51 protein-coding genes and 1 pseudogene (1 of these 52 running past the window's edge) are annotated in these 57671 nt (G+C 66.7%); 20 read left to right on the top strand and 32 right to left on the bottom strand.

The features are described 5' to 3' along the window. On the bottom strand, positions 1–100 hold the 5' end (the start) of the coding sequence (gene xerD / locus IAE56_RS05610) for a site-specific tyrosine recombinase XerD (RefSeq protein WP_200751796.1). Its footprint begins 878 nt before the window's first position; only the first 100 of its 978 coding nucleotides appear in the window; its start codon is at positions 98–100; its stop codon lies off the left edge, out of view. A 56-nt stretch (positions 101–156) separates the two neighbouring features. Here xerD and IAE56_RS05605 point away from each other — a divergent pair, with 56 nt between their 5' ends. Next, complete coding sequence (locus tag IAE56_RS05605; RefSeq protein WP_200751795.1) at positions 157–648, top strand: RDD family protein; 492 nt, start codon at positions 157–159, stop codon at positions 646–648. 93 nt (positions 649–741) lie between these two features. Here IAE56_RS05605 and IAE56_RS05600 read toward each other — a convergent pair whose 3' ends face one another. The 3 genes from IAE56_RS05600 to lptF all read right to left on the bottom strand — a co-directional run bounded on the left by IAE56_RS05600 (position 742) and on the right by lptF (position 3857). Continuing rightward, a complete protein-coding gene (locus tag IAE56_RS05600) occupies positions 742–1599 on the bottom strand; it encodes a hypothetical protein (protein ID WP_108770600.1) in 858 nt (285 codons plus the stop codon). Between the two features lie 78 nt (positions 1600–1677). After that, entirely contained in the window at positions 1678–2778 is a 1101-nt protein-coding gene (lptG, locus tag IAE56_RS05595; RefSeq protein WP_108767671.1) for an LPS export ABC transporter permease LptG, read from the bottom strand. Then, the gene (gene lptF / locus IAE56_RS05590) at positions 2775–3857 is read right to left on the bottom strand and encodes an LPS export ABC transporter permease LptF (RefSeq protein ID WP_108767670.1); all 1083 of its coding nucleotides are present in this window, start codon (positions 3855–3857) and stop codon (positions 2775–2777) included. Before lptF ends, lptG begins: the two co-directional genes overlap by 4 nt. A 104-nt stretch (positions 3858–3961) precedes the next feature. Here lptF and IAE56_RS05585 point away from each other — a divergent pair, with 104 nt between their 5' ends. From IAE56_RS05585 to IAE56_RS05570, 4 genes are all read left to right on the top strand, one after another. Then, a complete protein-coding gene (locus tag IAE56_RS05585; protein WP_200751794.1) occupies positions 3962–5440 on the top strand; it encodes a leucyl aminopeptidase in 1479 nt (492 codons plus the stop codon). 96 nt (positions 5441–5536) lie between these two features. Beyond that, positions 5537–5962: a DNA polymerase III subunit chi gene (locus IAE56_RS05580; RefSeq protein ID WP_108745936.1), complete on the top strand. Its 426-nt coding sequence runs from the start codon at positions 5537–5539 to the stop codon at positions 5960–5962. A gap of 72 nt (positions 5963–6034) precedes the next feature. Then, positions 6035–8863: a valine--tRNA ligase gene (locus tag IAE56_RS05575; protein WP_200751793.1), complete on the top strand. Its 2829-nt coding sequence runs from the start codon at positions 6035–6037 to the stop codon at positions 8861–8863. Positions 8864–8959: 96 nt separating this feature from the next. Beyond that, positions 8960–9781, top strand: coding sequence for an EamA family transporter (locus IAE56_RS05570; RefSeq protein ID WP_200751792.1), 822 nt, complete (start codon positions 8960–8962; stop codon positions 9779–9781). 57 nt (positions 9782–9838) lie between these two features. On the opposite strand, the gene rimI is transcribed toward IAE56_RS05570, so the two are convergent. From rimI to pssA, 3 genes are read right to left on the bottom strand one after another with little or no spacing between them, the layout of a single operon-like run. Then, positions 9839–10336 (bottom strand): ribosomal protein S18-alanine N-acetyltransferase, encoded by a 498-nt coding sequence (rimI, locus tag IAE56_RS05565; protein ID WP_108770599.1) that lies wholly within the window; start codon positions 10334–10336, stop codon positions 9839–9841. Further along, positions 10333–10782 (bottom strand): hypothetical protein, encoded by a 450-nt coding sequence (locus IAE56_RS05560; RefSeq protein ID WP_200751799.1) that lies wholly within the window; start codon positions 10780–10782, stop codon positions 10333–10335. The genes rimI and IAE56_RS05560 overlap by 4 nt, the downstream gene beginning before the upstream one ends. A gap of 53 nt (positions 10783–10835) precedes the next feature. Further along, positions 10836–11612, bottom strand: coding sequence for a CDP-diacylglycerol--serine O-phosphatidyltransferase (gene pssA, locus IAE56_RS05555; protein ID WP_079220566.1), 777 nt, complete (start codon positions 11610–11612; stop codon positions 10836–10838). Positions 11613–11692: 80 nt separating this feature from the next. Between pssA and IAE56_RS05550 the strand changes: the two genes are divergently transcribed. From IAE56_RS05550 to IAE56_RS05540, 3 genes and pseudogenes are all read left to right on the top strand, one after another. After that, positions 11693–12070 carry a DUF4124 domain-containing protein gene (locus IAE56_RS05550; protein WP_200751791.1) on the top strand — a complete coding sequence of 126 codons (378 nt, stop codon included), beginning with the start codon at positions 11693–11695 and terminating at the stop codon, positions 12068–12070. Positions 12071–12736: 666 nt separating this feature from the next. Then, complete coding sequence (locus IAE56_RS05545; protein ID WP_200751790.1) at positions 12737–14428, top strand: proline--tRNA ligase; 1692 nt, start codon at positions 12737–12739, stop codon at positions 14426–14428. Between the two features lie 221 nt (positions 14429–14649). After that, positions 14650–15030, top strand: a pseudogene (locus IAE56_RS05540) (H-NS histone family protein); the annotation flags it as partial. 126 nt (positions 15031–15156) lie between these two features. On the opposite strand, the gene IAE56_RS05535 reads toward IAE56_RS05540, so the two are convergent. Continuing rightward, positions 15157–16416 carry a threonine/serine exporter family protein gene (locus tag IAE56_RS05535; RefSeq protein ID WP_200751789.1) on the bottom strand — a complete coding sequence of 420 codons (1260 nt, stop codon included), beginning with the start codon at positions 16414–16416 and terminating at the stop codon, positions 15157–15159. A 92-nt stretch (positions 16417–16508) separates the two neighbouring features. Between IAE56_RS05535 and IAE56_RS05530 the strand changes: the two genes are divergently transcribed. The 4 genes from IAE56_RS05530 to IAE56_RS05515 are packed head-to-tail and all read left to right on the top strand — an operon-like array spanning position 16509 to position 20027. Further along, complete coding sequence (locus IAE56_RS05530) at positions 16509–17630, top strand: ABC transporter permease (protein ID WP_200751788.1); 1122 nt, start codon at positions 16509–16511, stop codon at positions 17628–17630. A gap of 1 nt (position 17631) precedes the next feature. Continuing rightward, positions 17632–18459 carry an ABC transporter ATP-binding protein gene (locus IAE56_RS05525; protein ID WP_200751787.1) on the top strand — a complete coding sequence of 276 codons (828 nt, stop codon included), beginning with the start codon at positions 17632–17634 and terminating at the stop codon, positions 18457–18459. A 3-nt stretch (positions 18460–18462) separates the two neighbouring features. Beyond that, positions 18463–19389, top strand: a complete 927-nt coding sequence (locus IAE56_RS05520) for an MlaD family protein (RefSeq protein WP_079220561.1) — start codon at positions 18463–18465, stop codon at positions 19387–19389. Next, positions 19386–20027 carry an ABC-type transport auxiliary lipoprotein family protein gene (locus IAE56_RS05515; protein ID WP_200751786.1) on the top strand — a complete coding sequence of 214 codons (642 nt, stop codon included), beginning with the start codon at positions 19386–19388 and terminating at the stop codon, positions 20025–20027. Before IAE56_RS05520 ends, IAE56_RS05515 begins: the two co-directional genes overlap by 4 nt. An 87-nt stretch (positions 20028–20114) precedes the next feature. On the opposite strand, the gene IAE56_RS05510 is transcribed toward IAE56_RS05515, so the two are convergent. The 7 genes from IAE56_RS05510 to rfbB all read right to left on the bottom strand — a co-directional run bounded on the left by IAE56_RS05510 (position 20115) and on the right by rfbB (position 25614). Next, positions 20115–20702 (bottom strand): alpha-ketoglutarate-dependent dioxygenase AlkB, encoded by a 588-nt coding sequence (locus IAE56_RS05510; RefSeq protein WP_200751785.1) that lies wholly within the window; start codon positions 20700–20702, stop codon positions 20115–20117. Between the two features lie 50 nt (positions 20703–20752). Beyond that, positions 20753–21385, bottom strand: a complete 633-nt coding sequence (locus IAE56_RS05505) for a CoA transferase subunit B (protein ID WP_200733323.1) — start codon at positions 21383–21385, stop codon at positions 20753–20755. Between the two features lies 1 nt (position 21386). Further along, positions 21387–22118: a CoA transferase subunit A gene (locus IAE56_RS05500; protein ID WP_200751784.1), complete on the bottom strand. Its 732-nt coding sequence runs from the start codon at positions 22116–22118 to the stop codon at positions 21387–21389. Between the two features lie 88 nt (positions 22119–22206). After that, entirely contained in the window at positions 22207–23106 is a 900-nt protein-coding gene (rfbD, locus tag IAE56_RS05495) for a dTDP-4-dehydrorhamnose reductase (RefSeq protein ID WP_200751783.1), read from the bottom strand. Then, a complete protein-coding gene (gene rfbC / locus IAE56_RS05490) occupies positions 23103–23660 on the bottom strand; it encodes a dTDP-4-dehydrorhamnose 3,5-epimerase (protein WP_200751782.1) in 558 nt (185 codons plus the stop codon). The genes rfbD and rfbC overlap by 4 nt, the downstream gene beginning before the upstream one ends. Beyond that, positions 23657–24544, bottom strand: a complete 888-nt coding sequence (gene rfbA, locus IAE56_RS05485) for a glucose-1-phosphate thymidylyltransferase RfbA (RefSeq protein WP_200751781.1) — start codon at positions 24542–24544, stop codon at positions 23657–23659. The genes rfbC and rfbA overlap by 4 nt, the downstream gene beginning before the upstream one ends. A gap of 14 nt (positions 24545–24558) precedes the next feature. Continuing rightward, positions 24559–25614, bottom strand: a complete 1056-nt coding sequence (rfbB, locus tag IAE56_RS05480; protein WP_200751780.1) for a dTDP-glucose 4,6-dehydratase — start codon at positions 25612–25614, stop codon at positions 24559–24561. 276 nt (positions 25615–25890) lie between these two features. Between rfbB and IAE56_RS05475 the strand changes: the two genes are divergently transcribed. The 5 genes from IAE56_RS05475 to IAE56_RS05455 all read left to right on the top strand — a co-directional run bounded on the left by IAE56_RS05475 (position 25891) and on the right by IAE56_RS05455 (position 31955). Next, positions 25891–26652 carry an electron transfer flavoprotein subunit beta/FixA family protein gene (locus tag IAE56_RS05475; protein WP_200751779.1) on the top strand — a complete coding sequence of 254 codons (762 nt, stop codon included), beginning with the start codon at positions 25891–25893 and terminating at the stop codon, positions 26650–26652. Beyond that, a complete protein-coding gene (locus IAE56_RS05470) occupies positions 26652–27593 on the top strand; it encodes an electron transfer flavoprotein subunit alpha/FixB family protein (RefSeq protein WP_200751778.1) in 942 nt (313 codons plus the stop codon). The genes IAE56_RS05475 and IAE56_RS05470 overlap by 1 nt, the downstream gene beginning before the upstream one ends. Positions 27594–27737: 144 nt before the next feature. Continuing rightward, on the top strand, positions 27738–29096 hold the full coding sequence (locus IAE56_RS05465) for a phosphomannomutase (RefSeq protein WP_325167167.1): 1359 nt from the start codon (positions 27738–27740) through the stop codon (positions 29094–29096). Positions 29097–29111: 15 nt separating this feature from the next. Further along, positions 29112–30521 carry a mannose-1-phosphate guanylyltransferase/mannose-6-phosphate isomerase gene (locus IAE56_RS05460; RefSeq protein WP_200751776.1) on the top strand — a complete coding sequence of 470 codons (1410 nt, stop codon included), beginning with the start codon at positions 29112–29114 and terminating at the stop codon, positions 30519–30521. A 3-nt stretch (positions 30522–30524) separates the two neighbouring features. Beyond that, on the top strand, positions 30525–31955 hold the full coding sequence (locus tag IAE56_RS05455) for a UbiA family prenyltransferase (protein ID WP_200751775.1): 1431 nt from the start codon (positions 30525–30527) through the stop codon (positions 31953–31955). Positions 31956–32064: 109 nt separating this feature from the next. Here IAE56_RS05455 and IAE56_RS05450 read toward each other — a convergent pair whose 3' ends face one another. The 15 genes from IAE56_RS05450 to IAE56_RS05380 all read right to left on the bottom strand — a co-directional run bounded on the left by IAE56_RS05450 (position 32065) and on the right by IAE56_RS05380 (position 51507). Further along, the gene (locus IAE56_RS05450) at positions 32065–33201 is read right to left on the bottom strand and encodes a glycosyltransferase family 4 protein (RefSeq protein WP_200751774.1); all 1137 of its coding nucleotides are present in this window, start codon (positions 33199–33201) and stop codon (positions 32065–32067) included. Between the two features lie 2 nt (positions 33202–33203). Then, positions 33204–33551 (bottom strand): EamA family transporter, encoded by a 348-nt coding sequence (locus IAE56_RS05445; protein WP_200751773.1) that lies wholly within the window; start codon positions 33549–33551, stop codon positions 33204–33206. A 61-nt stretch (positions 33552–33612) separates the two neighbouring features. Continuing rightward, entirely contained in the window at positions 33613–35850 is a 2238-nt protein-coding gene (locus tag IAE56_RS05440) for a hypothetical protein (RefSeq protein WP_200751772.1), read from the bottom strand. 55 nt (positions 35851–35905) lie between these two features. Further along, positions 35906–36808: a GDP-mannose 4,6-dehydratase gene (locus IAE56_RS05435; protein WP_200751771.1), complete on the bottom strand. Its 903-nt coding sequence runs from the start codon at positions 36806–36808 to the stop codon at positions 35906–35908. Further along, positions 36792–37829, bottom strand: coding sequence for a GDP-mannose 4,6-dehydratase (gene gmd / locus IAE56_RS05430; protein ID WP_200751770.1), 1038 nt, complete (start codon positions 37827–37829; stop codon positions 36792–36794). The genes IAE56_RS05435 and gmd overlap by 17 nt, the downstream gene beginning before the upstream one ends. 19 nt (positions 37830–37848) lie before the next feature. Beyond that, on the bottom strand, positions 37849–41502 hold the full coding sequence (locus IAE56_RS05425) for a glycosyltransferase (RefSeq protein ID WP_200751769.1): 3654 nt from the start codon (positions 41500–41502) through the stop codon (positions 37849–37851). Then, positions 41499–42908, bottom strand: a complete 1410-nt coding sequence (locus tag IAE56_RS05420; RefSeq protein WP_200751768.1) for an FkbM family methyltransferase — start codon at positions 42906–42908, stop codon at positions 41499–41501. Before IAE56_RS05420 ends, IAE56_RS05425 begins: the two co-directional genes overlap by 4 nt. A gap of 9 nt (positions 42909–42917) precedes the next feature. After that, a complete protein-coding gene (locus IAE56_RS05415) occupies positions 42918–44180 on the bottom strand; it encodes an ABC transporter ATP-binding protein (protein ID WP_200751767.1) in 1263 nt (420 codons plus the stop codon). After that, positions 44177–44971 carry an ABC transporter permease gene (locus IAE56_RS05410; RefSeq protein ID WP_200751766.1) on the bottom strand — a complete coding sequence of 265 codons (795 nt, stop codon included), beginning with the start codon at positions 44969–44971 and terminating at the stop codon, positions 44177–44179. The genes IAE56_RS05415 and IAE56_RS05410 overlap by 4 nt, the downstream gene beginning before the upstream one ends. 192 nt (positions 44972–45163) lie before the next feature. Continuing rightward, positions 45164–46522: a glycosyltransferase family 4 protein gene (locus tag IAE56_RS05405; RefSeq protein ID WP_234455905.1), complete on the bottom strand. Its 1359-nt coding sequence runs from the start codon at positions 46520–46522 to the stop codon at positions 45164–45166. Positions 46523–46568: 46 nt separating this feature from the next. Beyond that, positions 46569–47750 carry a cystathionine gamma-synthase gene (locus IAE56_RS05400; protein ID WP_200751764.1) on the bottom strand — a complete coding sequence of 394 codons (1182 nt, stop codon included), beginning with the start codon at positions 47748–47750 and terminating at the stop codon, positions 46569–46571. Positions 47751–47873: 123 nt separating this feature from the next. Then, positions 47874–49244 carry a pyridoxal-phosphate dependent enzyme gene (locus IAE56_RS05395; protein WP_108767639.1) on the bottom strand — a complete coding sequence of 457 codons (1371 nt, stop codon included), beginning with the start codon at positions 49242–49244 and terminating at the stop codon, positions 47874–47876. A 455-nt stretch (positions 49245–49699) separates the two neighbouring features. Then, a complete protein-coding gene (locus tag IAE56_RS05390; RefSeq protein ID WP_079220527.1) occupies positions 49700–49936 on the bottom strand; it encodes a YdcH family protein in 237 nt (78 codons plus the stop codon). Positions 49937–50260: 324 nt separating this feature from the next. Then, positions 50261–51145 carry a hypothetical protein gene (locus IAE56_RS05385; RefSeq protein ID WP_200751763.1) on the bottom strand — a complete coding sequence of 295 codons (885 nt, stop codon included), beginning with the start codon at positions 51143–51145 and terminating at the stop codon, positions 50261–50263. Further along, positions 51142–51507: a DUF4398 domain-containing protein gene (locus IAE56_RS05380; RefSeq protein WP_108767637.1), complete on the bottom strand. Its 366-nt coding sequence runs from the start codon at positions 51505–51507 to the stop codon at positions 51142–51144. Before IAE56_RS05380 ends, IAE56_RS05385 begins: the two co-directional genes overlap by 4 nt. Positions 51508–51628: 121 nt before the next feature. Here IAE56_RS05380 and IAE56_RS05375 point away from each other — a divergent pair, with 121 nt between their 5' ends. From IAE56_RS05375 to IAE56_RS05365, 3 genes are all read left to right on the top strand, one after another. Further along, entirely contained in the window at positions 51629–52759 is a 1131-nt protein-coding gene (locus IAE56_RS05375) for a PilT/PilU family type 4a pilus ATPase (protein WP_200751762.1), read from the top strand. Positions 52760–52956: 197 nt separating this feature from the next. Then, entirely contained in the window at positions 52957–54240 is a 1284-nt protein-coding gene (locus IAE56_RS05370) for a putative DNA modification/repair radical SAM protein (RefSeq protein ID WP_200751761.1), read from the top strand. Continuing rightward, on the top strand, positions 54221–55720 hold the full coding sequence (locus IAE56_RS05365; RefSeq protein ID WP_200751760.1) for a UdgX family uracil-DNA binding protein: 1500 nt from the start codon (positions 54221–54223) through the stop codon (positions 55718–55720). Before IAE56_RS05370 ends, IAE56_RS05365 begins: the two co-directional genes overlap by 20 nt. A 33-nt stretch (positions 55721–55753) precedes the next feature. On the opposite strand, the gene maiA is transcribed toward IAE56_RS05365, so the two are convergent. Continuing rightward, entirely contained in the window at positions 55754–56437 is a 684-nt protein-coding gene (gene maiA, locus IAE56_RS05360; RefSeq protein ID WP_200751759.1) for a maleylacetoacetate isomerase, read from the bottom strand. Positions 56438–56451: 14 nt separating this feature from the next. Further along, complete coding sequence (locus IAE56_RS05355; RefSeq protein ID WP_200751758.1) at positions 56452–57441, bottom strand: fumarylacetoacetate hydrolase family protein; 990 nt, start codon at positions 57439–57441, stop codon at positions 56452–56454. Between the last annotated feature and the right edge of the window lie 230 nt (positions 57442–57671).

Here is a 57671-nt window from a genome sequence, read left to right as displayed (position 1 = left end):
CATCGAGGAAGCGCTGGATGCGCACGCTGTCGTCGGCGCGCAGTTCCGGCAGCTGGGTGACCAGCTGGCGGCGTTCGGCAGGGGTGGAAATGACGGCCATGCGTGCAGGATACGAGGGCCACTGCGGGCGCGGCCAGCTTTGCGTATGCTCGGCGCATGTCCCGCCCTGCCCCCGACGCGGCCACTGCGGCCGCCACCGAAACGCCCCGCCCGCGTGCGCTGCTGCCGTGGCGCGTGCTGGCGATGGTCTATGACGCATTGCCGGTATTGGCGCTGTGGATGCTGGCCGGCACGCTGTTCACCCTGGCCTATACCTTCAGCGGCCATGCGCAGCGCGAGAACATCGCGCCCTTCAGCGCCTGGCAGTGGCTGCTGTGGGCGGTGTGCTGGGCAGTGACCGGGTGGTACGCCACGGCCAGCTGGCGCCGCGGCGGGCAGACCCTGGGCATGCGGCCGTGGCGACTGAAGCTGGAATCGCGTGATGGCACGCCGCTGCGCCGCCGCCAGCTGTGGCTGCGCTTCGCGGTGGCCACGCTGTCGCTGCTGCTGGGTGGGCTGGGCTTCTGGTGGGCGTGGCTGGACCGGCAGCGCCTGACCTGGCACGACCGCGCCAGCGGTACCCGCGTGGTGCGGATGCCCAAGCGCTGAGAGAACCCGCCGGGCATGGCCCGGCGCTAGCCACGTAGAGTCGAGCTTGCTCGACTGCGGTGCACGGCCGTCGAGCAAGCTCGACGCTACGGGTCAGCCTTCCGGCAGGATCACCGCCGGCTGTGTCCAAAGCTCGAAGAACTGCGACGAGAACGCCGTCGCCTTGACGTCGTCGGCGACCGGGATCTTTCCATTCAAGGCCGCGCGGGTCGCGCCGAAGTCCTGCCACAGCTTCAGGCTGGCCTTCTTCAGGCGCTTCTGCTCACCGGCATCGCTGGCCGCCAGGTACTGCGCATACAGTTCGCGCATCGGCTTGCCCTTGTCCTCGAAGGCGGCCGGCAGTTCCGGCAGGGTGGCCGCGGTGTACTCGACCGTCGCGTCCGGCGTCCGGTAGCCATCCGGGCCAAACGCTTCCTTCAGTTCGTCCTCCGCTTCCAGATACTCGAAGAAGCCGGGCACGTTGAAGAGCTTGGTCCGGTAATCAGACGAGGTATCCGGGCTGTTGGACACCACCGTGGTCGGCAGCTCGCCCAGCAGGCCAACATCCCAGCGGCGCGGAATGAAGAAGCCGGTCACCTTCACGTACGGGCCGTCGATCACCACGTCATTCAACTCGACCTTGGACACCAGGCCACCGGAATTGGTTTTGCTGGTGACGTACTGCTCGGTCACGATCACGTACTCGCTCAGCGTCGGGTTGATCAGGCCACCGATGCCGCCGGCGTACACCACCATGCGCACGCTGCCGATCTTGCTGCTCTGCAGGCGGTACTGGCCCGGCTCCAGGCTGATGGGCACCGCGGTGTGCGGCGGAATCAGATGCGGCTGCGCGTCGATCGACAGGGTCACCGGCTCATCGGTGGGGTTGTCGATCTCGAAGTCGACCGAGCGGCTGCAGCCGGCCAGCAGGAACAGGGCGGCAACAGCAGGAAGCAGGCGTTTGAAGAGCATGTTCATCCTTGAAAGTGTTCATCCTTGGGGTGGAGCGTGCGGGCGCCGCATGCGCCCGCGCGGTGAAGACCGGCGCTGCTACCTGCGCCGGAACAGCCAGCCGGACACCGCCAGCATGACGATGGGCGGCAACGCGTAGGCAATGCGGTAATCGAATTTCAGCGCACCGGCCATACGCCCGAAGAACAGCTGCAGCAGCCAGAAGCCCAGCGCGAACAGGATGCCCAGGAACAGGCGCTTGCCCATGCCGCCGCTGCGCAGCGAACCGAACGCGAACGGCACGGCGGCCAGGCACAGCGCCAGCACATTCAGCGGGTAGAACCAGCGGCTCCAGTAGATATCCTCGAAATCGCGGGCATCCAGGCCGTTGCGCTCGCGGTATTCGATGCTGGTGCTCAACTCGCTCAACTTCAGGTTGCGCGGCTTGGCGATGCCGGTCGCCAGCGCGCCGGCATCCAGCTTGGAATCCCAGGGCTCGCGTGCGGCTTCCTCGCGGGTCGCGCCACGCTCGGCGAAGGTGTCACGCTTGACCCCCGTCAGCACCCAGCCGTCCCTGTCATGCTCGGCAGTGGCGGCGTGGGTCAGCGAGGCGATGTTGCCGTCCTCGGCGATGCGGTACAGGCGCACGTCACGCAGGATCAGCCGCGTGCCCTTGTCACCGACCAGCTGCTCTTCGCCGCTGGCAGCGTTGAGGAAGGTGTCACCCTCGCGTGCCCACAGGCCCGAATAACGGGCCGTGGTCACATCGGTGCCCCACTTGGCGCTCATCTTCAGCGCATCGGCGCGGTTCTGGCCCCACGGCCCAAGGGTCTCGGCACTGATCACCATCACGCCGGTCAGCAGCGACAGGGCGATCGCCACCGACACACTGAGGCGCTTGCGCGACAGGCCCAGCGCGCGCAGCGCGGTCAGCTCGGAGGTGGCGGCCAGCTGGCCCAGGCCCATCAGCGCGCCGATCACCGCGGCGGTCGGGAAGAAGGTGTAGGCCCGGCGCGGCACGGTGTACAGCACCCAGGCCGCGGCATGCCCCAGCGAATAGCCGTTCTTGCCGATGTCCTTGAACTCACCGGAGAAGGCCATCACCACGTCCAGGCCGGTCAACACCGCCCAGGTGAGCAGCACGGTGGTGAACACCGCACGGCCCAGGTAGAAATCGAAACGCATCGGTCGCAGCTTCATGCGCGGGCTCCCTTCGGGCGCGCCAGGCGGCCATCGCGGAAATACATCCACAGCGCGAAGCCGAGCAGCGGCAGGGTCAGCCACCACAGGCCGACGGCAGGCGGAATCCTGCCGTTGGCGATCCAGCCACTGCCGATGAACATCAGGTTGGTGCCGACCATGTAGGCCAGCAGGGCCAGCATCATCCGGCCATAGCGCTGCTGGCGCGGCGAGCTGCGGCCCAGCGGCACGGTCAGCAGGGCGAAGGCCAGGGCGATCAGCGGCGGGGCGACGCGGCGGTGCAGCTGGGCCTTGGCCTCGGCGCGGTCGTCACCCAGCAGCTGCAGGGTCGGCATCAGCTCGGGGTCATCCTCCTCCTTGGCCTGGGCGCCGTCGGGCAGAGCCACATCATTGCGGGCGAAGGTCGCCAGGCGGTAATCCAGCGCGCCGGCCAGCGGGCCCTCCACCTGGTGGCCGTCATCCAGCTCCAGGAAGCGCTGCTGCTTGCCCTCGAAGAACATGCGGCCGCCGGCGGCGGACACCACCTCCAGGCGGTCATCCTTCTGCCGCTGCAGGAACACGCGGCCCAGCTTCGTGCCATCGGGCGAAATCGAGGACAGGTAGACCACCCCGCCATTGGGCAGCGGGGTGAAGCGGCCCGGCTCCAGCCCGGCCATCAGCACGCTGCGGTTGGCGTCCTGGATCATCTGCTCGGCGGTGCGGCCGGCCCAGGGGCCCAGCCACAGCGAGCAGGCGCCGACCAGCAGCACCACCGGCACCACCAGCATCAGCAGCGGCCGCAGCAGACGCTTGGGCCCCACGCCAATGGCCGTGATGACCGCCATTTCCGAATCGCGGTACAGGCGGGCGATGGACAGCAGCAGGCCCAGCATCAGTGCCAGTGGCAGGATCAGCGGCATGTAGGCGATGAACTGCAGGCCCAGCTGCGAGAACAGCAGCTTGGCCGGCAGCCGTCCGTCGGCGATGTTGCCGAGGATGTCCACCAGCACGCCGCCCACGCTGACCACCAGCAGGACGATCAGGGTAGCCAGGAAACTCTGGACGAAATCGCCCAGCAGGTATCGGTCGAGCTTCAGCATGGGGCGGTGGTTTAAACTCTGGGGTTCGTTCGCGGTGCCGCCCAGTCTACTGTCTGGGCGTAAACGGCCTGCGATTGTACGGACTCGCCAATGGAATCTGCTCAATGGCCCTCGAATTCACCCTGAACCACCTCGCGCCGGCCGCCGCCGGCGTCGACTGCCTGGTCGTCGGCGCCTATGCCGACCACTCCCTGACCCCGGCCGCCCAGGCCCTGGACGCCGCCAGCGGTGGCCGCCTGGCCGCCCTGGCCCAGCGCGGCGACCTGTCCGGCAAGACCGGCGCCACCACCCTGCTGCATGACCTGCCGGGCGTCAGCGCCCCGCGCGTGCTGGTGGTCGGCCTCGGCGAAGCCGCCCGTTTCGGCGTGCCGCAGTACCTGAAGGCCGTCGGCGACGCCGTGCGCGCGCTCAAGGCCGGCGCCGCCCGCAGCGCGCTGTTCACCCTGTCCGAAGTGGCCGTGAAGGACCGCGACGCGGCCTGGGCGATCCGCCAGGCGGTGATCGCCGCCGACCACGCCGCCTACCGCTACACCGCCACCCTGGGCAAGAAGAAGGCCGATGACGCCGGCCTGGCCCAGCTGGCCATTGCTGGTGACGACGCCCAGGCCCTGGCCCAGGGCCAGGCCATCGCCGCCGGTGTCGAGTTCGCCCGCGAGCTGGGCAACCTGCCCCCGAACTACTGCACCCCGGCCTACCTGGCTGAAGTGGGCGTGAAGTTTGCCGGCGAGCACGACGGCGCCGAAGCCGAGATCCTCGACGAGCACCAGATGGAAGCGCTGGGCATGGGCTCGCTGCTGGCCGTGGCTCGTGGTTCGGCCAACCGCCCGCGCCTGGTCGTGCTGAAGTGGTCCGGTGGCGGCGACGCCAAGCCGTACGTGCTGGTCGGCAAGGGCATCACCTTCGATACCGGTGGCGTGAACCTGAAGACCCAGGGCGGCATCGAGGAGATGAAGTACGACATGTGCGGTGGCGCCAACGTCATCGGCACCTTCGTCGCCGCCGTGAAGGCCAAGCTGCCGCTGAACCTGGTGGTGGTCGTGCCGGCGGTGGAAAACGCCATCGACGGCAATGCCTACCGCCCGTCCGACGTGATCACCTCGATGTCGGGCAAGACCATCGAAGTCGGCAACACCGACGCCGAAGGCCGCCTGATCCTGTGCGACGCCCTGACCTACGCGCAGCGCTTCGAGCCGGCCGCGCTGGTCGACGTGGCCACCCTGACCGGCGCCTGCCTGGTCGCCCTGGGCCACCAGACCGCCGGCCTGATGAGCAAGCACGACGACCTGGCCAACGAGCTGCTGGCCGCCGGCGAGCACGTGTTCGACCGCGCCTGGCGCCTGCCGCTGTGGGATGAGTACCAGCCGATGCTGGATTCGAGCTTCGCCGACGTCTACAACATCGGCGGCCGCTGGGCCGGCGCCATCACCGCCGGCTGCTTCCTGTCGCGCTTCGCCGAAGGCCAGCGCTGGGCTCACCTGGACATCGCCGGCGTGGCCAGCGACGAAGGCAAGCGTGGCATGGCCACCGGCCGCCCGGTCGGCCTGCTGAGCCAGTGGCTGCTGGACCAGGTCGCCCGCGCCTGATGCCGTACCTGCCCCTGGCCGGCGCCCGCCGGCCGGGGCATCCTCCGGCCTGCCCCTGCCCGGCACGCCGGGCCCCTGCCCGACCCGGACCCTGCCATGCCCCGCGCTGATTTCTACCTGATCGCCAAGCCCCGCTTCCTGACCGAGCCGCTGCGCCTGGTCTGCGAACTGGCGCGCAAGGCCAACGATGCCGGGCTGCCCGCCTTGGTGCTGGCCCGCGACCAGGCCCAGGCCGAAGAGCTGGACGAACTGCTCTGGTCGTTCGACGAGGATGCCTACATCCCGCACCAGATCGTCGGCGAGGACGTGGACGAGGAAGAGGCCGTGGTGCTGATTTCCATCCCCGGGGACGAGGCGCCGATGCGCCCGCTGGTGATCAACCTGCGCGACGAACCCTGGCTGGGCCAGTGCGAGCGCGTGCTGGAAGTGGTGCCGGCCGACCCGGAAGCGCGCGAACCGCTGCGCGAACGCTGGCGCCAGTACAAGACCGCCGGCTACGACCTGAACAAGCACGACATGTGAGCGCGGCGTGGCCCCCTTGATGGGCCGCCCCGCTGCCCTGATCCTTCAACGATTACCTCCTGGTTCCCCCGCATGACCCAACTCGCCTCCAGCTACGACCCGAAGTCCTTCGAGACCGACCTCTACGAGGCCTGGGAGAAGGCCGGCCACTTCAAGCCGTCCGGCAAGGGCGAGCCCTACACCATCCTGCTGCCGCCGCCGAACGTGACCGGCACCCTGCACATGGGCCATGCCTTCCAGCAGACCCTGATGGACGCGCTGGTGCGCTACCACCGCATGCGCGGCTACGACACGCTGTGGCAGGTCGGTACCGACCATGCCGGCATCGCCACCGAAATGGTGGTCAGCCGCAACCTGGCGCTGGAAGGCAAGGGCGAGACCCGCGATTCGCTGGGCCGCGAAGGCTTCATCGGCAAGGTCTGGGAGTGGAAGCAGCAGTCCGGTGACATCATCGAGCGGCAGATGCGCCGCCTGGGCACCTCGGCCGACTGGTCGCGCAGCACCTTCACCATGGACCCGCAGCCGTCCGAAGCGGTGATCGAGGCCTTCGTGCGCTGGCACGAACAGGGCCTGATCTACCGCGGCCAGCGCCTGGTCAACTGGGATCCGGTGCTGAAGACGGCGATCTCGGACCTGGAAGTGGAGAGCGCCGAGGAAGACGGTTTCCTGTGGTCGATCGCCTACACGCTGGACGAAGGCCTGAGCTACGAGCACGTCGAGCGCGATGCCGACGGCGTGGAAACCCTGCGCGAAACCCGCGATTACCTGGTCGTGGCCACCACCCGCCCGGAAACCCTGCTGGGCGATACCGCGGTGATGGTGCACCCCGAAGACGAGCGCTATGCCCACCTGATCGGCAAGAGCGTGGTGCTGCCGCTGACCGGCCGCCGCGTGCCGGTGATCGCCGACGACTATGTCGACCGCGCGTTCGGTACCGGCGTGGTCAAGGTCACCCCGGCGCACGATTTCAACGATTACCAGGTGGGCGTGCGCCACAGCCTGCCGATGATCAACCTGTTCACCCCGGTGGCGGCGCTGAATGAAAACGCACCCGAACGCTTCCAGGGCATGGACCGCTACGAAGCGCGCAAGGCCGTGCTGGGCGAACTGGAAGACCTGGGCATCCTGGTCGAGACCAAGGCGCACAAGCTGCAGGTGCCGCGCGGCGACCGCACCGGGCAGGTGATCGAGCCCTACCTGACCGACCAGTGGTTCGTGAAGATGGACGAGCTGGCGCGCCGTGGCCTGGAGCTGGTCGAGAACGGCAGCATCGCCTTCGTGCCGCCGAACTGGATCAACACCTACCGCCACTGGATGAACAACATCCAGGACTGGTGCATCAGCCGCCAGCTGTGGTGGGGCCACCGCATTCCGGCCTGGTTCGATGCCGCCACCGGCAGCTGCTACGTGGGCCGCAGCGAAGACGAAGTGCGCGCGAAGAACAATCTGGGCAGCGACGTGGTGCTGAGCCAGGAAAGCGACGTGCTGGAGACCTGGTTCTCCTCGCAGATCTGGCCGTTCTCCACCCTGGGCTGGCCGAACGCGCAGGCCATGGCCGAGCGTGGCTTCGACCGCTACCTGCCGTCGTCGGTGCTGGTCACCGGCTTCGACATCATCTTCTTCTGGGTGGCGCGCATGATCATGGCCACCGACAACCTGACCGGGAAGATCCCGTTCAAGGACGTCTACTTCACCGGCCTGATCCGCGACGGCCAGGGCCAGAAGATGTCCAAGAGCAAGGGCAACGTGCTCGACCCGCTGGACATCATCGACGGCATCGCCATCGACGACCTGGTGGCCAAGCGCACCGGCGGCCTGATGCAGCCGAAGATGGTGGAGAAGATCGAGAAGGCCACCCGCAAGGAGTTCCCGGACGGCATCGCCGCCCACGGTGCCGATGCGCTGCGCTTCACCATCGCCGCGCTGGCCACCCACGGCCGCGACATCAAGTTCGACATGAACCGCGCCGAGGGCTACAAGAACTTCTGCAACAAGCTGTGGAACGCCAGCCGCTTCACCCTGATGAACACCGAGGGTGCCGCGTTCAACGGCGTGCCGCAGCCGCGCACCGATGCCGAGCGCTGGATCCTGGCGCGCCTGGCCGCGGTCTCCGCCGAGGCGCAGGGTCACTACGCCAACTACCGCTTCGACCTGCTGGCGCAGTGCCTGTATGAGTTCGCCTGGAACGAGTTCTGCGACTGGTTCCTGGAACTGAGCAAGCCGGCACTGAACGGTGGCGACGCCGCCGACGCCGACAGCACCCGCCACACCCTGCTGTACGTGCTGGAAGCGCTGCTGCGCCTGCTGCACCCGCTCACCCCGTTCATCACCGAACAGCTGTGGCAGCAGCTGGCCCCCCGCCTGGGCCTGGCCGAAACCACGCTGTCGCTGCGCCCGTACCCGACCGCCGACGAATTCGCCGGTGATTTCGCCCAGGCCGAGGCCGACGTGGAATGGCTGAAGGCCGTGATCAGTGCCGTGCGCCGCGTGCGCAGTGAACTGAACGTGGCCCCGTCCAAGCTGGTGCCGCTGCGCCTGCAGGCTGGTCTGGAGCTGGACCGTGTGCGCATCGAACGCTTCAGCGCCTCGCTGTCGTTCCTGCTGAAGCTGGACAGCATCCAGTGGCTGGGCGAAGGCGAAAGCGCGCCGCCGGCCGCCGCCGCGATCGTGGGCGAGCTGAAGCTGCTGGTGCCGCTGGAAGGCCTGGTTGATCTTGATGCCGAGCGCGCGCGCCTGGACAAGGAAATCAAGCGCGTGGAAAGCGAGAAGGAAAAGAGCGAGGCCAAGCTGGCCAAGTTCACCGACAAGGTGCCGCCGGCCGTGGTCGAGCAGGAGCGCGTGCGTCTGGTTGACTGGAACACCCAGCTGGCCGGCCTGCAGGAACAGCGCGCGAAGCTGTAACGGCTGAGTAGCTGCCAACCTTGGTTGGCACATCGTTTCAAGAAACGCCGGGCATTGCCCGGCGTTTCCCTTTCTGCCACATGGCATCATCGGGTGATGCCGCTTTCCCTCTTCCTGCTGGTCCTGGCCGCTGCTGCCCTGCATGCCAGCTGGAACGCGATCGTCAAACGCGGGCCGGACAAATTTCTCGGCACGGTGCTGGTGACCGGCAGCGCTGCGCTGCTCTCAGCTGCCGCCCTGCCCTTGCTGCCCATGCCCGCGGCGGACAGCTGGCCGTGGCTGGCGGCGTCGGTGCTGCTGCAGGTGACCTATTACGGCCTGGTCGCACGCTGCTACCAGCAGGTGGACATGAGCCTGGCCTACCCGCTGATGCGCGGTTGCGCGCCGATCCTGGTCGCATTGGCCGGCAGCCTGTTCGGCCAGTCGTTGCCGCCAGCGGCGTGGCTGGGCGTGGTCCTGGTCAGCACCGGCATCCTGTGCATGGCGCTGGGCGCACGTCGCGGCCAGCTCGGCCTGCCACTGCTGACGGCGTTGATGATCGCCACCTACACGCTGGTCGATGCACAGGGCGCACGCCAGTCCGGCAGCGCGCTGGCCTACACGCTGTGGCTGTTCCTGCTGTCAGGCCTGCCGCTGCCGGCATGGGCGCTGTACACCCGACGTGGCGCAGTGCTGGCCTACGCGCGCCAGCATTGGCCGCTGGGCCTGGCCGGTGGTGTCGGCACCACCGCGTCCTATGCGATGGCGCTGTGGGCGATGACCCAGGTGCCGGTGGCGATGGTGTCGGCACTACGCGAATCGTCGATCCTGTTCGCGCTGATGATCTCGGTGTTCGTGCTGCGCGAGCGCGTGCCACGGGTGCGCTGGCTGGCGGCGGGCTTGATCGTGGCTGGCGTGCTGGCGCTGCGGATGGCGTAAGCAATGCATCGGTAGCGCCGGGCCATGCCCGGCGAGCGCAGCGGCAATCCTTCCCCGTTACAGCGGCGGCATCGTCTGCAGGTCGTCGTTGACCAGCTCGATCGCCATCACCAGCGCATCCTCACGACCGTTGGCGGCCGGGTAATAGCGCGGGCGGCGGCCGATCTCGTTGAACCCTTCGCTGTGGTACAGCGCCAGCGCCGGGGTATTGGACGGCCGCACTTCCAGGAAAACGCGCTGCGCGCCACGGTCACCGGCCAGGCGCACCAGTGCGCGCATCAGCTGCCGGCCGAGGCCATGCGACTGCTCCAGCGGATCGATGCAGATGTTGAGCACGTGGGCTTCATCGGCGGCCAGGCTCAGCACGCCGTAGCCGATCAGCAGGCCGTCGCGTTCCATGGCCAGGCCGGGGTAGCCGGCGCGCAGGCAGTCCAGGAAGATGCCGCGGGTCCAAGGGTACGGATAGCCACGCACTTCGATGGCCATCACCGCATTGAGGTCGCTTTCGCGCAGGGCGCGCATCGACACCGGGCCCGGCCGGGCGACCGCACTCACGGCGCGCCCCGCTTGCGCAGCGCGCGCAGCTGCGGCCACAGCGCGCGCTTTGCCTTCGGATCGCGGCGCAGCTGTTCCAGCGGCCAGCTGTCCATCAGGGCCTGCGTGGCCGGGTCATTCGGGTTGCAGCCCGATGCGCGCAGCAGCGCGATCTGCAGGCGGTCAGGCAGGCGTACCGACGGCTGCCGGGCGTTGCCGCCGGGCAGCGGCCGCGATGCGGCCGGCGCCATATCCGGCGCCGCCACCGGGGTGGTGCGAACGGGCGGTGCCGGGCGTTCGTAAGGGGCCGGTGCGCGTTCGGTCGGCGCATCGGCCTGGCGTTGCGGCTGCCGTGGCGCTTCACTGCGCACCGGTGCGGCCGCGGCTTCGGCCTCGGCCACGCTCAGCTGCAGGGCCGCGTCCAGCTCGGCGGCCAGCTGGCCATCGTGGAAGACGGTGTAGCCCATGGCCTGCAGCCAGGCCTGCTGGGCCGGGGACCACAACACGGGCAGGTCCTTGCTCACGCCGCCTCGGGCTTCTTGCGCAGGCGCTGCAGGGCCCACATCACCGGGCCGGACAGCGCGTAGAGGATGCCCACCACGAACAGCACGCGCGGCAGGTCGATGACCGCGATGGCGATGGCGATCGGCACCAGCGCCAGCACCAGGAACGGCACACGGTCGGACCGGGTGCCCTTGGCAGCACCGCCCTTGAAGCTCCAGAAGCGGATGCGGCTGACCATCAGCAGGGCCGCGACCACGGTGACGGCCAGCGCGACGAAGCGCAGCTCGTTGCCATTCCAGCCCAGGCTGCCATCGGCGAAGGCCCAGACGAAGGACATCATCAGGCCGGCCGCGGCCGGGCTGGCCAGGCCGACGAACCAGCGCTTGTCGACCACTGCCACCTGGGTGTTGAAGCGGGCCAGGCGCAGTGCCGCGCAGGCGGCATACAGGAAGGCCACCGCCCAGCCGAGACGGCCGAGCAGTTCGCCGTCGTACTTCAGCTCCGACAGCGACCAGTGGTACATCACCAGCGCCGGGGCCATGCCGAAGCTGACCAGGTCGGCCAACGAGTCGTACTGCACGCCGAACTCGCTGCTGGTGCCGGTCAGGCGCGCGACGCGACCGTCCAGGCCATCCATCACCGCTGCCACGAACACGGCGATGCTGGCATTGACGAAATCGCCATTGGCCGCCGCGATGATCGCGTAGAAGCCGGAAAACAGGCCGGCGGTGGTGAACAGGTTGGGCAGCAGGTAAATCGTGCGCGAGCGCGGCGGCGGTGTGATCGGGTCCATGGAATCCAGTTTAATCGACTTGCCAGCCGTCGGCGGCAATGCTGCAATCGGCGTTCTACGCCCATTCCGCGGAGTTTGCCATGCGTGCCTTGTCCTGCCTGGGATGCCTGCTGCTGTTGGCCAGTGCCAACGCGGTGGCCGGACCCGTCTACAAATGGAAGGATGCCAAGGGCGTGACCCAGTATTCGGAGACGCCGCCGGCCGGGGGCAAATACGAAACCCGGGAGCAGGCCCGCGGCGGCCAGGCGCCCGCGGCAGAGGCCAGCGAGGCCAAGCCGGTGCCGGAGCAGTGCAGCACCGCCCGCGCCAACGTGGCCCTGCTGGACGGCAACGGGGAGGTCATGCAGGACACCGACGGGGACGGCAAGGCCGATACCGCGTTGACGCCGGAGCAGCGCAGCGCGCAGAAGGGCTTGGCCGAAGCGGCGATCAAGGCGTACTGCCCGCCGGCGGGTTAAGGGGTTTTTCGGCAGGGCTTGCAGCCCTGCACCTGCCGAAGCAGCAGCCGAAGCAAGATCAAGAGCAGCATTCCGTGGGATGGCGGGGCGGTGTGGGCTTGCAGGACACGCCGTAAACCCATCCCTGGGGGCTCGTAGGCGCCATCCATGGCGCCTGCGGTCCTGCAAGCCCACACCGCCCCACCTCTGACAGATTCCTGCGGCTGTTGGAACCTGCTGCTGGTAGGTGTCGACCTTGGTCGACACGATTTTTCTCTCAGATATCGATATTCAAATGGGGTCAGAGCCCGTTGCGCAGCAACGGGATCCGACCCCGTGCTCCGACAGATCGCGGGAAACTGTCGAAGGCGGGGTGGGTCCGGTGGCAGGGGTGTGAGCGCCATGGATGGCGCGACCAAGCCCCCATGGGTGAGGGCGCTTTGCTTGCGAAGCACTGCTTCGCAAGCGCCCGAACGCACAGCCGCCAGCGGCTGGGCCGGACCCCGGAGGGGGGTTCACGGCGTCCCCTGCCACTGGACCCACCCCGCCTCCCCTCAGGAAACCAGCCTCTGCTGTTGCTTCGGCTGTAGCCGTGGCCTCTGCGGGTGCAGGGCTGCAAGCCCTGCCGGTACAAACCCCCGGCCGGGCTGGCAGAATAGGCGTCTCTGCCGTTATCCGAAGCCGCCGATGCGCCTCTCCCAGTTCCACCTGCACACCACCAAGGAAACCCCCAGCGACGCCGAGCTGACCAGCCACCGGTTGATGCTGCGGGCGGGCATGATCCGCAAGCTGGCATCGGGCCTGTACACCTGGTCGCCGCTGGGCCTGCGCGTGCTGCGCAAGGTCGAGCGCATCGTGCGCGAGGAAATGGACCGCGCCGGCGCCGTCGAATTCCAGATCCCGACCATCCAGCCGAAGGAACTGTGGGAGCAGACCGGACGCTGGGAAAAGTTCGGCCCGCAGCTGCTGAAGATCAAGGACCGCAAGGAACAGACCTTCTGCTACAGCCCCACCGCTGAAGAAGCGGCCTGCGATTTCGCGCGCAGCGAGCTGTCCAGCTACAAGCAGCTGCCGGTCAACTTCTACCAGATCCAGACCAAGTTCCGCGACGAGATCCGCCCGCGTTTCGGCGTGATGCGCGCGCGCGAATTCCTGATGAAGGACGCCTATTCGTTCCACCTGCACGATGACTGCCTGGTGCGCGAATACGAAAACATGAAGGCGGCCTACAGCCGCATCTTCACCCGCCTCGGCCTCGATTTCCGCATGGTCCAGGCCGATTCCGGCGCCATCGGTGGTGATGCCTCGCAGGAATTCCACGTGATCGCCGATTCGGGCGAAGACGCGCTGGTGTTCTCCACCGGCTCGGATTATGCCGCCAACATGGAAGCGGCCGTGGCCGCCGACCCGGCACCGCGCGCGGCTGCCGCCGAAACCATGCGCAAGGTGGACACCCCCACGCAGAAGACCTGCGAGGACGTCGCCGCCCTGCTCGGCCTCGACCTGACCCGCACCGTGAAGTCGGTGGCGCTGATGACCGAAGCCGGCTTCGTGCTGGCCCTGGTCCGTGGCGACCATGACGTCAACGAGATCAAGCTGGCCAAGGTCGCCGGCCTGGAAGACCAGCGCTTCGCCAGTGAGGCGGAGATCGCCGAGTTCCTGGGCAGCGTGCCGGGCTTCCTCGGCCCGGTCGCCCCGGCCAAGGCCATCCGCGTGGTGGCCGACCGTGAAGTGGCAGCCATGGCCGACTTCGTGGTCGGCGCCAACGAGGCCGGTTTCCACCTGGCCGGCGTCAACTGGGGTCGCGACCTGGCCGAGCCGGAAGTGGCCGACATCCGCAACGTGCAGGCCGGTGACCGCGCAGTCGACGGCGGCGAGCTGAAGATCGCCCGCGGCATCGAGGTCGGCCACGTCTTCCAGCTGGGCCGCAAGTACGCCGCCGCGCTCGACGCCACCGTGCTGGACGAGAACGGCAAGGCCGCGGTGATGGCGATGGGCTGCTACGGCATCGGTATTTCCCGCGTGGTCGCTGCGGCGATCGAACAGAACCACGATGACGCCGGCATCATCTGGCCCGAGGCGATGGCGCCGTGGCAGGTGGTGGTGTGCGTGATCAACCCGAAGGGCGACGCCGGCGTGGCCGAAGCGGCGGCTGGCCTGCTGCAGGAACTGCGCGATGCGGGCCTGGATGCGGCGCTGGACGACCGCGGCCTGCGCCCGGGCGCCATGTTCGCCGACATGGAACTGATCGGCGTCCCGCACCGGGTCGTGGTCAGCGAACGCGGCCTGGCCGCCGGCACCTTCGAATACCGTTCGCGCCGTGCCAGCGAGGCGGAAAGCCTGGACAAGACCACCCTGCTGCAGCGACTGCAGGGCTGATCAGAGAGACCGGGGCCTGCCCCGGTCTTTTTTTTGCCTGTTTTGTGCGCACCAGCAACTGCGCCGGACATAATCAGGTCAAAATAGACGCATTGGGGCCATCCGGCCACCATGTCGCGACTGCCGATGTTTGTGCTGGGATTAATTCGTCATTATTCTGTCCCGCGACGCCAAGGACCGGCTCGTCCCTGTCCCTAATTCAGTTTCCGGAGTAATCGTAGATGAGCATCGACCTGAGCGGCCTGTCGGCACGCGAGCTGGGCGCCCTGATCCGTACCGCCAAGAAGCAGCAGACCATCGTGGCCAAGCGTCGCCCGATCACCAAGGTGCGTGCCCAGCTGAGCAAGCTGGCCAAGGCCGAGGGTTACACCATCGAGGAACTGTTCGGTGATGCCCCGGCCGCCCCGCGCGCCCGCAAGGCGACGAAGGCCACCAAGGCCCCGGCGAAGACCGCAGGCCGCAAGCTGGGCAAGGTTGCCCCGAAGTACCGTAATCCGGCCAACCCGAAGGAAACCTGGACCGGCCGTGGCAAGCAGCCGCGCTGGATGGCCGAACTGACCGCCAAGGGCGGCAAGAAGCCGGAAGATTTCCTGATCAAGAAGGCGTAAGGCCGAATATCAGGCTGGAATGAAAGACGCCGGCGAAAGCCGGCGTTTTTTTATCTGGCGTGTGGACCAACGGTCCACACCCACCAAGGGCATCAAGGTGTGTGGACCAACGGTCCACACCTACAAGGTTTTGCGGGCCGGCATCAGCAGGTTGCCGAACAGCAGGCCAGCCACCAGTGCCATCACCACGTTGAGCACGGTGAGGAATACGCTCTGCCCGGCGCCCACGTCCTGCTGCTGCACCAGGGTCAGCACGCCGCGCAGGCTGGTGCTGCCCGGCACCATCATGATGATGCCCGGCAGGCGGATGATCGCGCCCGGGCGCCCGACCAGGCGGCCAAACAGATTACCGCCGGCGGTCAGCAGCATCGCGGACAGGAAAATACCGGCCGGTGCGCCCCAGGCGTGGCCACCGAATTTGGAAATGGCATAACCGGCCACCGAGGCCGCCATCACCCACGGATAATCGCGGCGGTTGGCCTTGAACAGCATGGCAAAGGCGAATGCCGCGGTCAGCAGCGAGCCCCATTCCACCCATGGCCCCTGCGGCCGCGTGGCACGGATCACCGGCTCCAGGCCCAGCACATCGGCCAGGGTCACCGCGATCATCGCGCCGACGCTGAGTTTCATGATGGTGGTCAGCGCACCGGCGAAACGTGCGGTGCCCGATACCCAGTGCTGGCTGGCCAGTTCATTGACCGCATTGGTCAGCGACATGCCAGGCAGCAGCACCACCAGCGAAGCAATGATGACGGTATTGAGATTGAGCGCGCCGATGAAGGCAGCCACCAGCGTGGCGACCATGCCCGCCAGCAGCGCAGCCAGCGCTTCGGCGGCCTCGCGGGTGGCCGGGCGGCGGTCGGTGACCATGCCCAGCAGGCCGATCATCAGACCGATGACACCGGCGGTGGCGATATCCAGCCACGGCAGTTTCCACATGCCGGCCACGCCGGCCGCGCCCAGGCTGAAGGACAGGATGGTGCGCAGCTTGCCGCGCCGGCCGGGATCCTTGTCCAGCTGGCGCAGCGCGGTATGGCCCTGGGCGATGCTCATGCGGCCGTTGGACACTTCCTCGGCGATGCGGTCGGCCACGCTCAGCTTGTGCAGATCGTTCTCGCCCGGCGCCAGGCGGATCACCCGGGTGATGTCACTGGAACCGATGGCCTGTGCCGGATCGCTGAAGCTGAGGATGATGCCGGTGGGGTTGGACCACGGCTCACAATCGAGATCGAGCTGGCGCGCCAGGGCCACCACGGCCGTTTCCAGGCGCTGTGCGGTGGTGCCATAGCTGTGCAGGCGCCCGGCGATCTCGGATACGAATGCCACGCGCTGTGCGTAGGTGGCCGGGGGCGTGGGGATCGTGTGAGCGTCTGCAGACATGCGCCGTAGTATTACCCACGCGGGGCCCGGCAGGAGAAATTCATCCCGGTTCGACGCGGCGCGCAGGACGAAACGGTTATGCTGCGAACCGAATGGCCCCCATGACCCCGAACCACGCCCCCCGGCTTGAACAGGACGCCCACGATCCCGGGCTGATCCGCCTGTCCGGGCACTGGACCCTGAAGACCGCGCTGGACGCGGCCGAGGTGCTGCGTGGCATTCCCGACACGTTGACCGGCATCGATGCCACCGGCATCGAACAGCTGGACTCGGCCGGCGTGCTGCAGGTGCTGCGCGTGGCCCATCGTGCCGACCTCGGCGAACAGGCACTGCAGTTCCGCCCGGACCACCAGGCGCTGGTGTGCACCATCGAGGAAGTGGCCGACGACCGTCCCAAGCCCAAGCGCGATTTCGGTGTGCTGGCCGCGCTCGAGCGCCTGGGCGTCAGCGTCCATGCCACCGGCCACAACATCAAGGCGCTGTGCAGCTTCCTCGGCGAGAACCTGGTGAAGGCCGCGAGGCTGGTGAAGGAACCGCGGCGCTTCCGCCTGACCGCCACCGTGCACCAGATGGAACAGGTGGGGCTGGATGCGGTGCCGCTGGTCGCGCTGCTGTCCTACCTGGTCGGCGCGGTCATCGCCTTCCTCGGCTCGACCATCCTGCGCGACTTCGGCGCGGAGATCTACGTGGTCGAACTGGTCAACATCGCCTTCCTGCGCGAGTTCGCCGTGCTGCTCACCGCCATCGTGCTGGCCGGCCGCACCGCCAGTGCGTTCACCGCGCAGATCGGCGCGATGAAGGCACGCGAGGAAATCGATGCGATGCGCACGCTCGGCCTGGACCCGGTCGACCTGCTGGTACTGCCGCGCCTGCTCGCCCTGCTGGTGACCCTGCCGCTGCTGACCTTCATCGCGATGATCGCCGGCCTGGCCGGCGGCATCACCGTCGGCGCGTTCGACCTGGACATCCCGCCGCAGATGTACATCGCGCGCATGCACGAAACGATGGAAGTGCGGCACATGCTGGTGGGCCTGTCCAAGGCGCCGGTGTTCGCGCTGATCATCGGCCTGATCGGCTGCCTGGAGGGCCTGAAGGTGGAAGGCACGGCGCAGTCGGTGGGCGAACGCACCACCTCCAGCGTTGTGCAGACCATTTCGCTGGTCATCATCATCGACGCCTTCGCGGCGTTGTGGTTCATGCACATGGACTGGTGACATGAACGCACACGACACTTCAACCGACACCGCCATGCAGGACGACCAGGGCCACGACCTGGCCATCCGAGTGCGCGGGCTGGTCAACCGCTTCGGCAGCCAGACCGTGCACGAAGGCCTGGACCTGGACGTGCGCCGCGGCGAGATCCTCGGCGTGGTCGGCGGTTCGGGCACCGGCAAATCAGTGCTGATGCGTTCGATCCTCGGCCTGCGCGTGCCCGACGAAGGGCAGATCGAGGTGCTCGGCCGCGACGCGCGCGCCGACGATGCCGAAAGCCGCCTGCACATCGAGCGCAACACCGGCGTGCTGTTCCAGGATGGCGCGCTGTTCTCCTCGCTGACCGTGGGCGAGAACGTGCAGGTGCCGCTGAAGGAACACCACCGTGAGCTGCCCGAGCGCTGGCACTACGAACTGGCGCTGCTGAAGGTGAAGCTGGCCGGCCTGCCGGCCGATGCGATCAACAAGCTGCCCTCGCAGCTGTCCGGCGGCATGCGCAAGCGCGCCGGCCTTGCACGGGCACTGGCGCTGGACCCGCCGCTGCTGTTCCTGGACGAACCCACCGCCGGCCTGGACCCGATCGGCGCGGCCGCCTTCGACCGCCTGATCAAGACCCTGCAGGAAGCGCTGGGCCTGACCGTGTTCCTGATCACCCACGACCTGGACACGCTGTATGCGATCTGCGACCGGGTGGCGGTGATCGCCGATCGCAAGGTGGTGGCCAATGCGCCGCTGCCGGAGATCGAGACACTGGACCATCCGTGGATCCAGGAATATTTCCACGGACCCCGCGCGCGTGCTGCACGCGGCGAACAGATCAAGAGTGCCTGAGCCATGGAAACCAAAGCCAACTACGTGCTGATCGGCGCGTTCACCCTGATCACCGGCCTGGCCCTGCTGGCCTTCGGCCTGTGGGCGGCCAAGTACTCCTCCGACCGCACCTGGCAGGAATACCGCGTGGTGTTCCGCGAGGCGGTGACCGGCCTGTCGGTCGGCAGCCCGGTGCAGTACAACGGCATCGCGGTGGGCTCGATCACCGAACTGAACCTGGTGCCGGACGACCCGCGCCAGGTCGTCGCACGCATCCGCCTGAACTCCAACACGCCGGTCAAGACCGATACCCGCGCCAAGCTGGCCATCACCAGCCTGACCGGTCCGTCGATCATCCAGCTCAGTGGCGGCACGCCGCAGGCGCCGACGCTGACCACGGTCAACAAGGATCCGGCGCCGATCATCCCGACCACGCCGTCGGCGCTGCAGAACATCACCGACGTGGCCAACCGCATCGTCGAGCGCATGGACCAGATCCTCAGCGACCGCAACGTGGCCTCGATCAACGCCACCCTGGCCAACCTGGAAACCATCAGCGGCGGCCTGGCTGACCGTGACCAGGGCACCCAGGCGCTGCTGCTCAGCGCGCGCGATGCCGCACGCAGCCTGGACACCACGCTGAAGACCACCAACGGCACCATCGAGCGCCTGGACAAGAACCTGGTGCAGCAGCTGCCGGGCATCATCGACAAGCTCGACGCCACCCTGGGCAAGCTCGATTCGGCGGCCGGCAATGCCGATTCGATCCTCGGCGAGAACCGGGCGGCCATCAACAGCTTCGCCAACGATGGCCTCGGCCAGCTGGGCCCGACGCTGAATGAACTGCGTGGCCTGATCCGCGACCTGCGCCGGGTCAGCGACCGCCTCGAGAACAACCCCGCGCGCTACCTGCTGGGCCGCGACGCACCGAAGGAGTTCGAACCCAAATGAGCCCGATGACCCTTCCGCGCCTGCTGCTGGCCGCCTCGGCCGTCGCCCTGCTGGGTGGCTGCTCGATCCTCGGCAGCGGCGACAAGAGCCCGGTCACCCTGTATTCGCCCGCCGTGCAGGTGAAGGTGGACCCGAGCTGGCCGCAGGCCGACTGGCAGCTGGTGGTGTCCAAGCCCAGCGCCGCGCGCATGGTCGACAGCCCGCGCATCAACGTGCGGCCAACGCCGTCCGAGCTGGAGATCTACAAGGGCGCCAGCTGGGCACAGCCGGCCACCGACATCATCGAAGACACCCTGCTGCGCGGCTTCGAGGATTCCGGCCGCCTGCGCGGCGTGGCCCGCACCGCCGCCGGCATCCGCGCCGACTACAAGCTGGCCACTGATATCCGCCGCTTCGAATCGGACTACCAGGGCCAGGCCACGCCAACCGTGGTGATCGAAGTGAACGCCAAGCTGATCCACACCACCGACCAGCGCGTGGTGGCCGACCGCACGTTCCGCCAGGCGCAGCCGGTGGGCAGCACCGACGTACCGGCCGTGGCCGCCGCCTTCGAGCGTGGCCTGCAGCAGCTGGCGCAGAACGTGGTGGGCTGGACGCTGGTGAACGGACAGAGCGACGCGGCTGCGCTGAAGCGTTGAGCCGCATCCGCTGCGCTCGCCGGGCATGGCCCGGCGCTACCCCTTGTGCAATCCTGGTAGCGCAGGGCCATGCCCGGCGGAACGCCCTCAGCGCGGCTGGATCCAACGGAACGTCAGGTTGATCCGCTCGCCCTGCACCCGCGCCATCTTCGGCAGCGCGTGCTGGTAGAAGCGCTGGGTGCTGCCGCCCATCAGCAGCAGGTCGCCGTGGCCGAGCAGGAATTCCGCCTTGCGCGCATGGTCCTCGCGCCGCCGCAGCAGAAAGCGGCGCGCCGAGCCCAGGCTGAGCGAGGCGATGAGCGGCGACGGCCCCAGCTCCGGTTCGTCGTCGCTGTGCCAGCCCATGTAATCGCCGCCGTTGCGGTAGCGGTTGACCAGCACGCTGTTGAACGCACCGATGCCCTGCGCCTGCAGGCGCTCGCGCAGGACCTGCAGCCGCGGGGACCAAGGCTGCGGCACGAATTCGGCACCGGAATAGCGATAGCGCGCCTGCGGATCACCGATCCAGCAGCTCAATCGTGGCGAGTCGACCCAGTTGCCGAACATGCGGATGCGATGCACCTCCCATGGCAGTTCCGCCTGCAGCGCCGGCAGCAGCGCGTCGGCGGCGTCGGCGGGCAGCCAGCCCGGCAGGTGCTGGACGTCGGCATCAGGCAGGTCGTGGGGGAACAGCATCGCGGTCGTCCTCATGCGCGGGGCGGCAGAAGCGCCCCGCGCACGTTCACTCAGGCGCGCCGGAACGGCACGCCGGTCTTTTCCTTCAGTTCGTCATCGGCCACGCCCGGCGCCGCTTCCACCAGCACCAGGCCGTCGTCGGTCACATCGAACACGGCCAGGTCGGTGATGATGCGGTCGACCACGCCGACGCCGGTCAGCGGCAGCGAGCATTCGGCCAGGATCTTGTGCTCGCCGTTCTTCGCGGTGTGCTCCATCAGCACCACCACGCGCTGCACGCCGGCCACCAGGTCCATCGCGCCGCCCATGCCCTTGACCATCTTGCCGGGCACCATCCAGTTGGCCAGGTCGCCCTTGTCGGTCACCTGCATGGCGCCGAGGATGGCCAGGTTGACGTGGCCGCCGCGGATCATCGCGAAGCTGTCATGGCTGCCGAAATAGCTGGCACCCGCACGCGCGGTGACGGTCTGCTTGCCGGCATTGATCAGGTCGGCGTCCACTTCGGCGTCGGTCGGGAACGGGCCGATGCCGAGCAGGCCGTTCTCGGACTGCAGCCACACGTCCACGCCTTCGGGAATGTGGTTGGCCACCAGGGTCGGCAGGCCGATGCCGAGGTTCACGTAGGCGCCATCGGTCAGTTCGCGGGCGGCACGTGCCGCCATCTCGTCACGGGTCCACGCCATGTCAGTTGCCCTCCGCGCGGATGGTGCGCTGTTCGATGCGTTTCTCGGGGTGCGCGTTGTGCACGATGCGGTGCACGTAGATGCCCGGCAGGTGCACCTGGTCCGGATCGATGGTGCCCACCGGCACCACTTCTTCCACTTCCACGATGCAGACCTTGCCGGCCATCGCGCAGGCCGGGTTGAAGTTGCGCGCGGTCTTGCGGAACACCAGGTTGCCGGCTTCGTCGGCCTTCCAGGCCTTGACCAGGGCGACGTCGGCACGCAGCGCGGTTTCCATCACATAGTGCTTGCCGTCGAACTCGCGGGTTTCCTTGCCTTCGGCCACCACCGTGCCGTAGCCGGTGGCAGTGAAGAAGGCCGGGATGCCCGCACCACCGGCACGCAGGCGCTCGGCCAGGGTGCCCTGCGGGTTGAACTCCAGTTCCAGCTCACCGGCCAGGAACTGCCGTTCGAATTCCTTGTTTTCGCCCACGTAGGACGAAATCATCTTCTTGATCTGCCGCGTTTCCAGCAGCTGGCCGAGGCCGAAGCCATCGACGCCGGCATTGTTGGAGATCACGGTCAGGCCCTTGGCACCACTGTCGCGCAGCGCGGCGATCAGCGCCTCGGGAATGCCGCACAGGCCGAAGCCGCCCACGGCCAGGGTCTGGCCATCGGCAATGACGCCCTGCAGGGCCTCCGCCGCCGAAGCAAAGCGCTTGCTGCGCTTGCCGCTGGAAGTTGCGTGTTCCATTTCTACAGCCCTACGGGGGAAGAATCAGCGCATTCTAGCCGGACCCTGCCGATGGGCTGGGATGCGCCGCAGCAATTGCGGCGGGCAATCAACCGCGTGCGATCGCTGCCATAACCTGCTTGAGGCCGTCCTGCCAGGCCGGCAGCACGATGCCGAAATCCTGCTGCAGCCTGCGGTTGTCCAGCACCGACCACGCCGGACGCTTGGCCGGGGTCGGGTACTCGGAACTCGGAATCGCTTCGACAGCCGGCACCTTGGCCAGCACGCCAGTGGCCAACGCCTCGGCGAAAATCGCTTCGGCAAAGCCATGCCAGCTGGTCTGGCCGCTGGCGGTCAGGTGCCAGGTGCCCGACAGCTGCCCCGGGTGCTCCAGCGCCTGTGCGGTGGCATCGGCGATCAGCGCGGCCGAAGTCGGCGTGCCGATCTGGTCGGCCACCACGCGCAGCTGGTCGCGCTCGGCGCCCACCCGCAGCATCGTTCGCAGGAAATTGGCGCCGTGCGAAGCGTACACCCACGCCGTGCGGAAGATCAGGTGGCGTCCACCGGCGGCGCGAACGGCCTCTTCGCCATCCCGCTTGCTGGTGCCGTAGACGCCCAGCGGCGCGGTCGCATCGTCTTCGCGGTAGGGCGCGCTGCCCTGGCCATCGAACACGTAGTCGGTGGAGTAATGCACGAACGGCACGCCATGCGCTGCACACCAGCGCGCGATCACGCCCGGCGCCTGCGCGTTGGCCGCAAATGCGGCCTCCACGTCCTGCTCGGCACGGTCGACCGCCGTGTAGGCGGCAGCATTGACCACCACCGACGGCTGCAGGCGGTCCAGCAGTGCCGGCAGGCTGTCGGGCTGGCCGAAATCGGCCACCTCGCACGCACTGCCGTCGGGCAGCTGGCCACTGCGCGTGGTCGCCACCACCGGCCCCAGCGGGGCCAGTGCGCGCAGCAGTTCCTGCCCGACCTGCCCGTTGCCGCCAAATACCAGCACGGTCATGCGGTGTAGACCGGCAGGCGGTCCTCGGCGATGTCCTTCAGGAAGGGCGCCTTCTCGTCCTTGGGCGACAGGATCGGCGCGCTGATGGGCCAGTCCACGGCGATATCGGCATCGTTCCAGCGGATCCCCGCGTCTGCTTCTGCCACATACACATCGGTGCAGAGATAGTGGAACAGCGCCGTTTCGGAGAGCACGGCAAAACCGTGGGCGAAGCCTTCGGGAATCCAGAACTGTTTCCTGTTCTCCGCGCTCAGGATCACCGCTTCCCATTGGCCGAAGGTCGGCGAGCCGCGACGGATATCCACGGCCACATCATAGACCTCGCCTTCCAGCACGCTCACCAGCTTGCCCTGCGGGCGTGGCCACTGGTAATGCAGGCCGCGCAGCACGCCCTTGCTGGACGAGGAAACGTTGCTCTGCACGAAGTGCGTGGGCAAGCCGAGTTGACCGAACCGCGCGGCGTTCCAGCCCTCGAAGAAGAAACCGCGATCGTCGCCGAACACTTTCGGCTCGATCACCACACAACCCGGCAAACGGGCTTCAATGACTTTCACGGAACCACTCCACGTACTGCCAGCTTCTGAAGGTATTGGCCATAGGCATTCTTGATCAGCGGAGCAGCCAGCGCTTCCAGCTGCTCAGCGGAAATCCAGCCCTGCCCGAACGCTACTTCCTCCGGGCAGCAGACCTGCAGGCCCTGCCGGGTCTGGATGGTCTCGATGAAGTTGGAGGCCTCCAGCAGCGACTGGTGGGTGCCGGTATCAAGCCAGGCATAACCGCGACCCAGCGCTTCCAGGTGCAGGTTGCCCTCGGCCAGGTAGCGCTTGTTGAGATCGGTGATCTCCAGCTCGCCACGCGGCGACGGTTTGAGTTCAGCGGCGTAATCGCTGGCGTTGCCGTCGTAGAAATACAGGCCGGTGACCGCATAGTTCGAGCGCGGGTGTTCGGGCTTCTCCACCAGGTCCACCACCTTCCCGCTCTTGTCGAACTCGGCCACACCGTAGCGCTCCGGGTCGTTCACCCAGTAGCCGAACACGGTGGAGCCATCCACGCGCTGGTCGGCACGCTTGAGCACCTCGCGCAGGCCGTGGCCGTGGAAGATGTTGTCGCCCAGCACCAGGCAGCTCGGCTTGCCGGCCACGAAATCGCGGCCTATCAGGTAGGCCTGCGCCAGGCCATCGGGGCTGGGCTGCACGGCGTACTGGATGTCCATGCCCCACTGCGAACCGTCGCCCAGCAGCTGCTGGAACAGGGCCTGCTCGTGCGGGGTGTTGATGATCAGCACTTCACGGATGCCCGCCAGCATCAGCACGCTGAGCGGGTAGTAGATCATCGGCTTGTCATACACCGGCAGCAGCTGCTTGCTGACGCCCTTGGTGATCGGATAGAGCCGGGTGCCGGAGCCGCCGGCCAGGATGATGCCTTTACGCTGCGTCATGTTCTCTCCCGGTATCAGGCGCTGGTACCGATGCGCTGCAGGCGGTAGCTGCCGTCGAGCACGCCGTTGACCCATTCCTGGTTGTCCAGGTACCAGTCGACCGTGAAGGCGATGCCCTGTTCGAAGGTGTAGGCCGGTTCCCAGCCGAGATCGTTCTTCAGCTTCGACGCATCGATCGCGTAGCGGCGGTCATGTCCGGGGCGATCGGCCACGTAGGTGATCTGGCTGCTGCGCGGCTGGCCATCCCCGCGCGGGCGGCGCGCATCGAGCAGCGCGCAGATCGCCTGCACCACTTCGATGTTCTGCTTTTCCGAATTGCCGCCGACGTTGTAGGTCTCGCCGACCTGGCCCTTGGCCAGCACGGTGCGGATCGCTTCGCAATGGTCGGTGACGAACAGCCAGTCACGCACCTGCCTGCCGTCGCCGTACACCGGCAGCGGTTCACCGGCCAGCGCCTTGGCGATCACCAGCGGAATGAGCTTTTCGGGGAAGTGGTACGGGCCGTAGTTGTTGGAGCAGTTGGTGGTCAGCACCGGCAGCCCGTAGGTGTGGTGGAACGCGCGCACCAGGTGGTCCGACGCGGCCTTGGACGCCGAGTACGGCGAATTGGGCGCATACGGGGTGGTCTCGCTGAACTTGCCGGTCTCGCCCAGGGTGCCGTACACCTCGTCGGTGGACACGTGCAGGAAGCGGAAGGCCGCGCCCTGCTCGGCCGGCAGGCCCTTCCAATGGTCGCGCACCGCTTCCAGCAGGCCCAGGGTGCCGACCACGTTGGTCTGGATGAAGGCACCGGGACCGTCGATGGAGCGGTCGACGTGGCTTTCGGCGGCGAAGTTCAGCACCGCGTCGGGCTGGTGTTCGGCCAGCAGGCGGGCCACCAGGGCGCTGTCGCCGATGTCACCCTGCACGAACACATGGCCCGGGTTGCCGTCCAGGCTGGACAGGGTCTTCAGGTTGCCGGCGTAGGTCAGCGCGTCGAGATTGACGACCTTGACGCCGCGGGCGACCGCTTCGAGAACGAAGTTACCGCCAATGAATCCGGCGCCGCCGGTGACAAGCCATGTGGGCACTACCTGTTCTCCTGTTGAGACTTCACCTCGGCCGCAAGGCCTTCCGGCAGCGGGAAAGCATACATCGGGGCCTCCCCGCGATGGCCTGCAGGCCATGAACGAGGGTAAATGCAGCCGCGGATTGCGGCGCCGCAGCAAAACCATACGCATTCGCATGGTCACCCCAAGCCAGCTAGAATCGGGGTCCCACCCCCGAACCGGTTGCTGTGCGAGGACCGGACGTTTCCCGTTACTGTGAGCCGGCCAGCGGCCGGCACTACAAGGATCGAGTACCAGATGAAAATCCTCGTCGCGTACAAGCGCGTGGTGGACTACAACGTCCGCATTCAGGTCAAGCCGGACGGTTCCGGCGTGGTCACCGATGGCGTCAAGCTGTCGCCCAACCCCTTCGATGAAATCGCCCTGGAAGAAGCCCTGCGCCTGCGCGACAAGGGCATCGCCAGCGAAGTCGTGGTCGCCACCATCGCCCCGGCTGACGCCCAGGCGCACCTGCGCAATGGCCTGGCCATGGGTGCAAACCGTGCCATTCACGTCGTTACCGACCAGGCCATCCAGCCGCTGACTGCGGCCCGTACCCTGCTCAAGCTGGTCGAGAAGGAACAGCCGGACCTGGTGATCCTCGGCAAGCAGGCCATCGACGACGATGCCAACCAGACTGGCCAGATGCTGGCCACGCTGTGGGGCCGCCCGCAGGCGACCTTCGCCAGCAAGCTGGAGATCTCGGGAGAAGCGGGCGCCGACCGCAAGGCCACGGTGACCCGTGAAGTCGACGCCGGCCTGGAAACGCTGGAAGTGGACCTGCCGGCCGTGGTCACCACCGACCTGCGCCTGAACGAACCGCGCTTCATCAAGCTGCCGGACATCATGAAGGCCAAGGCCAAGCCGCTGGAGAGCCTGCAGCTGGCCGACCTCGGCGTTGAAGCCGCCGATACCTTCAAGACCACCCAGTACGCAGCGCCGTCCAAGCGCAGCAAGGGTGTGATGGTCAAGGACGCGGCCGAACTGGTTGCCGCACTCAAGCAGAAGGGGCTGCTGTAATGAGCAAGATTCTCGTCATCGCCGAGCACCACGACGGCAAGCTCAACGCCGCCACCGCCAAGACCGTCAGCGCCGCCGCCGCCATCAGCGGTGCCAGCATCGACGTGCTGGTGCTGGCCGCCGACCCGGCCGCCGTGGCGGCTGAAGCCGCGAAGATCGCCGGCGTCGCCAAGGTCCTGACCGTGGCCAACGCCGCCAACGCACAGGCCATCGCCCAGGTGCTGGCCCCGCAGATCGCGCAGCTGGCCAAGGGCTACAGCCACGTGTTCGGCCCTTCCACCACCTTCGGCAAGGACCTGATGCCCTGCGTGGCCGCCCTGCTGGGCGTCAACCAGGTCTCCGACCTGATGGCCGTGGAAGGCAGCCACACCTTCAAGCGCCCGATCTACGCGGGCAACGCCATCATCACCGTCGAAGCCCCGAGCGACCAGATCGTGGTCGCCACCGTGCGCGCCGCATCGTGGCCGGAAGCGGCCCCGGGTGGCAGCGCCGCCGTTGAAGCGGCCAGCGTCGATGCGACCCTGCCGGCGCACACCCGCTTCGTCGGTCTCGCCGCCGGTGCCAGCGACCGCCCGGACCTGCAGAGCGCCAAGCGCGTGGTCTCCGGTGGCCGTGGCGTCGGTTCGGAAGAGAACTTCAAGGTGATCTTCCAGCTGGCCGACAAGCTCGGTGCCGCAGTGGGTGCCTCGCGCGCCGCGGTCGACGCCGGCTACGTGCCCAGCGACCTGCAGGTCGGCCAGACCGGCAAGATCATCGCGCCGGAACTGTACGTGGCCGTCGGCATCAGCGGTGCCATCCAGCACCTGACCGGCATCAAGGATGCCGGCACGATCGTGGCCATCAACAAGGACGCGGATTCGCCGATCTTCGAGATCGCCGACATCGGCCTGGTCGGCGATCTGTTCACGATCCTGCCTGAGCTGGAAACGGCGTTGGGTTGAGAGATCATCCCAAGTGCCGCGTAATCAACAACTTACGCGGCACCTCTTTTCGCATCATGGCCTGCAGGGACGCTGGCTTGGATCACCCGTCCTTGCAGTGCCTGTCGCTATAATCCGGGGTCAACCCGTGTAAGGACTGCATTGATGACGCTCCCGTGTTTCAAGGCCTATGACATCCGCGGCCGCGTTCCGGATGAACTGGATGAACGCCTTGCCCGCCGTATCGGCGCCGGCACAGCGGCGTTGCTGGGCCCGGGACCGGTGGTGGTTGGACACGACATCCGCCTGAGCAGCCCTGCCCTGCTCCAGGCCGCCATTGAAGGCCTCACCGCCAGCGGACGCGATGTCATCGACATCGGCATGTGCGGCACCGAAGAGGTCTATTTCCAGACGTTCCATCGCAAGGCGGCCGGCGGCATCATGGTCACCGCCAGCCACAACCCGATGGACTACAACGGGATGAAGCTGGTCCGCGAGGAATCCAAGCCGATCAGCGGCGATACCGGCCTGTTCGACATCCGCGATTTCGCCGCGTCCGACGCACCGCTGGGCAACGGCCACGGCACGATCACCCGTGACGCCGACAAGGCCGCCTACATCCAGCACCTTCTGGGCTACGTCGACGTGGCCAGACTGAAGCCGCTGAAGATCGTCACCAACCCCGGCAACGGCGGCGCAGGCCTGGTGATCGACGAACTGGCTCCGCACCTGCCGTTCGAGTTCATCCGCATCCAGCACGAAGCCGACGGCAGCTTCCCCAACGGCATTCCCAACCCGCTGCTGCCGGAAAACCGTGCGGCGACGCGCGACGCCGTGCGTGCCAGTGGCGCCGACTTCGGCATCGCCTGGGATGGTGACTTCGACCGCTGCTTCTTCTTCGATGCCGAAGGCAATTTCATCGAAGGCTATTACCTCGTTGGCCTGCTGGCCACCGCACTGCTGGCCCGCCAGCCGGGCGGCAAGATCATCCACGACCCGCGCCTGACGTGGAACACCGTGGAAATGGTCGAGCAGGCCGGCGGTGTGCCGATCATGAGCAAGACCGGCCATGCCTTCATCAAGGAGCGCATGCGCGCCGAAGATGCGATCTACGGCGGCGAAATGAGCGCGCACCACTACTTCCGCGAATTCGCCTACTGCGATTCCGGCATGATTCCGTGGCTGCTGATCGCGCAGCTGGTCTCCAGCACCGGCAAGTCGCTGGGCGAGCTGGTGGCGGACCGCATGAAGGCCTACCCATGCAGTGGTGAGATCAATTTCCGCGTGGATGACGCCAAGGCGACCGTCGCACGCGTGCTGGCGCACTTCGAGGCGCAGCAGCCGCAGCTGGACCGCACCGACGGTGTCAGCGCCGACTTCGCCGAATGGCGTTTCAATCTTCGTAGCTCAAACACCGAACCGCTGCTGCGCCTGAACATCGAGACCCGCGGCGATGAAACGCTGCTGCAGGACCGCATCCGCGAGCTGACCGCCCTGATTGGCGGCACGCCAGCCAATCACTGAAAAGGACCCTTTCGTATGACCCCCATCGTTCCCGTCATTCTTTCCGGCGGCTCGGGCACCCGGCTGTGGCCGCTGTCGCGCGAAGCCTACCCGAAGCAGTTCCTGCCGCTGGTCGGCGATGACACGATGCTGCAGGCGACCTGGAAGCGCGTCGCTTCCATCGCTGGCGCAGCGCCCATCGTGGTCGCCAACCAGGAACACCGCTTCATGGCGGCCGAGCAGCTGCGCGAGTGCAAGGTGCTGCCGCAGGCGCTGATTCTCGAGCCGGTCGGGCGCAACACCGCCCCGGCCATCGCCATCGCCGCACTGCAGGCCCTGGCCAACGGCAATGATGCCCTGCTGCTGGTGCTGCCGTCCGACCACGTGGTCCGCAACGAAGCGGCCTTCCACGCGGCAGTCAAGCAGGCTGCCATCGCCGCCGAAGGCGGCAAGCTGGTCACCTTCGGCATCGTGCCGACGGCACCGGAAACCGGCTACGGCTACATCAAGGCCGCTGGCGGCGAAGGCGTGCGCGCGGTCGATCGTTTCGTCGAGAAGCCCGACCTGGCCACCGCCGAGCAGTATGTGGCTTCGGGCGAGTACTTCTGGAACAGCGGCATGTTCCTGTTCAAGGCGTCGCGCTACCTGAAGGAACTGGAGACGCTGCAGCCGGCGATCCTGGCTGCATGCCGCCAGGCGCTCGACAAGGCAGCCCGCGACAACGACTTCATCCGTCTGGATGCCGATGCGTTCGCCGCCAGCCCGAACGACTCGATCGACTACGCCGTGATGGAGAAGACCGCCGATGCCGCCGTCGTCCCTCTGGATGCGGAATGGAACGACGTGGGCTCGTGGTCGGCGCTGTGGGAAGTGTCCGACAAGGACGCCGACGGCAATGCCTGCCACGGTGACGTGATCGCCCTGGACTGCAAGGACAGCTACGCCTATGGCAACCGCCTGATCGCGATGGTCGGCCTGCAGGACGTGGTCGTCGTGGAAACCGATGACGCCGTGTTCGTGGGCCACAAGGACCGCGTGCAGGACGTCAAGGAAATCGTCGGCCAGATCAAGCGTGATGGCCGCAGCGAAGCCGCCGCCCACCGCAAGGTCTACCGCCCCTGGGGCGCCTACGATTCCATCGACAACGGCGCCCGTTTCCAGGTCAAGCGCATTACCGTCAAGCCGGGCGCGACGTTGAGCCTGCAGATGCACCACCACCGTGCCGAGCACTGGATCGTGGTCAGCGGCACGGCCGAAGTGACCCGCGGCGATGAGGTGATCCTGCTGTCGGAGAACCAGAGCACCTATATCCCGCTGGGCGTGACCCATCGCCTGAAGAACCCGGGCAAGCTGCCGCTGGAACTGATCGAGGTGCAGTCGGGCAGCTATCTGGGCGAGGACGATATCGTGCGTTTTGAGGACCAGTACGGTCGTGCGGGGGGCTGATCGGTGAGTGCTTCGGGTGCCGGCCGTTCGAGGCCGTTGTGTGTTGATCTGGACGGCACCCTGCTGCGCAGCGACCTGTTGTACGAAACCTTCCTGAGGATGCTGGCACGGCAGCCCTGGATGTTGTTCCTGCTGCCGTTCTGGTTGCTGCGTGGCAAGGCCCACCTCAAGCACCAGCTCGCGGTGCACGGCGCCGGCGATCCGGCGCTGCTGCCTTACGACCCGCGCGTGATCGAATTGTTGCAAGCCAGTAGTGATCGCAGGCGGGTGCTGTGCACGGCATCCGACGCCGCTCTTGTAGAGCCGATCGCGCGTCATCTGGGCGTGTTCGACGACGTGTTCTGCAGCGATGGGCAGACCAACCTTGCTGGCCGCCACAAGGCCGACCTGCTTGTGAAGCAGTTCGGCGAACGTGGTTTCGATTACATGGGAAACGCCCAGGTCGACGTGGCCATCTGGAAGCACGCGCACTCGGCCTGGGTGGTCAATGCAGGTGCAGGCGTGGCCCGCGCCGCAGCCAACTGCTCGGAGCTGGTCGCACACTGGCCGCGCCAAGGGGGGGGGCCACGCGCCTGGCTCAAGGCGATGCGTGTCCACCAGTGGCTGAAGAACCTGCTGGTATTCGTACCATTGCTGGCCAGCCATCGTTTCCTGGAGCTGGAATCCACGCTCAACGCGGCACTCGCGTTCATCGCCTTCGGGCTCTGCGCATCCGGCGTGTACCTGTTCAATGATCTGCTGGACCTGGATTCCGACCGCCAGCATCCGCGCAAGCGCAAGCGCCCGTTTGCCTGTGGCCGGCTGGACCTGCGCTCGGGTCTGCTTGCCACCCCCGTGTTGACCCTCGCGGGCTTCCTGCTGGCGGCTGTCGTTGCGCCTGAGTTCCTGCTGGTGCTGGCCATCTACTTCTGCCTTACCCTGGCCTATTCGCTGCGGATGAAACAGGTGGTGATGATCGATGTGGTGATGCTGGCCGCGCTCTACACGATCCGCATCGTTGGCGGCGCTGCGGCGATCGACGTCACGCTGTCGTTCTGGCTGCTGACCTTCTCGATGTTCATCTTCCTCAGCCTGGCCATGCTCAAGCGTTACACCGAACTGCGCTTGACGCTGGCCAGCGGCAAGGAGAAGCCCAGCGGGCGCGGGTACCACGTCGAGGATCTGGGGCTGGTACAGGCACTGGGTACCGCATCGGGCGTGGCGTCGGTCTTGGTGCTGTGCCTCTACATCAACGCGCCGGAAAGTCAGGGTCTTTACCGGCACCCGCTGTTCCTGTGGCTGCTGTGCCCGGTCCTGCTCTACTGGATCTGCCGTACCTGGCTGCTCGCACACCGCGGACAGATGCACGACGATCCGGTCGTATTCGCAGTGAAGGATCCAGGCAGCCTGATCACAGTGCTGGTCGGTGGCCTTTCAGTACTGGCTGCGATCTGAGCTGTGCACAGCACCACCGCATCAGCGATGATCGGCCTGTCGCTCAAGTGCGGGCAATGACGGATCCACCGCTGCCAGCAGGCAGCGGTGGCGTCGCAACCCGGTGCGATCACTCGGAACGGTCGCGCTCCGCTCGATCAAGCAGCATGGCTTCCTGCAGGTCGTAGAAACGCCGCAACGGATAGGCTTCCAGCGCCCGCGCGCGCACCTCGGCGCGGCTTATCGCATCGCGGCTGGCCATCAGCTGCAACATCGATGACGCGAGTGCGGGCGCATCGCCGATCGGCACCACTTCACCATTGCCCGTATTCTGCACGATGGTGCGCACACCGGGCAGATTCGACGCGATCACCCGCGAACCGCTGAGCATCGCCTCCAGCTGCACCATGCCGAACGCCTCATAGCGGTTGACACTGGGCAGCACCAGCACGTCGAGCTGTGCATAGAATGCCTGCAGTTCCTGCTCGCTGACGCGGCCACGCACGTCTACTGCATCCCCGAGCGCGGCGATGCTGCCGTGGATGGCATCCATGATTCCGCCACCGGCAATATTGTGGGTATCTCCAACCAGCACGAGGCGGACACGGTCGCCATGCAGGGCATGTACCTGCCGGAAGGCTTCCAGCAGGACGGGCAGCCCCTTCTCGGCGACAAAGCGGCCGACGAAACCGAAGCGGAACACACCATCGGTACTCGACGGGCCATCCTGGCACGGCATCGCCTTCATCGGCGCCAGTACTTCATGCTGCTTATGGCGGATACCGGACAGCCAGGCCGAGGAGCCCGCGTAATCGTGAGTGAGCACCCCGACATCACGGGCGCGCCGCGTGGCAAGCCAGCAGGACACACGGGTCACGTTCACCGCCAGCCGGTCCAGCAATCCCCCAACCACCGCCATGTCGCACTGGTAGTTCACCACCAGCTTGCGGGCAGGCACCAGCAGTGACAGCAGGCCCGATTCAAGCATGGGCATATGCAGGTTGACCACATCATGCTGCTGCGCCAGGCGCCGGAACCAGGTTATGAACTTCCAGCTCAGGACACCCTTGTGCATGCGGGCGAAGACGGGCGCGCGTACCACGCGTACGCCGTTGAGTGTCTCTTCCACCGGCAGAGCCGCATCGTGCTGGGTGGTGAGCACAGTGACCTGGTGGCGCTGCGCAAGATCCTCGGCGAGCATGCGGGCAAACTCGGTCACCCCGCTCATGTAGGGCGTGTAATAGGTCAGGACAATCAGGATCTTCATGCTCAGCTCGCGCTCACCAGTACCACACCCAGGACGATCAGGCCGATGCCGGCCATGCGCAGCGGGCCGATATGCTCGCCCAGGAACAGCACGGCAAGCACCGGCGTCACCACGTAGGTCAGGGCGATCATCGGCTGCAGCTTGGTCAGTGGCATGTACTTGAGCAACACCACCCACGACACCAGCGGGATCATCTGCAGAATGAAACCGGTCACCAGCGGCAGGTTGAACGCAGAGTTCAGCAGGGGCAGGACACCCTCGGAGTAGCTGACACGCTCTGCGCCGACCTTCAGGAGGACGGTTCCACAGGCGCCGAGGATCACCAGGCCAAAGACGATCAGGAGTTGCATGGAAGACCTCTTGCGCCACGGCCGCAGCCCGACGCTGTTCTATGGATGAATCCGGACATTGTCACTCCGACGTTTCTGCCTGCACGCCGCAGCTGATGCGGGCGTGGGACACATTTGCAAACAGAGGCCGGGAGTCGGCTGAAAGTCCCAGCGCCTGCGGCGAGGCAACCTGCCAGTCCGGTGACAGGACGATCAATGATCTGCCATTGGCAAGCGGGAAACTGAGTTCACTCTGGTGCCCGTCGACGGTTGCTGCTTCCCCACCATTGATGGTCACATGGATTCGCCCCTGCGGTGGCGGCTGCAGAAGTCCCAGATCAACCTTCAGTCGGGCGCCTTTGCAGCTACTGGGCACGAAGGTTTCGAGACTGAAGGCACCACGGGTCCAGCAATGGTCCTGTTCGCAGGTGTGCCAGCCCGTTCCTGCCTGGGCCAGCGGCAATTGACCGGACTGCAGCGAGAACAACGCAAACGTGGCGTCTTCCAGCAGCGGTGCTGTACCCGGTTGAAGGGCTGACCCGGTACCGGACTGCTTGAGTACCAGCAGCCAGTCGGGCGATTCGGCACCGCGCAGGCTGTCATTGAGCAGCGCATCGCTGTAACCCTCGGAAACGTCGCCACGATCAGCAATGCGAGCCCGTACCCCGCGCCGATGCAGCTCAAGCACAGCGAAATCCTGCTTGACGTATCGCTCGGGACCACTGACGCCGGATGTGTCGATGACGACCTCATCTCCCTTCTGCGGCAGCCGGATCGCATTGGAGAAGGCGTGGGTGATACCCGAAGTGACATGCGAAACGAGGATCGGTCGCGAACGCAGCCCGTAGGCGGCCGACATCGCCCCCAGCATCGCCATCAGCAGCATCACTACCGCGAGGCGGCCTCGCCGACGCGAATGGCGCAGCAGAAGCCAGGCCAACAGCGCGACCCACGCCGGCCCGAGCACCTGTACCAGCTTGTGCTCGCCGTACTGGTAGCCGTGGCTCTGCACATAGGCGACCAACACCATGCTTGCCCCGAGCAGGCCGACATAGAACCGCCAGCGCCCTTCGCGGATGGAAAGCCAGGCGGTGGATGCCATCAGCACCAGGCCAAGCATGACCGCTTCCGGATTCACGGCTGGCTCTGCAGTCATCAGCAGGCCAGCAAAGGGCGCGGATAGCCACCACCCCCAGAAGGGCTGCTGGATGTACCAGCTGGGCCACGCCGACTGTGCGACGATGCCACTGACCTGCGCATAGGACGCGATCAGTTCAGGCAGCATGCGGTTGAGTACGATCGCGCAGGCCAGCATCGCCAGCACACCGCCAAACAGAAAGACGCGCCAGGAACGCAACCACATGGCCGTCACCACCACAGCCAGAGCGACGACCATGCAGGCGTGCACCGCTGCTTCGCCGTAAGCCATACCCGTGCAGCCTGCGGCCGCACCCAGCATCAACCACTTCGCGCCCAGCGAGCGCATCGGCGTCAGTGCCCACAGCACGATCATCATCAGCAACGCGCCGGCCATCGCCGTACCGATGTTTTCGTTGACCACCGAAAGCATCATGCCGGTACCCAGCATGCACAGCACCGCCAGCAGCAGTGCAACTGCGGTGCCGCGCGGCCACCGGCGCGTGCCACCAAAGCTGCCCGCCATCGAGGGCAGCATTCCAAGCACCGGGAACAGAACCGCAGTTCCGATCATCGCCCGCACCTGGTTGGGCCCCGCCTCCGGCACGAAGCTGGATGCCAGTGCCAGCAGGCTGTATGCACCGTTGCGCTGCACGATGCAGCCTTTGCCGATGAACTGCATTCCCTGACCACATTGCCCCAGCACCCATTCCCGGGCCACCGTGGCCTGCTCGACCCACAGCGGGTGCTGCATGGCCCACTTGGCACCGCCGTAAAAGAACACCAGATCATGATTGGTGCCTTCAAGCATCCAGAGATGGCGGGACGCAAACGCCAAGTTCCACCATGCGACAACCAGAACGCCCGCCAGCAGACTGATCGTGAACGCCCAGATCGATGCGTGGGCCAGCGGATCGCCGCATCCACGGCGAAGGGCCACCACTGCACCCACGGCCCCGCTGATCAGGAAGCAAGTGAAAACAACGTAGCCCGGCAGCCACGCGTTGGCATTCATCAGCAAGGCCAGTACGCATACGCTCGCAAGCAGCAACGTCTGGATTGGCCCGATACGCCGCAGGTACGGGCTCAGGCGGCTGCCGGCAGCGGCCAGCAGCGTCGAGCTGCCGATGACAGCAAGACACATCGCCACTACCGGCGCAATCAGTTGCCAGACAAAATTCACTGCGTGTTCTCCCTGCACTGAAGGCGGGATCCACCGAAGCGGATCACACTCTTATTCAGGCCTTCGCGTCAGCCTGATACATCCAACGAAGCGTCTCGCCCAGATCGAAGTCCGGCAACGACCCGACCGCAACGCGCAGCTTGCTGTTGTCACCGCGCAGCGACTTGACCTCGTTGGCACGGACGAAGGCGGGATTCACTTTCACTTCGATGTCACGGCCAGAAATGCCGCGCATGCGCTCGATGACCTCATGCAGCGAATGCTCCTGACCGGAGCAGACGTTGTAGGTCTGGGCAGTGCCCGGCATTGCGAGCAAGCCCTCATAGGCGGCGGCCACGCCCCGTACGTCATTGAAATCGCGGGAGACGTCGGTGTTGCCAAGCTCGATCACCTCGGCACCACGACGGAAGTGCGCCACGATCTTCGGGATCAGGAATTTGTCATCCTGGCCCACGCCGGTGTAGTTGAATGGTCGCACCACGGTCAGTGCAAGCCGATCGGTCCACAACGCAGCCATGGCCTCCATCGCCATCTTGCTGACCGCATAGTCGTTCTGCGGCGAAAGCGGTGCGTGCTCGTCGAGCACGCCGGACGCGTTGCCATACACGTTGGCACTGCTGGCCAGCAGCACATTGGCCGGCGTCTCATCCAGAGAGGCCAGCGCTTCCAGCAGATTACGCGTACCCACCACGTTGACGCGGTAGATCTCGTCCGCATCACCGTGGGCGACGAACGAGATCGCAGCGAGGTGGACGACGCGTTGCGGGCGCACCTTGGCGATGTGCTGCTTGAGAGCGGACCGGTCAAGCAGATTCACCGACGCCGCGCTCTCGCTGGAATGCAGGTCGTGCACTTCGCAGCCTGCAGCGCGCAGGCGCTCGATCACGTAGCGCCCGGTGAAGCCGGACGCGCCCGTGACCAGCACACGCTGGCCTGACAACTCAGAACGAGAAGCCACGCTCGTTCCTCTTGAGATCCGCCTCGACCATCATCTGGCACAGCTGCTCCAGCGAGGTCTGCGGCTTCCAGCCAAGGATGCGCTCTGCCTTTTCCGGATTGCCGATCAGCAGATCGACTTCGGCCGGGCGATGGAACTTCGCGTTGATGCGCATCACGGTCTTGCCGCTGGCGGTGTCGATCGCGACTTCATCGATGTCCTTGCCCTTGAACTCCACGTCGATGCCGGCACCCTTGAACGCCATGCTGACGAAGTCGCGCACGGTTTCGGTACGGTTGGTGGCAAGCACGAAGGTATCGGGCTGGTCAGCCTGCAGCATGCGCCACATGCCTTCCACGTATTCCTTGGCGAAGCCCCAGTCACGCTTGGCGTCGAGGTTGCCCAGTTCCAGCACATCCAGCTGGCCCAGCTTGATCTTCGCCACCGAGTCGGTGATCTTGCGGGTCACGAACTCGCGACCACGCAGCGGGCTTTCGTGGTTGAACAGAATGCCGCTGGAACCAAAGATGTCGTAGCTCTCGCGGTAGTTCACCGTGATCCAGTGCGCGTAGAGCTTGGCCACGCCGTACGGGCTGCGCGGGTAGAACGGGGTGTCCTCCACCTGCGGCACGGCCTGCACCTTGCCGAACATTTCCGAAGTCGATGCCTGGTAGAAGCGGATCTTCGGATTGACCAGACGGATCGCTTCCAGCAGGTTCAGCGCCCCCACGCCGGTGATCTGCGCGGTGGTGGTCGGCTGGTCGAAGCTGACGCCAACGAAGCTCTGCGCAGCCAGGTTGTAGATCTCGTCCGGCTGGATCTTCTGGACCATCGCCAGCGAGGTACCCAGATCGGTCAGGTCATACTCGACCAGATGCAGGTTCGGATGATTGGTCACGCCCAGCTCGTCCAGACGCCAGAAGTTGACCGAGCTGGTGCGGCGGTAGGTGCCATGGACTTCGTAGCCCTTGGCCAGCAGCAGTTCGGTCAGGTAGGCGCCGTCCTGCCCCGTGATACCCGTGATGATTGCCTTCTTCTTCATTGCTTGGTTCTTCCGCTAATCAAGTGTTGGGGGAGTTCGGCTCGAGGGGGCGCTGCCGCAGGAGCTGGCGACTGATCGTTTCCAGACGTCGCGCAAGCACAGGATACCTGTGTTCGGAACGCCATTGTTCGGCCCGTTGCTGGGTCCTGGCGACCTCAGCATCGCCATTGCGCACTGCAACAAGCAAGGCCTCCAGCCCCTCCGCCAACGCCTCCGGCGTGGTGCCCGGCAGGCGATGGACCACATCACCGACGTCGTCAAAAATGGCCAAAGGCGTCACGGCGACAGGCTTTCCGGATGCCAGCCCGTAGCGGACCGCACCACTGGCCGATTCGCCGGTGCCCTGGTATGGGAACACCACCACGTCGGCCTTGACCAGCTCGGCCATGCTTTCCTGGTCGCGCAGGAACCCGGTGACCATCCGCACGCGCGACTGCAGGCCCGCGCGGGCGATGCGGTCGACCGCCTGTCCGATCTGCTCGGCCGACACGGGCACGGGGTACTCGGCGTTGACCATGACCAGCTCCACATCCACGCCGCGGGCAACCATCAGGCCCACGGCATCGATCAGCTCCAGCAGCCCCTTGTGGGGCAGGAAGAAGCCATAGGACGCGATGCGCAGGCGCGAGGTGGCAGCACGCTCGGGAATCTCGGCCGGTTCCATGATGCCGTGCGGGAACATGGCCGTATTGCGTTCCACGCCCAACCGCTTCAAACGGTTGAGGTCGTGGATGGAGTGGACCAGCACGCGGTCACAGCCCGCCAGTGCATCGGCAATGAAGCGCAGCTGCTTCCTGGGGTTCTCCTTGGCGTCAACGGTCGCGTGCATCATCACGATCACCACGCGCCCGGCCTGCTTCTGTCGCTTCAGGAACACGGCGAACGCCGGGAAGTCGAAGAAGGCGTACTGGAACTGGATGACCAGCGTGTCCAGACGCAGGCGGTCAATCTCCGCCTCCAGGCGTTGGAGCTGTTCACCCTCGCCCTGCGCCCAGCAGCGGGTGACTTCGGCGCCGTCCTGGAACGTGCGGTCCTCCGCTTCAGCCGCAAGGATGGCGACGGGGGTGCTGCCACCCGCCACCAGGTTGCTGGCATAGGTGGCTACGCCGCAGCGCGTGTTCCAGCTGGTGATCCAGCCGGTGCGCGCAACCGGCAGCACCGGCTCGGCAGCGAAGTCGCGCACGTTCTGCTCCAGTCGCGCGGCCGCATCGGACCAGCGGAAATTCCGGCGCAGCAGGCGCTTGGCGGCGTCGGTACGCAGCCGCACCACCAGCGGATCACTCCCGTGAACCTCGCGCATGGCCTTGGCCAGCGCCTCCACGTCAGGCTCGGCCCACACCGAGTTGTGCAGGTGGAAATGAGTCTGCGCGCGGACGAACTGGTAGTCGACCAGCCACGCCGTCTGCGGCGTGCAGAAATCCAGCTGGCCGCCCCACGCCGTGGTGATCACCGGCAGGTCCATCAGCATCGCCTCGGCCATCGGCAGGCCGAAGCCTTCTGCCCTGCTGGGCGCCACCAGCGCGTTGCAGGCGCTGTAAAGATGCTTGAGCTGGGCGTCGCTGATGTCACCTTCGATGATATGCACGTCCGGATAGTCCGGCTTGGCGGCGCGCGCAGCGGCCAGCCAGGCATGAACCTCGTTGTGCGGATTTGCGAAGGTCTTGATGACCATGCAGACGTCATCGGATCGACTGAAGGCCTTGCCATACGCGTCCAGCATCGCGTCCACGCCCTTGCGCGGGAAGCAGGAGGAGACATGCAGGAAACGGAACCCATGACCGGGCACCGGGTAGCTGGGATCGGCCGCTACCTCATCCCAATGGTCCACACCGCTGCCACACGTACCCAGTGGCGTGGACACGCCGCTGTCGATCATGATCTTCCGTACGTGCTCGGAGAGGCAGGAAATGCCCTGCAACGTATCGTTGAAGTCCTCCACCCACGGCTGCGGGAAACCGCTTTCTTCCCAAGCATAGGCATGCAGGAGATTGACGCGCGAAGCGACGTCGGCCACCCGCGGCGGGTACAGCAGGCGACTGGTGACATCGGCCGTGGCCGCCGGCAGGGACTTCACCGCTTCGTGCAACGCGGCCACGCGGGGGTTGTCCGCCAGGAATGTCGGCGACGGTTCGAAATCACCGGGGCCTTCGGTGGAATGCAGGCCCACGCGGTGACCGCGTGCGGCCAGCGCCTCGGCAAGGCAACGATTGACCAGCGCCAGGCTGTAGCTGCTGTCGAACGGGCCCTCGACGCGCCATGAAAGCGCTGCCGGCAGCTCGCCGCCGCGGGCCACCGCCTCATTGTCGGCCGTCCCGGCGGCAATCATGACCGCTGCCTGCTGGATCTGCTCGTCGCCCACGTCGCCATCAAGCGCACCGATCGATTCGACGATTCGACGATAGCCCGCCTCCAGCGATGCGGCCGAAGCCGGCCAGCTGCGCGTCCTGCGAGGGCGTCCTGCGGCAACCGACTCCATCGACGACAACGCCGTGAGGGCGGTGGCATCCCACGAGAACCGTGCTGCCTGGGTCGGCGCGAATGCCCGAAGTTCCGCGGCAAAGTCTGCATCCTCCAGCACCCGGCGGATGGACGCGGCGATCATTGCCGGATCGCGGGGATCGAACAGCGCGTCCTTGCGGCCGATGACCTCCGGCACGCTGGTGGTATTGGAACCGATGGTGGGTGCACCGCAGGCCATTGCTTCCAGCGCCGGCAGGCCGAACCCCTCATGCAGGGACGGGAATACGTACACACCGGCACCGCTGTACAACGCAATCAACTCGTCGTCAGTGATGAAACCGGTGTAGACCACCTGGTTGGAGATTCCAAGCTGCGCTGCAGTCGCATCGAACCTGCGCCGATCAATCTCCGAGACCTTGCCTGCGATCACCAGCTGGGTATTGCCGAGGATGGCATCACCCAGCATCGCAAAGGCCTTCAACAGGCCCTCGGCGTTCTTGCGCGGCTCCATCGCACCGCTGTACATCACGTAGCGGCCGTGGATGCCGAAGCGCGACACGAGCATCGCGCGCTCGACCTCGCCCATCTGGCGGGGCTGGAAGTGCGGCGAGATGGCCGAGGACATGTTGACCACACGCGCGGGGTCCAGCGACAGCGCTCCCAGCGCTTCTTCGCGTGCGTGCTGGGAGATCGACAGCAGCAGGTCGGCGCGCTTGAGCGACTCCACCTTGTCCATGTACCACGAGCGCACCCAGTCGGATGCCAGGTAGGCATCGGGGTTCAGCAGCGGAATCAGGTCGTACAGGGTCACCGCCGTCGCCGGGCGTGGACCGGGCAGCTTGCCGATCGAGTTGACCGCACCGCCCTGCGCGCCTTCGAACAGGCTGGAGACGTGCACGAAATCAGGTTGCAGGCCGTCGAGGAACCCTTCCCACATCAGCTCGGAAGCGTTGCGGGTCCATGCATGGTCCGGGTTGGGCCAGCCCACGGCATCGAAGGTGTTGAACTGGCGGATGCGCTGGGCGGGCACCAGTCCGTCCATCGCCGCGTGGATCTCACCAATGCCACCCGGGAAAGTGCCATTGACCGCTATCCAGATCTCATGGTCGCCCGCATTGCGCGCCATCGCCTGGGCCAGCGACGTGGAATAGCGGCCGATACCGCGGAAGCGGCTCTCGGTCTGCGCACCCTGCAGATCAATCAGTACTCTCATTGCGTCGCCTTTGCATTCCGGGTTTGCTTCAGATCAGCGAGCACGCGTGTGGCCCGCTTGTCCAGATAGACGACATCGTGGTCGCGCTCCTTGCCCTCCAGCACGGCAAGGCGCTGGCGCTCCATCTCGAACAACTGCTCGTGCACCGCAAGGGCATACAGGCGGTTGTAGAGGAAGGGAATGCGTGCGACCACCGGCTTGGTGATCCGACGCAGGCCGGGCGAGGCAACGGCGAGCTTCAACAGCCGCAGCGTGGCCGGCCGCACCGCTCGCTTCATCCGACCCAACGCACTTGCCGAGAGCCGGTTGCGGACGGCACGGAAGGGACGCGTCAGCTGCCACGACCGGCTGCGTTTCATTGCGTCCAGCTCGGCCAACAGGTGCTCGTGGGCCAGCCACCAGCGATGGGCCTCATGCTGTCCGGCGGTGATCTGCTTCGCCAGGGCGCCCAGTTCACGCTCGGATTCTTCCGCAGCAGTGGCCAGCACCGCGCGGTGTTCGGCGAGGATGCGATGCTGCGAATCGACCATGGCGTTCATCGCGCGCGCATGTTCATTGCGCTGGCGCTCCATGTCGGCGGCACCCGCCTGCAGTTCGGACTGCAGCTGGGTGCATCGCTGCTGCGCCTCGGCCACCTGCGCCTCCAGCGCGGCACGCTGCGCGTCGGTATCGGCCTGCAGCTGGCTGTAGTGGGTATTGACCAGGCCGCAGAACTGCGAATTCGAACTGAGCCAGAAGTCGTCGAATACATTGGGCCCGGACGCGAACGCGGCCTTCAGTTCAGGGTGCTCGTCGCTGACATAGAAGCGATTGAGACCGTCGAAATAGACGAACTGATAGCCGTGTGCAAGGACCGCCGGCTCCCATGCCGAGTGGACCTGCTCCGGACTGAGCGGACGCGTGCTCTCGATGACAAGCAGCCAGGGCCGTGGGCCGCCGCGCTTCCAGCCGTCGATCACCAGCGCCTCGGCACCTTCGACGTCGATCTTGAGCCAGTGCACGGGCGTGTCGCTGATCTGGTCCAGCACGGTATCCAGGGTCACGGCAGGCACGCGGACATCACTGACCTGGAACCCCTGCTCGCGGTACTGCGCGGCCATGGCCGCATCCGTGGTGCTCAGGCCGGTATCGGCGATGCTGAAGAACTGCAGGATGCCAGGGCGATCACCGACGGCAACCTGCAGCACCACTTCATCGGGGCGGCGCTCGCGCAGCAGGTTGGCGTACTGCGGGGTTGGCTCCACGTGCACGCCACGCCAGCCCTGCTCATAGAACAGGCGGCTCACCGAATCGGTATCGGGGCTCTGTGCACCCACGTCGACATAGCAGCCGTTGCGGACGTGCGACAGCGCGCGCCAAAGCATCACGTCTTCGAAATTCTGCGCGTAGGAAATCAATCTGGACATGGTCGTGGTTCAGTCCGCCTGGGTGCCAGGAACGGGCGCGGCGTCACGCTCGACACGGAAGGCCGCGTCGAGCCAGTTGGAGCCGATGAAGGTGGTCTGGTCGGCGTTCATCACGTCGAACACCAGCAGGTTGTCCACCCACTCGAAGTTGTCGACCATGTGCGTCTCGGTGCTCACCAGTGCCGGCGACACGGAGTACGAACCCGGGCCGAGCGTGCAGGTGAAATCGAGATGGAACACCACGCGCTCGCCGGGGCGGACGTCCTGCTGCACCTGGCGGGTGTGCCAGGTGTTGCTGCCCCAGATCACGTGCCCCTGCTTGTCGCGCATCATGAAGCCCAGCACGAGACTGGGCAGCTCGGCGCTGACCACCGCCTCCAGCTCCAGACGCAGCTTCTGGCCAACGGTGGCCAGCTTCACTTCCTGTCCGGTATGGGCATCAAGCAGGCGCAACGACGCCACGCGCGCCTGGCCGGAGCCGCTGCGCGTCGTCACCCAGCCGGACGCCTGCCGGCGCTGCTCCACCGACAGCGACTCGTTTTCCTTCTTGGCGATCAGCGCGTTGTAGAAGTCGATGACCTCATCAGGCGAACCGTCCTTCAGCACCTGCCCCTTGTCGAGCAGGATGGCACGATCGCACAGCGCCTTGACGTCGCCCAGGCTGTGCGACACCAGCATGATGGAGGTGCCCTGGTCGCGGAACCGCCGCATGCGGTCGAAACTCTTGTGCTGGAAGTAGCTGTCGCCCACCGACAAGGCTTCGTCGACGATCAGCAGGTCCGGAGTGAACGCGGTGGCCACCGCGAACGCGACACGAACCTGCATGCCGCTGGAGTACGTGCGTACGGGTTGGTCGAAGTAGTCGCCCACTTCGGCGAACGCCTCGATCTCCGGCATGGCCGCTTCGATCTGGTCCTGCGGATAGCCCATCAGGCCCGCCGAATGGAAAGCATTCTGGCGACCGGTCAGGTCGGGGTTGAAGCCCATGCCCAGTTCAAGGATCGCCGCGACGCGGCCGGTACGGGTGACCCGCCCCTCGGTGGGCTGGGCGGTGCCGGTGATGAGCTTGAGCAGCGTGCTCTTGCCCGCACCGTTCTGGCCGATCACACCCACCGCTTCGCCCGGCGCAATGGTGAAGGACACGTTGCGCAGGACCCAGTTTTCCTCGCGCGGCTTGGTCGGCACGCCAAACCAGCGCGCAGCGCGCAGCCATTCGCTCTTCCAGACGCGATACGCCTTGCCGACATTGTCGACCCTCAGTTCACCACTCATAGCGCATCCACCATTTCCGGGCTTGCCCGACGGAACATCACCAACGCGGCGGCGGCCAGGACCAGGGTCGCCACGCACAGCCACAGCAGGTCACCCCAGACGGGCGGTTTGTCGAACAGGAGTACGTTCTGGTAGCTGGTCACCAGCGGCAGCAGCGGATTCAGCCTGAAGATGGCCTGTACGCGCTCGGGAAGAATGGTGATGTGGTAGACGATCGGCGTCAGCCAGAACAACGCCTGCAGCACCACCGGTACCACCTGCCCGATGTCGCGCATGAAGACGTTGAGCACGCCCAGCAACAGGCCCATCGACATGGAGAACGCCAGCGTGAGCAGCATCAACGCGGGCAGCCAGACGACCTCGGCGGTCGGCATGTGGCCCATCACCGCAAACACCGCGAAGATGGCCAACAGCAGCAGCAGATTGTTGACGAGCATGGTGCCGCCGGCGATGAAGGGCAGGCAGATGCGCGGGAACGACATCTTCTTCATCAGGTTGCCGCTGTCCACGAACAGGTTCACCGACTTGCCGATCGTTTCAGAGAACAGGTTCCAGCACAGCGTACCGGCCATCAGATACAGGGCATAACCGTACTTGTCATCGATGCCCGGCAGCTTGGCCGCCAGCACTTCGGACAGGATGGTGGCAAAGATCAGCACCTGCATCAGCGGGTGGATGATCATCCACAGCGCACCCAGGCGGCTGCGGATGAAGCGCAGCCGCAGTTCGTTCTTGATCGAGGAGAAGATGAAGTAGCGATAGCTCCAGAGCGCCTTCAGCATACCCAGCATGCGCGTACCCCTTTCCTGCAGGACCATTGATTCAAAGACATGTCGTTCATACTCGTCGAGGTGTTTCAGGGGGCATGCAGCGCCCCGCTGGCGGCCACGCAGCCGCAGTTGTGGACAACAATGGATGCCGGCACGACTGCGCAGCATGCGGGGACACGGAGATACACAAGGTGACGACCACGGCCGGCTGGATCATGGGCGGGTTCCGGGCAGGGACCGCGGCTCGCGGGAGGATGCCATGGCGGCCTCGATCCGGCTGATCCGCTCCATCAACTGGCGAGCGACCGCATTGGGTGACAGCGCCGCCAGGACGCGCTGACGACCTCGTTCACCCAGTTCACGGGCGCCAGCGGGGTCATCGGCCAGCTGCCGCATCCACTGCGCCGCGTGTCCCGTGTCAGGTGCCGCCCAGCGCTGCCCCTGCGGATGCGGGTACTCCCCCGCCTTCACCGGCACAAGCGCATACCGCACCAGCGCGGCGCAGTCCTCATCCATGAAATCCAGGTTGCCCGACCAGCCGGTGGCGATCACCGGTTTGCCCATGGCCATGCACTCTGCCAGGCCGAGCCCGAAGCCTTCGGCGCGATGCAGCGAGACGTAGGCGTCGCAACAGCGCTGCAGTGCATTGACGTGGGCACGGTCGATGACATCGTCACGGATGATGATCCGCGGGTCGGAGCCAGCCTCCCGCAGCAGTTCGCCAAACGGTTGCGGATGGCGGAAACCATTGCTGGATTTGATCAGCAGGCGCACATCCTGGCGACCATCAGCGAAGGCTTCCTTGAATGCCGCCAGCACCGCGAAAGGATTCTTGCGGGCGACCCAGGAATTGAAATCGAAGGTTGCCAGGAAGGTGAAGCATCCAGCTTCCAGACCGAAATCGGCGCGCTCCAGGCCGCTGTCCGGTTGCGGCCCGAGCGGCATCGGCACCCGCGTCACCGGCTTGCGGGTGGCGCGCAGGAACGCCTGCTCCACGAAGTGGCTCGCCACCATGATCTCGTCCACCTGTTCCATGGCCTGCACCCATTCAGCAGGCACGGTCTCCAGCTCCCAGAACCAGCAGGCAATGAGGTAGCGGCCACGCAGGCGCTCGGCACCGATATGCGCCAGTGCAGGCTGCAGGTAATCCGGGTTGACGAAGATGATGCTGACCGGGTGCGGGGTCTCCTCGCCGATCCATGGCTCCAGGCTGCGGTCGTCCCAGCCGTGCGCAAGGCCGAGGTCGATGTCGTACAGGGCAACATCGACGCCGCAGTCAATCAGGGCGCGCGCATACAGGCGTGCGCTCTCGGCCACGCCAAACTGGCCGCGGATGTAGCCGAGAATGTTCACACCACGGCCTGCAAGCGCTGGATCCACGTGCTCGGCCAGCGGTGCGCGCACGTCCGGGGTCACGTCCCAGCGTGGGCTGCGCGGAAACCGCGCATGCGCGCTGGCCCCAGCGCCCAGCAGGCTTGAGGCCCCATCGCGCCAGCGTTGCGGCAGGTGACGATGCAGCGCGCGGAGCCAGCCCTGGCGGCGGATCCAGGCCGACAGGCCCAGCAGTGCCAAGGCGGCCGTCGATGCCCCCCCGCCCGCGGGGCGCGGGACATTGCGATCAACCATGGGTGGAAAGCGCGCCTTCCAGATCCACCTGCAGATCCCCCAGGTCTTCCACGCCCACGCTCAGGCGCACCAGCGCATCGCTGATGCCCAGCTGTTCGCGGCGTGCCACCGGGATCGAGGCGTGGGTCATCACTGCCGGGTGGTTGACCAGGCTTTCCACGCCGCCCAGCGACTCGGCCAGGGTGAACAGTTCGGTCTTCTCGCAGAAGCGCTTGGCCGCCTCGAAACCGCCCTTGAGCACGATCGAGACGATGCCGCCGTAGCCGGCCATCTGCTTGCCGGCCAGTTCATGCTGCGGGTGCGAAGGCAGGCCCGGGTAGATCACCTTCTCCACCGCCGGGTGCTTGTCCAGCCACTGGGCCAGGGCCAGCGCGTTGGCGCAGTGCGCCTTCATGCGCAGCGGCAGGGTCTTCAGGCCACGCAGGGCCAGGAAGCTGTCGAACGGGCCCTGCACGCCCCCCACCGAGTTCTGCAGGAAGGCCATCTGCTCGGCCAGGTCGGCGTTGTCGCCCACCACCACCATGCCGCCGACCATGTCCGAATGGCCGTTGAGGTACTTGGTGGCCGAATGCAGGACCAGGTCCGCGCCCAGTTCCAGCGGACGCTGCAGCATCGGCGAGGCGAAGGTGTTGTCGACCACCACGATCAGGCCATGGCGCTTGGCGATGGCGGCCACCGCGGCGATGTCCACGATCTTCAGCATCGGGTTGGTCGGGGTCTCGATCCAGACCATCTTCGTGTTGGGCGTGATCGCCGCCTCGAAGGCCGACAGGTCGGTCAGGTCGACGAAGCTGAAATCCAGGCCGGCGGTGCGGCGACGCACACGCTCGAACAGGCGGAAGCTGCCGCCGTAGATGTCGTCCATCGCCACCACGTGGCTGCCGGCGTCCAGCAGCTCGATCACGGTGGAGGTTGCCGCCATGCCCGAGGCGAAGGCGAAGCCACGGGTGCCGCCTTCCAGCGAGGCCACGCAGCGCTCATAGGCGAAGCGGGTCGGGTTGTGCGTGCGCGAGTATTCGAAGCCCTGATGCTCGCCCGGGCTGGACTGCGCATAGGTCGAGGTGGCGTAGATCGGCGGCATCACCGCGCCGGTGCTCGGGTCGGGCGACTGGCCGCCATGGATGGCCAGCGTGGCCAGGGCCAGCGCGCGGTCGGGCGAAGAAGGGTTGGACATGTCGTTTCCTGAATGGCGCCGACGTACGGCGCCGTCAAAGGACCGGGAGTCTATCAGCGCCGCCTTAACAGGCTTTGACGCGAATAAACCGGGATTCAGCGGGAATCGGTAGCGATCTACTGCTTACTGCACGCGACGGCGCAGGTAGTTCAACAGGTCGATACGGGTGATCAGGCCGAGGAAGGTGCCGCCATCCATCACGATGGCCACCTGGCCGCGGTCGAACACCGGCAGCAGGGCCTCGATCGGCGACTTCACGTCCAGGCGGTCCAGCTTGCTGACCATGGCCGTGGCCACCGGATCGCGGAAGCGGGCCTCGTCACCGTAGACATGCAGCAGCACGTCGCTTTCATCGACGATGCCGACCAGCTGGTCGCCGTCCATCACCGGCAGCTGCGACACGTCGTACAGCTTCATGCGCTGGTAGGCGGTGGTCAGCAGGTCGTTCGGGCCGATCACCACGGTGTCGCGCTGGCCGTACGGGCGCAGGATCAGGTCGCGCAGGTCGCCGTGCTGCGGGCGCTCCAGGAAGCCGTTGTCCAGCATCCAGTAGTCGTTGTACATCTTCGACAGGTACTTGTTGCCGGTGTCACACACCAGCACCAGCACCTTCTTCGGCGTGGTCTGTTCCTTGCAGTACTTCAGGGCCGCTGCCAGCAGGGTGCCGGTGGACGAACCACCGAGGATGCCTTCCTTGCCCAGCAGCTCGCGGGCGGTGTGGAAGCTCTCGGCATCGGTGATGGCATACGCCTTCTTGACGCGGCTGAAGTCGGAGATCGACGGCAGGAAGTCCTCGCCGATGCCTTCCACCAGCCAGCTGCCCGACTTGTCGTTCAGGTTGCCGTCGTTGATGTACTCGGCGAGGATCGAGCCGACCGGATCGGCCAGCACCAGCTCGGTCTTCGGCGACAGCGTGGCGAAGGCGCGCGACAGGCCGGTCATGGTGCCGGAGCTGCCGCAGCCGAACACGATGGCGTCGAGGTCACCGCCCATCTGCTCGAGGATTTCCGGGCCGGTGCCGAATTCGTGCGCGGCCGGGTTGTCCGGGTTGCCGAACTGGTTGATGAAGTACGCGCCCGGGGTCTGGTCGGCGATGGTCTTGGCCAGGTCCTGGTAGTACTCCGGGTGGCCCTTGGCCACGTCCGAACGGGTCAGGCGCACTTCGGCGCCCATCGCCTTCAGGTTGAAGATCTTTTCGCGGCTCATCTTGTCGGGCACGACCAGGATCAGCTTGTAGCCCTTCTGCTGCGCCACCAGTGCCAGGCCCAGGCCGGTATTGCCGGCAGTGCCTTCGACCAGGGTCGCGCCGGGCTTGAGGTCGCCGCGCTGTTCCGCTGCTTCGATCATCGACAGACCGATGCGGTCCTTGATCGATCCGCCCGGGTTGGCGTTCTCGAGCTTCAGGTAGAGCTCGCAGACACCGGTATCCAGGCGCTGGGCCTTGACGATGGGGGTCTGGCCGATGAGTTCGAGGACGGAGGAATGGATGGGCATTCGGAAACTTCGCTTCGCGCCACGCTGGGCCGGACAGACGATTATCCGCCGGATGGCTGCGAAAGTCAGGAGCCGCTGGCGTGGCCCCCCAACCGGGGGCCCCCCCCCGGGGGGGGGGGGCCCCCCCCCCCCCCCCCCCCCCCACCCCCCCGGCCGGGGGGGGGGGCCCCCCCCCGGGGGGCCACCCACCAGGGTGCGGTCGGCCCCAACAGGGCTCGGTCGGCACCTGCCAGGGCAATGAGCGCCCGGCTGGCGGCCCAAGGGGATGCGGACGGCCCCGGATCGACGAGGAGACCAGTACCGCCCGCATCGGTGGACTGAAGGAATGTACGGGTGCAGGCCGTTGCCTGCGAGCCAAGGCACCACCGCCTGTGGTGCCTTGGCGCGGCCGCCGTTGCCGGCAACCGCGGGGCCATCGTTGGCCGGGTCACGCCGTTCCCGGCGCGACCAGAGCGTCAGTGCGTGGGGGACGTCGTTGCGAGCGGTGTTTCGTACATACGCAGAAGGCGTTGCTTGGCCAGCAGCTTCTCGCGCTTCATGCGACCCAGGGTGACATCATCGATCGGGAGTACACCCAACTCCGCGTCCATGCACTTCTTGTTCAACTTGCGGTGCTGGTCATGGAGTGCCCGGAACTCCGGATCACGCGCGCGACGGGCGTCGATCTCGCTCTGGGGCTGATCTTCAAACATGATGGACCTCCTTCGACAGATACACGAACGCCCCGGCCGCAAGGCACGGGGCGTTGTTCATGGAGGAGCGCCGGTCGATTGCCACATGGGTGCCCACAACGACCTGCGACACTGGCCTGCGCACGTCGGTCTGCTGCGGTTCGCGCCCTGCTTTCATCGGCCCGGCCCTCCCATCGTCCGGTCCGCGGCATTGCGTCCCGGACGATTGACCCTACGCCTGCTCCGGGCCGGGTACAAGACCCCCGCGACAAAAAGACCGAACCCCGCCGGGGCGGGGTTCAGGCTGAATGCTCAATGCAACGAAAAACAAACGAATTCAAGCAATTACGGGGCGACGATGACCTCGGCCGAGCGGGCCTTGGTGGACGCTGCCTTCTTGCCGCTGACCTGGATCCGGCTGTTGGCGACACCGGCTGAGACCAGCGCATCACGCAGGGCTTCGGCACGCTTCTGGCCGACGCCATTGGCGCTGTCATAGGCCTCGATGCGGACCCGGCCCTTCTTGCCGATGTTCAGGTACTCGGCCAGGGCCTTGGCCTGGTTCTTCGCACCGCCGGACAGGCTGGCCGCACCGGCACCGAAGGCATCGCCACCGAGGGTGAAGACCTCGCCGCGGGCGTCGAACTTCGACCCCGGCAGCTTCTGCCCGGACACCAGCTCGGCTTCCTCGCGGGCCAGCTTGGCGGCGTTCTGCTGGGCCGAGCTGAGGCGCTGCTGCTGCTTGCCGGCCACGCTGGTCAGGGCGTTCTCGGCATCCTGGCGGGCCAGGGTCTCGGCTTCGGCGGCCTGGCGCAGGCGCTCGGCCTCCTCGGCCTGCATCTGGGCCTGCATGCGCAGCTGCTCGGCTTCCTGGCGGGCGCGGGCCGCATCGCGGCGGCTGGCTTCGATCAGCAGGTCGCTGCGGGTGCGGTCCAGGCGGTCGACCTCGCGGGCGGCCAGGGCGGCGCGCACACTGGTTTCGGCAATCTCGACCCGGCGCTCGGCCAGGTAGGTGGCCAGTTCCTGGTCGCGGCGCTTGGCCTTGTCCAGGGTGGCGATGGCCTGCTGGGCCTGCATGCGCTCGAAGGCGGCCAGCTCAGCGGTGTCGGGATTGGCCTGGATGTTCATCAGGCGCTGGCTCAGCTGGCCAACCATCGGGTTGTCGGCGGCGACAGCCAGGGCCGGCAAGGCCAGCGCGGTGGCCAGGGCCAGGGCGGAGATCGACTTCATCGGCGGTCCTCCCCGGTCGACAGCTGGCGCTGCAGCTGGTTGACCTCGTTGCGGCGCAGCTGCAGCTGGGCCGTGGCGGTGGCTTCCTCGCTGCGGGCACGGGCCAGGTCGGCATCGGCAGCGGCGCGCAGGGCCAGTGCCGGGGCGTTCTTGCGCTCGCGGCGGTCGCCGGCGGCGCGCTGGGCCTGCTCCAGGCCCTGGCGGGCCAGGCTGATCAGGTCCGGGGCGTACTGGTCGGCGTCGGCCTGGGTGGCCTTGTCCACCGCCTGCCGGGCCTGGGCCAGTTCCTGTGCGCCATCCTGCGCCCAGACGGGAGCAGAGAGTGCGAATGCAAACGCCATCACATACAGGCTGTGGCGCATTCGTGCGAAGCTAAGTCGTTTCATTGGGGAGGCCGTACCGGTTGTCGGTTCACGGCCATTGTCGTCAAGCCGACACCGTGCTTGCAACGGGCGCCGGCAGTTTCGTTGGGGAAAACTCGCAATGGATATCGGCTACTTCCTGAAGCTGATGACCGAAAAGAACGCTTCGGACATGTTCTTGACCACCGGTGCGCCGGTCTACATCAAGATCGAGGGCAAGCTGTACCCGCTCGGCAACACCGGGCTGCCGCCGGGCATGGTCAAGAAAATCGCCTATTCGCTGATGGACGAGGGCCAGGTGCCCCAGTTCGAGCGCGAGCTGGAACTCAACATGGCCATCGCCCTGGCCGATGCCGGGCGCTTCCGTGTCAATGTGTTCAAGCAGCGGGGCGAGGTCGGCATGGTCATCCGCGCCATCCGCAGCCGGATTCCGAGCATCGAAGAGCTCAACCTGCCGCAGGTGTTGAAGGACGTCATCATGACCCCGCGTGGGCTGGTGCTGGTGGTGGGGTCCACCGGCTCGGGCAAGTCCACTTCGCTGGCGTCGATGATCGACCACCGCAACAGTACGACCACCGGGCACATCCTCACCATCGAGGACCCGATCGAGTACCTGCACAAGCACAAGATGTCGATCGTCAACCAGCGTGAGGTCGGCCTGGACACCCATGCCTTCCACAACGCGTTGAAGAACGCGATGCGTGAAGCGCCGGACGTGATCCTGATCGGCGAGATCCTGGATGCCGAGACGATGGAGGCGGCCATCGCCTTCGCCGAGACCGGCCACCTGTGCCTGGCCACCCTGCACTCCAACAACGCCGACCAGACCATCGAGCGCATCCTCAACTTCTTCCCGGAAAGCGCGCACAAGAACGTGCTGATGAACCTGGCGCTGAACCTGCGCGCGGTGGTCAGCCAGCGCCTGGTGAAGAACAAGGAGGGCCGTCGCCTGCCGGCCACCGAGGTGCTGATCAACACCCCGATGATCCGCGACCTGCTGCGCCGCGGCCAGGTGCACGAGATCAAGGCGGCGATGGAATCCTCGCTGGAGGAAGGCATGGAGAGCTTCGACCAGTGCCTGTTCCGCCTGGCCAAGAACGGGGTGATCGAGCAGGAGGAAGCGCTGCGCGCAGCCGACTCACGCGACGGCCTGGCCCTGAAGTTCCGCCTGTCCGAGGGTGGCAGCGGCGAGCATGACCCGTACGCAGATTTCTCCTCGCCCACCCAGACCAGCATCACCCACGGCTTCTGAGCCGCACGGACGCGGGGGGGGGGGGGGGGGGGGGCGGGGGCCCCCCCCCCGCGGGGGGGGGGGGCCCGGGGCGGCGGGGGGGCCCCCCGAGCGGGGGCCGCCGCCCGGGGGGGGGGGGGGGGCCCCCCCCGGGCGGAATCCTGAAGGATTAAGGGGCGGTCTCATCCAATGAGACCGCCTGTCCGTAGGTTTCCTCAATGGAAACCATCCGCAAGCTGGCCATCCTCGCCGACGCCGCCAAGTACGACGCCTCCTGCGCCTCCAGCGGCGCGGGCAAGCGCGACTCGCGCGCCAGCGGCGGCATCGGCAGCACCGAAGGCATGGGCATCTGCCACAGCTACACGCCGGACGGCCGCTGCGTGTCCCTGCTGAAGATCCTGCTGACCAATTTCTGCGTCTACGACTGCGCCTACTGCGTGAACCGCGTGTCCAGCAACGTGCCGCGGGCGCGCTTCAGCGTGGACGAGGTGGTGGCACTGACCCTGGACTTCTACAAGCGCAACTACATCGAGGGCCTGTTCCTTTCCAGCGGCATCATCCGCAATGCCGACTACACCATGGAACAGATGGTGGAAGTGGCGCGGCAGCTGCGCGAGGAGCACCGTTACGCCGGCTACATCCACCTCAAGACCATTCCCGAGGCCTCGCCCGAGCTGTTGGCCAGCGCCGGGCGCTACGCCGACCGCCTGTCAATCAACGTGGAGCTGCCGACCGAGGCCGGGCTGAACGCGCTGGCACCGGAAAAGACCGTGCACTCGATCCGCGGCGCCATGGGCGAGCTGCGCTGGCGCATCGACGAGGCCAAGGAGGCGCGCAAGGCGCCGGCCGTGGTCGCGCCAACGGCCACCCGCAGCGCGCGCCCTCGCCCGCCGCGCTTCGCCCCGGCCGGGCAGAGCACGCAGATGATCGTCGGCGCCGACGGGGCCAACGACCAGCAGATCCTGGCCAGTGCCGACGCGCTGTACGGCAACTACCGCATGCGCCGGGTGTATTACTCGGCCTTCAGCCCCATTCCCGATGCCAGCCGCCAGCTGCCACTGCAGCCGCCCCCGCTGCAGCGCGAGCATCGCCTGTACCAGGCCGACTGGCTGCTGCGCTTCTACGGTTACGGCGTGGAGGAAATCACCGATACCACCCAGGACGGCATGCTGGACCTGGACATCGACCCGAAGATGGCCTGGGCGATCCGCCACCCCGAGCGTTTCCCGGTGGATCTGAATCGCGCGCCGAAGGAGCTGCTGCTGCGCGTGCCCGGGCTCGGCGTGCGCAATGTGAAGCGGGTGCTGATGGCGCGCCGGCACGGTCGCCTGCGGGTGGCCGACGTGGCCCGGTTGAAGGCCCCGATGAGCAAGCTGCTGCCGTTCGTGCTGCTGGCCGACCACCACCCGCGCAAGGCGCTGGATGATCCGGCGGCGTTGCGCGCACAGCTGGCGCCGCCGCCACGACAGGGCTCGCTGTTTGATGCACCGCCCGCCGCCTGACGCACAGCGCTGGTCGCTGCGGGTGGACCCGCCGTGGTCGCTGGACGCCTGGCGCGATGCCGCGCGCGAGGCGCTGCTGCGCGGCGTGGCACCGGCGCAGCTGGACTGGCTGGAAGGCGGCGAGGCCTCGCTGCTGGACGCGCCATCGGTGCAGGGGGCTCCCCTGCCCGCCGACGCCAGCGCGCCCAGCGTGCCGCGCGATTTCATGGAGCTGGCGGCGACCTGCCTGTGCCATCGCGAGCCGCAGCGCCTGGCCCTGCTATACCGGCTGCTGTGGCGCATCGCCCACGGCGAGCGCCGCGTGCTCTCCAACCCGGCCGATGCCGACGTGCTGCGGGCAATGGCGCTGGCCCAGGCGGTGCGCCGCGATACCCACAAGATGAAGGCCTTCGTGCGCTTCCGCGAAGTACCCGGGCAGACCGATGCCTTCATTGCGTGGTTCGAGCCGGACCACCACATCGTCGAGCGCGTCGCGCCGTTCTTCGCGCGCCGCTTCGCCGGCATGCGCTGGGCCATCCTCACCCCTGGCCGCAGCGTGTACTGGGATGGCCAGGCCCTGGCCTTCGGGCCCGGTGCCCGTCGCGAAGATGCACCGGCCGAGGATGCGCGCGAATCGCTGTGGCAGACCTACTACGCCAGCATCTTCAACCCGGCCCGCTTGAATACCCGGATGATGCTGCAGGAGATGCCGGCGCGGTACTGGCGCCACCTGCCCGAAGCGCAGCTGCTGCCGGGGCTGGTGCGCGACGCTGCCGACCGCGTGCAGGAAATGCACGACCGCCCCGCGCAGGCTCCGCAGCGGAAGATTCCGCAGCGACCGGCGGTGCTGCCATCACCGGGATCAAGCGCGGACAGCCTCGATGCGCTGCGTGCCCAGGCCGCCGGCTGCCGGCAGTGCCCGCTGTGGGAGCCGGCCACCCAGGTGGTGTTCGGCCAGGGCCCGGCCGATGCACGGGTGATGGTGATCGGCGAGCAGCCCGGCGATACCGAGGATCTCTGTGGCCGCCCCTTCGCGGGTCCAGCAGGCCAGTTGCTGGACCGCGCCCTGGCCGAACTCGGCATCGACCGCGCCACGCTGTACCTGACCAATGCGGTGAAGCACTTCCACCACGAGCGGCGCGGCAAGGTGCGCCTGCACAAGCGCCCCGAGAGCCGCCATGTGCGGGCCTGCCAGCCGTGGCTGCTGGGCGAGATCGCAAGGGTGCGGCCGCAGGTGATCGTCTGCCTGGGCGCGACCGCTGCCGCCTCGGTGTTCGGCGCGGGCTTTCAGCTGTCACGCGACCGCGGACGCTGGCACACGCTGGAAGACGGTACCCGTGGCTACGCCACCGTGCACCCGGCGTGGGTGCTGCGACAGAGCGATGACGCGCGACGCGAGGACGCCTACCGGCTGTTCCGCGATGACCTGCGCCGTTTGCAGGCGGACGACGTGGAATCCGCCGGTCATCGTCCGGCGCTACCACCGGACGATGACCGGTAGCGCCGGGCCATGCCCGGCGAGCGAAGCGGCGTGTCAGGCGGCGTCGGGCTGGTTTTCCGGGCGGGCGCGGTCGAAGGCGTCCAACGCCTGGCAGGCTGCTTCGATGCGGCGCAGGGTCGGGTATGGCGTCAGGTCCAGGCCGAAACGGTGCGCGTTGTACAACTGCGGCAGCAGGCAGATGTCGGCCAGGCCAGGGCGGTCGCCGTGGCAGAACACGCCGGTATCCGCGCTGCCCGCAAGCATCGCTTCCATCGCCGCGAAGCCGTCGGCCATCCAGTGCAGGGTCCACTGCGTGCGCGCGTCGGCCGGTGCTTCCAGGCGGCGTTCGAGGTACTGCATCACCCGCAGGTTGTTGATCGGATGGATGTCGCAGGCCACCAGCTGGGCCAGTGACCGCACCCGCGCGCGGCCGACCGCATCGGCCGGCAGCAGCGGCACCTGCGGGTAGCGCTCATCGAGATACTCGAGGATCGCCAGCGACTGGGTGAACGCATGCCCGTCATGCAGCAGGGTGGGCACCAGCTGCTGCGGGTTGAGCGCGGCATAGGCGTCGGCATGCTGCTCGCCACCGTCGCGCACCAGGTGCACCGGCCGGCCCTCCCAGGCCAGGCCCTTCAGCTCAAGGCCGATGCGCACGCGGTAGGCGGCGCTGGATCGCCAGTAGGTGTACAGCACGAGGCCGGCGTCGACCGGGCCGTCGTCAACCAGGATGTCCATCGCCGCCTCCGTGCTCAGGGCTTGGCCGCCTGCTCGATGCGCTGTTCGATCGCACCGAAGATGCTGTGACCCTCGGCGTCGAGCATCTCGATGCGCACCACGTCGCCGAAGGACATGAACGGCGTGCTCGGCTTGCCGTCGCGCAGGGTTTCCACCACGCGCTGTTCGGCGAAGCAGGAGGCGCCCTTGCTGGTGTCCTCGTTGGCGATGGTGCCGGAGCCGACGATGGTGCCGGCACCCAGCGGACGGGTCTTGGCTGCATGCGCGACCAACTGGGCGAAGTTGAACTGCATGTCCACGCCGGCTTCCGGCGCACCGAACCACTTCCCGTTGATGTGGGTCAGCAGCGGCAGGTGCACCTTGCTGTCCTGCCAGGCGGTGCCCAGCTCATCGGGGGTGACGAACACCGGCGACAGCGCCGAGCGCGGCTTGGACTGCAGGAACCCGAAGCCCTTGGCCAGCTCGCCCGGGATCAGGTTGCGCAGCGAGACATCGTTGACCAGGCCGACCAGCTGGATGTGGCCAGCGGCCTGTTCGGCGGTGGCCGCCATCGGCACGTCGTCGGTGATGACCACGATCTCGGCTTCCAGGTCGATGCCGTACTCCTCGCTGACCACCTTGACCGCGTCGCGCGGGCCATGGAAGCCGGCGCTGGTGGCCTGGTACATCAGCGGGTCGGTGTAGAAGCTTTCCGGCACCTCGGCGCCACGGGCGCGGCGCACGCGCTCGACGTGCGGGAGGTAGGCGCTGCCATCGACGAATTCATAGGCGCGCGGCATCGGCGCGGCCAGGGCCTGCGGGTCAAGGTCGAACACGCCGTCGGCGTCGCCGGCATTCAGCGATTCGTACAGGGCGTTCAGGCGCGGGGCGATGTGGCTCCAGTCTTCCAGGGCCTGCTGCAAGGTGGCGGCAATGCCGGTGGCGCGGACGCCGAGGCGCAGGTCACGCGAGACGACGATCAGGGTGCCGTCGCGGCCGCCTTCCTTCAAAGAACCAAGCTTCATGGGTGGGTGTCCGGAGTCGTGGGCAAACAAGTTTCAAGTGTAATCAAATGCGCGGGTTAGCCAAGCTGCAGCGCGGCATCCGCTCCACCCTACCGTAGTGGGGGGTTCGGCAGGGCTTGCAGCCCTGCACCTGCTGGTAGTGCCGGCCGCTGGCCGGCAACCTGAAGATCAAGAGCCGAAGCGGCATTCCGTGGGATGGCGGGGCACTGTGGGTTTGCGGGGACGCCGTA

This window comes from Stenotrophomonas sp. S41 (assembly GCF_016624625.1).
Classification (GTDB): domain Bacteria; phylum Pseudomonadota; class Gammaproteobacteria; order Xanthomonadales; family Xanthomonadaceae; genus Stenotrophomonas.
This window is presented reverse-complemented; position numbering and strand designations above follow the sequence as displayed.

Coding starts and splice junctions, on each gene's coding strand:
- IAE56_RS05470 (WP_200751778.1), top strand. CDS start 26,652: ATGAGCAAGATTCTCGTCATCGCCGAGCACCACGACGGCAAGCTCAAC.
- IAE56_RS05530 (WP_200751788.1), top strand. CDS start 16,509: ATGGCCCCCATGACCCCGAACCACGCCCCCCGGCTTGAACAGGACGCC.
- rfbD (WP_200751783.1), bottom strand. CDS start 23,106: ATGACCGTGCTGGTATTTGGCGGCAACGGGCAGGTCGGGCAGGAACTG.
- IAE56_RS05475 (WP_200751779.1), top strand. CDS start 25,891: ATGAAAATCCTCGTCGCGTACAAGCGCGTGGTGGACTACAACGTCCGC.
- IAE56_RS05605 (WP_200751795.1), top strand. CDS start 157: ATGTCCCGCCCTGCCCCCGACGCGGCCACTGCGGCCGCCACCGAAACG.
- IAE56_RS05380 (WP_108767637.1), bottom strand. CDS start 51,507: ATGCGCCACAGCCTGTATGTGATGGCGTTTGCATTCGCACTCTCTGCT.
- IAE56_RS05600 (WP_108770600.1), bottom strand. CDS start 1,599: ATGCTCTTCAAACGCCTGCTTCCTGCTGTTGCCGCCCTGTTCCTGCTG.
- IAE56_RS05580 (WP_108745936.1), top strand. CDS start 5,537: ATGCCCCGCGCTGATTTCTACCTGATCGCCAAGCCCCGCTTCCTGACC.
- IAE56_RS05535 (WP_200751789.1), bottom strand. CDS start 16,416: ATGTCTGCAGACGCTCACACGATCCCCACGCCCCCGGCCACCTACGCA.
- IAE56_RS05525 (WP_200751787.1), top strand. CDS start 17,632: ATGAACGCACACGACACTTCAACCGACACCGCCATGCAGGACGACCAG.
- IAE56_RS05420 (WP_200751768.1), bottom strand. CDS start 42,908: ATGTCCAGATTGATTTCCTACGCGCAGAATTTCGAAGACGTGATGCTT.
- IAE56_RS05375 (WP_200751762.1), top strand. CDS start 51,629: ATGGATATCGGCTACTTCCTGAAGCTGATGACCGAAAAGAACGCTTCG.
- IAE56_RS05425 (WP_200751769.1), bottom strand. CDS start 41,502: ATGAGAGTACTGATTGATCTGCAGGGTGCGCAGACCGAGAGCCGCTTC.
- IAE56_RS05575 (WP_200751793.1), top strand. CDS start 6,035: ATGACCCAACTCGCCTCCAGCTACGACCCGAAGTCCTTCGAGACCGAC.
- IAE56_RS05465 (WP_325167167.1), top strand. CDS start 27,738: ATGACGCTCCCGTGTTTCAAGGCCTATGACATCCGCGGCCGCGTTCCG.
- IAE56_RS05395 (WP_108767639.1), bottom strand. CDS start 49,244: ATGCCCATCCATTCCTCCGTCCTCGAACTCATCGGCCAGACCCCCATC.
- IAE56_RS05545 (WP_200751790.1), top strand. CDS start 12,737: ATGCGCCTCTCCCAGTTCCACCTGCACACCACCAAGGAAACCCCCAGC.
- IAE56_RS05450 (WP_200751774.1), bottom strand. CDS start 33,201: ATGAAGATCCTGATTGTCCTGACCTATTACACGCCCTACATGAGCGGG.
- maiA (WP_200751759.1), bottom strand. CDS start 56,437: ATGGACATCCTGGTTGACGACGGCCCGGTCGACGCCGGCCTCGTGCTG.
- IAE56_RS05570 (WP_200751792.1), top strand. CDS start 8,960: ATGCCGCTTTCCCTCTTCCTGCTGGTCCTGGCCGCTGCTGCCCTGCAT.
- IAE56_RS05385 (WP_200751763.1), bottom strand. CDS start 51,145: ATGAAGTCGATCTCCGCCCTGGCCCTGGCCACCGCGCTGGCCTTGCCG.
- IAE56_RS05515 (WP_200751786.1), top strand. CDS start 19,386: ATGAGCCCGATGACCCTTCCGCGCCTGCTGCTGGCCGCCTCGGCCGTC.
- IAE56_RS05520 (WP_079220561.1), top strand. CDS start 18,463: ATGGAAACCAAAGCCAACTACGTGCTGATCGGCGCGTTCACCCTGATC.
- lptF (WP_108767670.1), bottom strand. CDS start 3,857: ATGCTGAAGCTCGACCGATACCTGCTGGGCGATTTCGTCCAGAGTTTC.
- IAE56_RS05445 (WP_200751773.1), bottom strand. CDS start 33,551: ATGCAACTCCTGATCGTCTTTGGCCTGGTGATCCTCGGCGCCTGTGGA.
- IAE56_RS05370 (WP_200751761.1), top strand. CDS start 52,957: ATGGAAACCATCCGCAAGCTGGCCATCCTCGCCGACGCCGCCAAGTAC.
- IAE56_RS05365 (WP_200751760.1), top strand. CDS start 54,221: ATGCACCGCCCGCCGCCTGACGCACAGCGCTGGTCGCTGCGGGTGGAC.
- IAE56_RS05560 (WP_200751799.1), bottom strand. CDS start 10,782: ATGGGCTACACCGTCTTCCACGATGGCCAGCTGGCCGCCGAGCTGGAC.
- pssA (WP_079220566.1), bottom strand. CDS start 11,612: ATGGACCCGATCACACCGCCGCCGCGCTCGCGCACGATTTACCTGCTG.
- IAE56_RS05400 (WP_200751764.1), bottom strand. CDS start 47,750: ATGTCCAACCCTTCTTCGCCCGACCGCGCGCTGGCCCTGGCCACGCTG.
- IAE56_RS05460 (WP_200751776.1), top strand. CDS start 29,112: ATGACCCCCATCGTTCCCGTCATTCTTTCCGGCGGCTCGGGCACCCGG.
- rfbA (WP_200751781.1), bottom strand. CDS start 24,544: ATGACGCAGCGTAAAGGCATCATCCTGGCCGGCGGCTCCGGCACCCGG.
- IAE56_RS05500 (WP_200751784.1), bottom strand. CDS start 22,118: ATGGAACACGCAACTTCCAGCGGCAAGCGCAGCAAGCGCTTTGCTTCG.
- IAE56_RS05510 (WP_200751785.1), bottom strand. CDS start 20,702: ATGCTGTTCCCCCACGACCTGCCTGATGCCGACGTCCAGCACCTGCCG.
- gmd (WP_200751770.1), bottom strand. CDS start 37,829: ATGAAGAAGAAGGCAATCATCACGGGTATCACGGGGCAGGACGGCGCC.
- IAE56_RS05390 (WP_079220527.1), bottom strand. CDS start 49,936: ATGTTTGAAGATCAGCCCCAGAGCGAGATCGACGCCCGTCGCGCGCGT.
- IAE56_RS05585 (WP_200751794.1), top strand. CDS start 3,962: ATGGCCCTCGAATTCACCCTGAACCACCTCGCGCCGGCCGCCGCCGGC.
- IAE56_RS05415 (WP_200751767.1), bottom strand. CDS start 44,180: ATGAGTGGTGAACTGAGGGTCGACAATGTCGGCAAGGCGTATCGCGTC.
- lptG (WP_108767671.1), bottom strand. CDS start 2,778: ATGAAGCTGCGACCGATGCGTTTCGATTTCTACCTGGGCCGTGCGGTG.
- IAE56_RS05550 (WP_200751791.1), top strand. CDS start 11,693: ATGCGTGCCTTGTCCTGCCTGGGATGCCTGCTGCTGTTGGCCAGTGCC.
- IAE56_RS05355 (WP_200751758.1), bottom strand. CDS start 57,441: ATGAAGCTTGGTTCTTTGAAGGAAGGCGGCCGCGACGGCACCCTGATC.
- IAE56_RS05505 (WP_200733323.1), bottom strand. CDS start 21,385: ATGGCGTGGACCCGTGACGAGATGGCGGCACGTGCCGCCCGCGAACTG.
- IAE56_RS05410 (WP_200751766.1), bottom strand. CDS start 44,971: ATGCTGGGTATGCTGAAGGCGCTCTGGAGCTATCGCTACTTCATCTTC.